The organism is Kitasatospora sp. NPDC058492 (genome assembly GCF_042720685.1).
GTDB lineage: Bacteria > Actinomycetota > Actinomycetes > Streptomycetales > Streptomycetaceae > Kitasatospora.
Map to the genome: position 1 here is coordinate 56,436 of NZ_JBHXMU010000020.1, position 56,147 is coordinate 112,582.

At 70.7% G+C, this 56,147-nt stretch carries 56 protein-coding genes and 2 pseudogenes (1 of these 58 only partly in view); 18 read left to right on the top strand and 40 right to left on the bottom strand.

Features of this window, described 5'->3' with window-relative positions:
* Window positions 1-41: 41 nt before the first annotated feature.
* The 23 genes and pseudogenes from ACFWPI_RS15760 to ACFWPI_RS15870 all read right to left on the bottom strand — a co-directional run bounded on the left by ACFWPI_RS15760 (window position 42) and on the right by ACFWPI_RS15870 (window position 22,881).
* Window positions 42-464 carry a DUF2958 domain-containing protein gene (locus ACFWPI_RS15760; protein WP_380375064.1) on the bottom strand — a complete coding sequence of 141 codons (423 nt, stop codon included), beginning with the start codon at window positions 462-464 and terminating at the stop codon, window positions 42-44.
* A 482-nt stretch (window positions 465-946) separates the two neighbouring features.
* Entirely contained in the window at window positions 947-1,858 is a 912-nt protein-coding gene (locus ACFWPI_RS15765) for a hypothetical protein (protein ID WP_380375062.1), read from the bottom strand.
* 52 nt (window positions 1,859-1,910) lie between these two features.
* Window positions 1,911-2,180 (bottom strand): hypothetical protein, encoded by a 270-nt coding sequence (locus ACFWPI_RS15770; protein WP_359904914.1) that lies wholly within the window; start codon window positions 2,178-2,180, stop codon window positions 1,911-1,913.
* Window positions 2,181-2,251: 71 nt separating this feature from the next.
* A complete protein-coding gene (locus tag ACFWPI_RS15775) occupies window positions 2,252-2,929 on the bottom strand; it encodes a hypothetical protein (RefSeq protein ID WP_380375060.1) in 678 nt (225 codons plus the stop codon).
* 63 nt (window positions 2,930-2,992) lie between these two features.
* Window positions 2,993-3,499 carry a single-stranded DNA-binding protein gene (ssb, locus tag ACFWPI_RS15780; protein ID WP_380375059.1) on the bottom strand — a complete coding sequence of 169 codons (507 nt, stop codon included), beginning with the start codon at window positions 3,497-3,499 and terminating at the stop codon, window positions 2,993-2,995.
* Window positions 3,500-3,513: 14 nt separating this feature from the next.
* On the bottom strand, window positions 3,514-3,795 hold the full coding sequence (locus tag ACFWPI_RS15785; protein WP_380375057.1) for a hypothetical protein: 282 nt from the start codon (window positions 3,793-3,795) through the stop codon (window positions 3,514-3,516).
* Between the two features lie 419 nt (window positions 3,796-4,214).
* Complete coding sequence (locus ACFWPI_RS15790; protein ID WP_380375055.1) at window positions 4,215-4,385, bottom strand: hypothetical protein; 171 nt, start codon at window positions 4,383-4,385, stop codon at window positions 4,215-4,217.
* Window positions 4,386-4,717: 332 nt separating this feature from the next.
* Window positions 4,718-5,395: a Fic/DOC family protein gene (locus tag ACFWPI_RS15795; RefSeq protein ID WP_380375054.1), complete on the bottom strand. Its 678-nt coding sequence runs from the start codon at window positions 5,393-5,395 to the stop codon at window positions 4,718-4,720.
* Between the two features lie 2 nt (window positions 5,396-5,397).
* On the bottom strand, window positions 5,398-5,604 hold the full coding sequence (locus tag ACFWPI_RS15800; RefSeq protein ID WP_359904929.1) for an antitoxin VbhA family protein: 207 nt from the start codon (window positions 5,602-5,604) through the stop codon (window positions 5,398-5,400).
* A 227-nt stretch (window positions 5,605-5,831) separates the two neighbouring features.
* Complete coding sequence (locus ACFWPI_RS15805; protein WP_380375923.1) at window positions 5,832-6,512, bottom strand: hypothetical protein; 681 nt, start codon at window positions 6,510-6,512, stop codon at window positions 5,832-5,834.
* Window positions 6,509-7,060: a hypothetical protein gene (locus tag ACFWPI_RS15810; protein WP_380375925.1), complete on the bottom strand. Its 552-nt coding sequence runs from the start codon at window positions 7,058-7,060 to the stop codon at window positions 6,509-6,511. Before ACFWPI_RS15810 ends, ACFWPI_RS15805 begins: the two co-directional genes overlap by 4 nt.
* 102 nt (window positions 7,061-7,162) lie before the next feature.
* Complete coding sequence (locus ACFWPI_RS15815) at window positions 7,163-8,968, bottom strand: ParB/RepB/Spo0J family partition protein (protein WP_380375927.1); 1,806 nt, start codon at window positions 8,966-8,968, stop codon at window positions 7,163-7,165.
* A gap of 551 nt (window positions 8,969-9,519) precedes the next feature.
* Window positions 9,520-10,776: a Helicase associated domain protein gene (locus tag ACFWPI_RS15820; protein WP_380375929.1), complete on the bottom strand. Its 1,257-nt coding sequence runs from the start codon at window positions 10,774-10,776 to the stop codon at window positions 9,520-9,522.
* Between the two features lie 335 nt (window positions 10,777-11,111).
* Window positions 11,112-11,912, bottom strand: a complete 801-nt coding sequence (locus ACFWPI_RS15825) for a hypothetical protein (protein WP_380375930.1) — start codon at window positions 11,910-11,912, stop codon at window positions 11,112-11,114.
* 50 nt (window positions 11,913-11,962) lie between these two features.
* Entirely contained in the window at window positions 11,963-13,954 is a 1,992-nt protein-coding gene (locus ACFWPI_RS15830; protein ID WP_380375998.1) for an ATP-binding cassette domain-containing protein, read from the bottom strand.
* Window positions 13,955-14,047: 93 nt separating this feature from the next.
* Window positions 14,048-15,868: pseudogene (locus ACFWPI_RS15835) on the bottom strand (glycoside hydrolase family 15 protein); the annotation flags it as partial.
* Between the two features lie 37 nt (window positions 15,869-15,905).
* Window positions 15,906-16,448, bottom strand: coding sequence for a hypothetical protein (locus tag ACFWPI_RS15840; protein WP_380375931.1), 543 nt, complete (start codon window positions 16,446-16,448; stop codon window positions 15,906-15,908).
* A gap of 71 nt (window positions 16,449-16,519) precedes the next feature.
* Entirely contained in the window at window positions 16,520-16,750 is a 231-nt protein-coding gene (locus tag ACFWPI_RS15845) for a hypothetical protein (RefSeq protein ID WP_380375933.1), read from the bottom strand.
* The gene (locus ACFWPI_RS15850; protein ID WP_380375935.1) at window positions 16,747-17,265 is read right to left on the bottom strand and encodes a hypothetical protein; all 519 of its coding nucleotides are present in this window, start codon (window positions 17,263-17,265) and stop codon (window positions 16,747-16,749) included. The genes ACFWPI_RS15845 and ACFWPI_RS15850 overlap by 4 nt, the downstream gene beginning before the upstream one ends.
* A 29-nt stretch (window positions 17,266-17,294) precedes the next feature.
* Window positions 17,295-18,836, bottom strand: coding sequence for a Mur ligase domain-containing protein (locus tag ACFWPI_RS15855; RefSeq protein WP_380375936.1), 1,542 nt, complete (start codon window positions 18,834-18,836; stop codon window positions 17,295-17,297).
* A gap of 82 nt (window positions 18,837-18,918) precedes the next feature.
* Window positions 18,919-20,280, bottom strand: a complete 1,362-nt coding sequence (locus tag ACFWPI_RS15860; protein WP_380375937.1) for a glutamine synthetase family protein — start codon at window positions 20,278-20,280, stop codon at window positions 18,919-18,921.
* A 71-nt stretch (window positions 20,281-20,351) separates the two neighbouring features.
* On the bottom strand, window positions 20,352-21,851 hold the full coding sequence (locus ACFWPI_RS15865) for an amino acid permease (protein WP_380375939.1): 1,500 nt from the start codon (window positions 21,849-21,851) through the stop codon (window positions 20,352-20,354).
* 55 nt (window positions 21,852-21,906) lie between these two features.
* Window positions 21,907-22,881: a hypothetical protein gene (locus ACFWPI_RS15870; RefSeq protein WP_380375940.1), complete on the bottom strand. Its 975-nt coding sequence runs from the start codon at window positions 22,879-22,881 to the stop codon at window positions 21,907-21,909.
* Window positions 22,882-23,388: 507 nt separating this feature from the next.
* Between ACFWPI_RS15870 and ACFWPI_RS15875 the strand changes: the two genes are divergently transcribed.
* Genes ACFWPI_RS15875 through ACFWPI_RS15885 form a run of 3 tightly spaced genes read left to right on the top strand, consistent with a single transcriptional unit; the run spans window position 23,389 to window position 26,411 of the window.
* Window positions 23,389-24,771 carry a helix-turn-helix domain-containing protein gene (locus ACFWPI_RS15875; protein ID WP_380375942.1) on the top strand — a complete coding sequence of 461 codons (1,383 nt, stop codon included), beginning with the start codon at window positions 23,389-23,391 and terminating at the stop codon, window positions 24,769-24,771.
* 2 nt (window positions 24,772-24,773) lie between these two features.
* Window positions 24,774-25,496, top strand: coding sequence for an HAD family hydrolase (locus ACFWPI_RS15880; RefSeq protein WP_380375943.1), 723 nt, complete (start codon window positions 24,774-24,776; stop codon window positions 25,494-25,496).
* A gap of 57 nt (window positions 25,497-25,553) precedes the next feature.
* Window positions 25,554-26,411: a hypothetical protein gene (locus ACFWPI_RS15885; protein ID WP_380375945.1), complete on the top strand. Its 858-nt coding sequence runs from the start codon at window positions 25,554-25,556 to the stop codon at window positions 26,409-26,411.
* Here ACFWPI_RS15885 and ACFWPI_RS15890 read toward each other — a convergent pair.
* The 3 genes from ACFWPI_RS15890 to ACFWPI_RS15900 all read right to left on the bottom strand — a co-directional run bounded on the left by ACFWPI_RS15890 (window position 26,399) and on the right by ACFWPI_RS15900 (window position 28,626).
* Window positions 26,399-27,172, bottom strand: coding sequence for an aldo/keto reductase (locus ACFWPI_RS15890; RefSeq protein ID WP_380375947.1), 774 nt, complete (start codon window positions 27,170-27,172; stop codon window positions 26,399-26,401). The genes ACFWPI_RS15885 and ACFWPI_RS15890 overlap by 13 nt on opposite strands.
* A gap of 20 nt (window positions 27,173-27,192) precedes the next feature.
* The gene (locus ACFWPI_RS15895) at window positions 27,193-28,392 is read right to left on the bottom strand and encodes a JmjC domain-containing protein (RefSeq protein WP_380375949.1); all 1,200 of its coding nucleotides are present in this window, start codon (window positions 28,390-28,392) and stop codon (window positions 27,193-27,195) included.
* Window positions 28,393-28,473: 81 nt separating this feature from the next.
* Window positions 28,474-28,626, bottom strand: a complete 153-nt coding sequence (locus ACFWPI_RS15900) for a hypothetical protein (RefSeq protein WP_359817051.1) — start codon at window positions 28,624-28,626, stop codon at window positions 28,474-28,476.
* A gap of 576 nt (window positions 28,627-29,202) precedes the next feature.
* On the opposite strand from ACFWPI_RS15900, the gene ACFWPI_RS15905 reads away from it, so the two are divergent.
* Complete coding sequence (locus ACFWPI_RS15905; RefSeq protein ID WP_380376000.1) at window positions 29,203-29,733, top strand: radical SAM protein; 531 nt, start codon at window positions 29,203-29,205, stop codon at window positions 29,731-29,733.
* A complete protein-coding gene (locus tag ACFWPI_RS15910; protein ID WP_380375951.1) occupies window positions 29,730-30,299 on the top strand; it encodes an HD domain-containing protein in 570 nt (189 codons plus the stop codon). The genes ACFWPI_RS15905 and ACFWPI_RS15910 overlap by 4 nt, the downstream gene beginning before the upstream one ends.
* On the opposite strand, the gene ACFWPI_RS15915 is transcribed toward ACFWPI_RS15910, so the two are convergent.
* Together ACFWPI_RS15915 and ACFWPI_RS15920 are read right to left on the bottom strand one after the other, a co-directional pair.
* On the bottom strand, window positions 30,287-30,760 hold the full coding sequence (locus ACFWPI_RS15915; protein WP_380375953.1) for an NUDIX hydrolase: 474 nt from the start codon (window positions 30,758-30,760) through the stop codon (window positions 30,287-30,289). The genes ACFWPI_RS15910 and ACFWPI_RS15915 overlap by 13 nt on opposite strands.
* Window positions 30,744-31,517: a helix-turn-helix domain-containing protein gene (locus ACFWPI_RS15920; RefSeq protein ID WP_380375955.1), complete on the bottom strand. Its 774-nt coding sequence runs from the start codon at window positions 31,515-31,517 to the stop codon at window positions 30,744-30,746. The genes ACFWPI_RS15915 and ACFWPI_RS15920 overlap by 17 nt, the downstream gene beginning before the upstream one ends.
* A gap of 95 nt (window positions 31,518-31,612) precedes the next feature.
* On the opposite strand from ACFWPI_RS15920, the gene ACFWPI_RS15925 reads away from it, so the two are divergent.
* Window positions 31,613-32,311 carry an HAD family hydrolase gene (locus tag ACFWPI_RS15925; protein WP_380375956.1) on the top strand — a complete coding sequence of 233 codons (699 nt, stop codon included), beginning with the start codon at window positions 31,613-31,615 and terminating at the stop codon, window positions 32,309-32,311.
* 383 nt (window positions 32,312-32,694) lie between these two features.
* Here ACFWPI_RS15925 and ACFWPI_RS15930 read toward each other — a convergent pair whose 3' ends face one another.
* Complete coding sequence (locus tag ACFWPI_RS15930) at window positions 32,695-33,408, bottom strand: SDR family NAD(P)-dependent oxidoreductase (RefSeq protein WP_380375959.1); 714 nt, start codon at window positions 33,406-33,408, stop codon at window positions 32,695-32,697.
* Window positions 33,405-34,757, bottom strand: coding sequence for a hypothetical protein (locus tag ACFWPI_RS15935; RefSeq protein ID WP_380375961.1), 1,353 nt, complete (start codon window positions 34,755-34,757; stop codon window positions 33,405-33,407). Before ACFWPI_RS15935 ends, ACFWPI_RS15930 begins: the two co-directional genes overlap by 4 nt.
* A gap of 394 nt (window positions 34,758-35,151) precedes the next feature.
* Here ACFWPI_RS15935 and ACFWPI_RS15940 point away from each other — a divergent pair, with 394 nt between their 5' ends.
* The 9 genes from ACFWPI_RS15940 to ACFWPI_RS15980 are packed head-to-tail and all read left to right on the top strand — an operon-like array spanning window position 35,152 to window position 43,790.
* Window positions 35,152-36,108, top strand: coding sequence for an NAD-dependent epimerase/dehydratase family protein (locus ACFWPI_RS15940; RefSeq protein ID WP_380375962.1), 957 nt, complete (start codon window positions 35,152-35,154; stop codon window positions 36,106-36,108).
* Entirely contained in the window at window positions 36,105-36,764 is a 660-nt protein-coding gene (locus tag ACFWPI_RS15945; RefSeq protein ID WP_380375964.1) for a phytanoyl-CoA dioxygenase family protein, read from the top strand. The genes ACFWPI_RS15940 and ACFWPI_RS15945 overlap by 4 nt, the downstream gene beginning before the upstream one ends.
* Complete coding sequence (locus tag ACFWPI_RS15950; protein WP_380424840.1) at window positions 36,761-37,873, top strand: glycosyltransferase family 2 protein; 1,113 nt, start codon at window positions 36,761-36,763, stop codon at window positions 37,871-37,873. Before ACFWPI_RS15945 ends, ACFWPI_RS15950 begins: the two co-directional genes overlap by 4 nt.
* On the top strand, window positions 37,870-38,910 hold the full coding sequence (locus ACFWPI_RS15955) for a hypothetical protein (RefSeq protein ID WP_380375967.1): 1,041 nt from the start codon (window positions 37,870-37,872) through the stop codon (window positions 38,908-38,910). The genes ACFWPI_RS15950 and ACFWPI_RS15955 overlap by 4 nt, the downstream gene beginning before the upstream one ends.
* Before the next feature lie 15 nt (window positions 38,911-38,925).
* On the top strand, window positions 38,926-40,128 hold the full coding sequence (locus ACFWPI_RS15960) for a polysaccharide pyruvyl transferase family protein (protein WP_380375969.1): 1,203 nt from the start codon (window positions 38,926-38,928) through the stop codon (window positions 40,126-40,128).
* A gap of 26 nt (window positions 40,129-40,154) precedes the next feature.
* Complete coding sequence (locus ACFWPI_RS15965; RefSeq protein WP_380375971.1) at window positions 40,155-41,177, top strand: NAD-dependent epimerase/dehydratase family protein; 1,023 nt, start codon at window positions 40,155-40,157, stop codon at window positions 41,175-41,177.
* Entirely contained in the window at window positions 41,174-41,941 is a 768-nt protein-coding gene (locus ACFWPI_RS15970) for an HAD family hydrolase (RefSeq protein ID WP_380375972.1), read from the top strand. Before ACFWPI_RS15965 ends, ACFWPI_RS15970 begins: the two co-directional genes overlap by 4 nt.
* A complete protein-coding gene (locus ACFWPI_RS15975; protein ID WP_380375974.1) occupies window positions 41,938-42,789 on the top strand; it encodes a glycosyltransferase family 2 protein in 852 nt (283 codons plus the stop codon). Before ACFWPI_RS15970 ends, ACFWPI_RS15975 begins: the two co-directional genes overlap by 4 nt.
* 8 nt (window positions 42,790-42,797) lie before the next feature.
* A complete protein-coding gene (locus ACFWPI_RS15980; protein ID WP_380375976.1) occupies window positions 42,798-43,790 on the top strand; it encodes a glycosyltransferase family 4 protein in 993 nt (330 codons plus the stop codon).
* 7 nt (window positions 43,791-43,797) lie between these two features.
* Here the strand turns inward: ACFWPI_RS15980 and ACFWPI_RS15985 are convergent, their stop codons facing one another.
* A complete protein-coding gene (locus ACFWPI_RS15985) occupies window positions 43,798-44,634 on the bottom strand; it encodes a TrmH family RNA methyltransferase (RefSeq protein WP_380375977.1) in 837 nt (278 codons plus the stop codon).
* Window positions 44,635-45,064: 430 nt separating this feature from the next.
* Here ACFWPI_RS15985 and ACFWPI_RS15990 point away from each other — a divergent pair.
* The 3 genes and pseudogenes from ACFWPI_RS15990 to ACFWPI_RS16000 form a co-directional block, all read left to right on the top strand.
* A pseudogene (locus ACFWPI_RS15990) lies at window positions 45,065-45,375 on the top strand (transposase); the annotation flags it as partial.
* Window positions 45,376-45,663: 288 nt separating this feature from the next.
* Complete coding sequence (locus ACFWPI_RS15995) at window positions 45,664-45,900, top strand: DUF397 domain-containing protein (RefSeq protein ID WP_380375978.1); 237 nt, start codon at window positions 45,664-45,666, stop codon at window positions 45,898-45,900.
* 112 nt (window positions 45,901-46,012) lie between these two features.
* Window positions 46,013-46,984, top strand: coding sequence for a Scr1 family TA system antitoxin-like transcriptional regulator (locus tag ACFWPI_RS16000; protein WP_380375980.1), 972 nt, complete (start codon window positions 46,013-46,015; stop codon window positions 46,982-46,984).
* A gap of 41 nt (window positions 46,985-47,025) precedes the next feature.
* Here the strand turns inward: ACFWPI_RS16000 and ACFWPI_RS16005 are convergent, their stop codons facing one another.
* From ACFWPI_RS16005 to ACFWPI_RS16045, 9 genes are all read right to left on the bottom strand, one after another.
* On the bottom strand, window positions 47,026-47,850 hold the full coding sequence (locus ACFWPI_RS16005) for an SAM-dependent methyltransferase (RefSeq protein WP_380375982.1): 825 nt from the start codon (window positions 47,848-47,850) through the stop codon (window positions 47,026-47,028).
* A gap of 187 nt (window positions 47,851-48,037) precedes the next feature.
* A complete protein-coding gene (locus ACFWPI_RS16010; RefSeq protein WP_380375984.1) occupies window positions 48,038-48,457 on the bottom strand; it encodes a hypothetical protein in 420 nt (139 codons plus the stop codon).
* A gap of 760 nt (window positions 48,458-49,217) precedes the next feature.
* The gene (locus ACFWPI_RS16015) at window positions 49,218-49,466 is read right to left on the bottom strand and encodes a hypothetical protein (protein WP_380375985.1); all 249 of its coding nucleotides are present in this window, start codon (window positions 49,464-49,466) and stop codon (window positions 49,218-49,220) included.
* A gap of 11 nt (window positions 49,467-49,477) precedes the next feature.
* Window positions 49,478-50,512, bottom strand: coding sequence for a DnaB-like helicase N-terminal domain-containing protein (locus ACFWPI_RS16020; protein WP_380375986.1), 1,035 nt, complete (start codon window positions 50,510-50,512; stop codon window positions 49,478-49,480).
* Window positions 50,509-51,336 carry a hypothetical protein gene (locus ACFWPI_RS16025; RefSeq protein ID WP_380375988.1) on the bottom strand — a complete coding sequence of 276 codons (828 nt, stop codon included), beginning with the start codon at window positions 51,334-51,336 and terminating at the stop codon, window positions 50,509-50,511. The genes ACFWPI_RS16020 and ACFWPI_RS16025 overlap by 4 nt, the downstream gene beginning before the upstream one ends.
* Entirely contained in the window at window positions 51,333-52,118 is a 786-nt protein-coding gene (locus ACFWPI_RS16030) for a DnaB-like helicase N-terminal domain-containing protein (RefSeq protein WP_380375989.1), read from the bottom strand. Before ACFWPI_RS16030 ends, ACFWPI_RS16025 begins: the two co-directional genes overlap by 4 nt.
* Entirely contained in the window at window positions 52,115-53,926 is a 1,812-nt protein-coding gene (locus ACFWPI_RS16035) for a type IV secretory system conjugative DNA transfer family protein (protein ID WP_380375991.1), read from the bottom strand. The genes ACFWPI_RS16030 and ACFWPI_RS16035 overlap by 4 nt, the downstream gene beginning before the upstream one ends.
* Window position 53,927: 1 nt before the next feature.
* Window positions 53,928-55,421 carry a VirB4 family type IV secretion system protein gene (locus tag ACFWPI_RS16040; protein WP_380376002.1) on the bottom strand — a complete coding sequence of 498 codons (1,494 nt, stop codon included), beginning with the start codon at window positions 55,419-55,421 and terminating at the stop codon, window positions 53,928-53,930.
* Window positions 55,421-56,147: the final stretch of an SCO6880 family protein gene (locus ACFWPI_RS16045; protein WP_380375993.1), read on the bottom strand. It continues 815 nt past the right edge of the window; the window shows 727 of its 1,542 coding nt (coding positions 816-1,542); the start codon falls outside the window, past its right edge; it ends in the stop codon at window positions 55,421-55,423. Before ACFWPI_RS16045 ends, ACFWPI_RS16040 begins: the two co-directional genes overlap by 1 nt.

Below are 56,147 nucleotides of genomic sequence, written 5' to 3' on the forward strand. Positions count from 1 at the left end.
TTCTTGCTGCGCGGCGGGGTGGGTGGGGCGGAGCGTCGGGTTCAGCAGGAAAGGGCCGGGATGTCGGCCGCGCGGGTCGGGGTGAAGTCGAGATCCCGCTCGACCATGATCGGAAGGACCAGGTGCCCCGGCTTCGCGGTCGGCGTGAGGTAGAGCTCCTCCAGCTCCACCAGGTGGATGTAACCCCATTCGCCCTCGGGGTAGTTGACCCTGGCCCAACCGAAGGCCAGGCCGCTGGCCGGGTCCACCTCGGCGATGTACCAGTCCGAGCCGCCGGTGAAGTAGTGGATGTGGAGGACCTTCTCCTCGAAGGACTGCCCGTCGGTCGCGTACAGCTCGGGGATCTTCTCCAGGTCGGCGAAGGGCGGGTAGAACTCGTGTCCTCGCGCGTGCCGGTTCTGCTCGGGCATCGCCCCCCAGGCCCAGCTCGCCGGTTCGACGCTCGCGCTGTGCAGTTCGATCATGTTCGGCCTCTCGGTTTGTGCTTCGCGGGCCGGTCTCCGGGTTGCCCTCCCGTCGACCTGATGACATCAGCTTACCTCACTGGGGGTTTCTGGTCAAGCTTGAGGGCATAGTTCAGCGCGCCGGCCGGACGGCTGACTGACCGTCAGATCAACGGCCGCACCTCCCCCGTCCCCCCGACAGCTGCCTGGGGTCCGGGGCAAAGAGGCCGCCCGGGTCAAGGGCCGGCGCAGCCGGTGGCGAAGCCACGCGAAGCGCCCTTGAGGCGGGCGGCCGGCTCCGGATACTGGGCCGCGGAGGGGGGCCGGGGGAACCACGCAGCGGGGCGCCCGGACCAAAAAGGCAGCCGCGCCGAAGGCGCGACCGAATCCCGCCACAGGCGGCCGGCGGCGACAGCCGCCCAACAACACCGCCGCGCCGAAGGCGCGACCGACCCCGGACCGAGGGCACCGCGACCGGGGCGGCCGGTGGCGGTGCCCCCGGGTCAGCGGGGCGGCTCCTCGTCTTCCCGGCGGGGGACCACCGGGGCGAGGGCGGGGTGGACTTCGGCGATGCGGCGGAGGCGGCAGCGGGCGTCGGCTCGGGCGGCCTTGCTCGGCGACTCCAGACTGGCCTCGGTGAGGACGTGGGCGAAGCTGGCGAGGGCGGCGGCGGTGCGCAGCACCACGCGGCGGGGCTGGAAAATCGCCGCGCAGTCGCCGAGTCGGCGGGCAGCGGTCCAGGAGCGGTAGACCTCGCGGTCGGCGGGGGTGAGCGGCTGGCGGCCGGCCAGTCGGGCGTCGATCCAGTCGGCCAGGTGGCCTCCGACCTCCACGGTCGTGGTGGTGCTCGCCTCGGGGTGGCGGAGTCGGGTCCATCGGTCGATTTGGGTCTCCAGCACACCGAGCCGATCGGCGGCTGGGCGGAGGTCGACAGCTTCGCGGGTGGCCCGTGCCAGCTGGCGGTCAGCCGCCGACCGGAGGTAGCGGGTGTGCTGCGCGTGCCGCTGGCGGTCCAGCCGGTACTCGCTGACGATCTTCTCTCCGACCTCCTTGGCTCGTGCGCGGGCCTTCTCGGTGGCCAGCTCGTAGGTGCTTCGGTGGAGCCGTTCCCACGGGTCGCGGTCGGCGGGAGCGCCGGGCTCGGGGAGCGTGATGCCGTCGTAGATCCATGCGTTATAGACGGCGAGTCGGTCGGTGTAGCTGCTGGGGCCCTCGTCGGGGTCGTAGCGGCCGGAGACGAACCGGAGCCGGGTGTAGGCGTCGGGGTTGTCGGCCTCCCCGGGGGCGGCCTCGGGGTGCAGTGTGATGGTGCCGATGACGTGGGGTGCGCGGACGGTGTAGTAGGTGAGGCCGGTCTCTGCGTGCTCGACCTCGTAGCGGAGCAGCAGGCGGGTGCGGGTGTAGGTGGTGATCAAGAATTCTCCGGAGGGGCCGGCCGGGCCTTCGTGGTCCGACCGGCCGGTTCGGTCAGCTTCGGGGGGCGGTACTGGGCAGGAGCGGCGGGCCGCCGTGCTGCTCGGCGGCCTGGTTGATGGCCTTGGGCAGACGGAGGACCACAACGGACTGGAGCCAGAGCAAGCCGACGACGACAGCGAGCAGGGGGTAGGTGATGAGGAGTTGGTCCCGCAGGGTGGCGACCACGGTGGCGGCGATGACGGCGAGGACGACGGCGAACATGCCGCGTTGGACGGTGTTGATGATGCGGGTCAGCTCGCTCGGGGGCGGGGCGGTGGGCATGGAGGGCCTTTCGGCAGCGGTGGTCGACGGGTGGAACGGGTGTCGGCGAAGGGGCGTTCGGTGTGGCCGGCTCACCCTCCCATGGGGACGGTGCCGTAGTAGAAGGTGGGAAGGATGGTCAGCAGCGGCATGGGGCTGTCGGGGTGGACGTCCTCGGGCCGGTAGTCGTCGCGCGGCATGGCCACGCTGATGAGGAGACAGTCCTGGCCAAGGAAGTCGTGCCCGATCCACCGCGAGGCGTAGACGGTCTGGGGTAGCCACGAATGCTCAGCGCTGCGCCGGATCGGCGCCAGCATGGCCTCCGTCAGCTCCTCGACCGTGGGCGGCAAGGCGTCCGGCTCGCGCCAGCGCCAGACCGGCGGTTCGTCGCCTGCCGCTGCCGAGGGGATCGGGCTGTTCCGCATGGCCCAGCGCACGAACGGCAGGGTGGGGCCGTGGCTGTACGCGCTCGGGCTCCGTCCGTCGGAGTAGAAGCGTTCGTAACGCGGGACCTTGCCGTTGCCGTGGTAGCGCCAGACCAGCCGGAACTCGCCGCGTCCGCGCGCGGTGTCGGCCGATGTCGTCACCACCCATCCGTCGCCGGTGTTGGTCTCGTCGGCCGGGGACCACTCTGCGTCGGCGGTCCAGCCGTGGCGGCGGGCGTAGGCGACGACGGCGGCCACGGTGGCCGGTGTCTTCGCGGGAGCCAGGCGGACTGGTGCGGCAGGGGTGCCGCTGGCGGGCCCGGCATCGGGCGTGGTGGTGCTCAAGCTGTCCCTTCGTGGGTGGGGTGGGGTGGGCCGGGCGGAGGAGTCCGCCCGGCCGCAGGGTGATCAGCTGGCCATGGCCGGAGTCGGCCAGGAGCCGACGGCGGGCGGGGCGGTCGGGACGGGCGGGGCCTGGACCGGCGGCCAGGTGGCGTCGAACGCGCCGGGTGCAGCCTGGACGGGGGCCGCTGCCTGCTGGGCGGGGCGACTTCCCGCCTTGGTGACCTCGACGGTGGCGAAGCGCATGCACGCGCCGACCTCGTCGATCTGGAGCTCGGTGTACACCTGGCGAGGTCCGTCGGCCGGCTGGTGGGTGCGCTGCTTGAGGACACCGGTCACGACGACGCGCGCACCCTTGGCCAGACTCGCCGCGATGTTCTCCGCGTACTGCCGCCAAGCGACGCACGGCATCGAGATCGAGTCGCCGTCCCGGTAGCTGCGGGTGGAGCTGTCCCACACCCGCTCGTTGGAGATGACGGTGAAGACGGCCCGCGCGGCTCCGCTGTCGCTGTACTTGAGCATCGGGTTGTCCGCGAGGTTTCCGACAATGGTGATCTTGGTTTCGCCTGCCATGGTTCCTGCTCCTCTTAGCGTTCGATACGGGCGCCGCCGCGCGGGCCCAGGGTGATCCGGAAGTCCGGACCGCCACCGAACGGCACTCCGATCCCGGCCATCTCCTCCGCCTCCGCGAGCATGTGCTCGTCGGTGATGCGGTAGAGATCGGCGAACGACTGCTCGGTGCAGCCGGTTCGGGGATCGCGGGCCCGGCTCCGCAGCTGGTCCGCCGCCTGGCGGATCGACGCGACGGGCTCGGGGTTGCCGCTGCCGGAGAACGGATTGGTGAAGTAGGCGATGTAGCGCGGGCTCATGTCCGCCCTCCGGTTGTGCCGTGGTCTCTGCCTGCTGGGCGGGGGTGCCATCCCCTCCCAACAAGAACAATATTACCGCACTAGGGGTTTCTGGTCAAGCTTGAGGGCATAGTTCAGCGCGCCGGTCGGACGGCTGACTGACCGTCAGATCAACGGCCGCACCTCCCCCGTCCCCCCGACAGCTGCCTGGGGTCCGGGGCAAAGAGGCCGCCCGGGTCAAGGGCCGGCGCAGCCGGTGGCGAAGCCACGCGAAGCGCCCTTGAGGCGGGCGGCCGGCTCCGGATACTGGGCCGCGGAGGGGGGCCGGGGGAACCACGCAGCGGGGCGCCCGGACCAAAAAGGCAGCCGCGCCGAAGGCGCGACCGAATCCCGCCACAGGCGGCCGGCGGCCACCACCACCGGGAGGTCCAGAAACGAGCTCAGTCGGTGGAGGTCGTGAACAGGTCGGCGGTGCCCAGGATGCAGGCCGAGGTGGTCACCTCGCGGCGATCCGGGCCGTGGCCGATCGCGAACTGCACGGAGGGGTGGGCGTTCGTGCACTGCGGATCGTGTCCACCGTCGTTCGGGACGGCCGGCTCGCCGGGGTCCATGACATCGGTCAGCAGATGCCACCGGCGAAGCGGCTCAGGCTCCGGGACGGCGACGCGCCTGGAGGTACGGACCACTTGATCCAGCAGGTGAGAGGAGTGCTCGGGGTCGGGTATGCGCTCGCTCCTGGTCTTGTGCCGGTTTGTCGCCTGATGATTTCAGAGGCGGGGCTGATGCGGTCAACGGATGCCTGCGGGGAGGTCGGCTGGTCTATGCTGGAGGTTCTGCACGCCCCCTCTGTGGGGTGCTGTGGTCTCTGGCCGGTGGATGCGTGCCAACGCCCTTCGGGGTACCCGTTCGCGGGTGTGTCCACCGGCCTTCCGCTTGTCTGCGGTCATGGACGGATGGTCGGCCGGTTGGGCGTCTGGACCGGCGGGGGCTGGATCAGCTGTACCGGGGTCGTGGTCCTGGTGGTCGGCGTGGTCCTGGTGGCCGGCTGCTCCACCGTGAGGTCGGCGAGCATCGCGCGGAGGGGGCCGGTGTTGCCGTTGAACGACGCGATGGACGCCAGCGTGTTGCGGTCGGGGTCGAGCCGGGTCCAGTCGATCGGGTGCCCGGCGTCGGCGGCGAGCTGGCCGAGGAAGGCCCGTTGTGCCCTCCCGTTGCCCTCACGGAACGGGTGCAGGGCGTTGACGTCGCCGTAGAGGTCGGCCAACCCGGTGAGGAAGCTGTCCCGGTCGAGGCCGCGGAGGTAGTCCTGACGGCGTGCGAGTCGGCCGAAGGTGTCGTCGGCGAAGCCCGGGATCATCCGGACGAGGCAGAACTGGGTGTTCCCCTTGGCGATCTCGATGGAGCGGACTTCCCCCGCCCACGGGTAGATGCTGCCGAAGACCTCGCGGTGGAAGCCCTGGAGGTGGGCGAGGTCGTACCGGCCGGGAACGGGCTTTTCGGCGATCCGGGTGAGGCGGGCGGCCGTGATGTCGGCTTCGGCGGCGGCGAGCTGCCCTTGGTCGGTGATGCCGAGCCGGTTGCGCAGGACTCCGCTGTCCGGATCGGCGTAGGGGTCGGCCACTGTCAGGGGGCCGTCTGCTCTGCGCCCGGCGTGCGGTGGCGGGCTTCGGCTCGCTGGACCAGCTCGTCTGCGGTGATCCGACCGGCCGCGTACTCCTCGGCGTCGGTGAGGTAGTCCGTGCTGGGGGTGAGGCCCTCGGCTCGGACCGAGCCCGTGGCGGAGGTGACCGCCCGGCGGCGGTCCTCCGGGGTGGTGACGGGGTGGTGCATCGGGGTTGGCTCCTCGGGTTCGCGCGGGGCGGGCGCGGGTTCTCTCATCAGCGTACGTGCCCTGCGGTGGTGGGCACGCTGGGGCCGGGGTGGTCGGCGGGTCGGTCGCGGCAGGCGGCTGGCTCCGGGGGCGGAGGCGGGCGCGGGGGAGGGGGCTCGATGCCCCCTCCCCCGCGGTGCCGGCCGCCCGGCCGCCCGACCCGTGTCGTCGGATCGGGCGGCCGGTCTCATGCGGCAAGCTGCTGGTGCTCGGCCAGCAGGGCGGGCAGCGGTTGGGTTCCGCGCTCCCTGCTGGCCGCTCCCTCTATCACGGCTGCCTGGACGGCTGCGTGGGTCTTCTCCCGCGTGATCTTCTCCTGGAGCGTGGCCGCTTCCTTCTCCAGCTCGCTGATGGCCCCCTGGTGGTGGCGGTACCGGGCTGGGGCGTGCTCCTCGTCGTGGGCGCGTCGTAGATCAGCTGCCCACGGGCGGGACAGCATGTGCCGGGTGATCGCGTGGACGATGGCGGCGGTCCTGCGCTGGGTGCCCTCCGGCGCGCTGGGGCTGTAGTGCCCCCCGAGCTCGCGCCGGACCACCAGCCACTGGTGATTGGTGGGGCTCATCGTCTCGGGGTGGAAGACCGCTTGGTCGGCAAGCTGGACACCGTAGACGGTCGGCGCGTCCTGGTAGTGCTTGGTGAACGGGCTTCGTTCGGGCTTGCCATAGGTGATCTGGATCGCGTTCCCGTCGCAGCACCGCGTGTAGTAGTGGCCGGACTCCCACCCCACGGTGATGGTGCCTCCCAGCTCCGGGATTCGGTAGAGGGCGGCACCGATCTCCCAGTCAAGGGTGATCGTGGCGTGAATCCGGTAGCCGCCTTCGGTAACCAGGGTGACGTACTGCGGGCCGGTCGGCCTGGTGTCGCTCATGCCGCCGCCTTGGCGAGCGCCGGAGCCGCGATGTCGTCGAAGCGGGGCAGTGCTCCGGCCGTCAGCTCCTCGACGGAGGGAAGGTTGCTCCACCGGCGCGCAGCGTGGCGGTAGGCGGTGGTCCAGAGGTTGAGCTGGCTGGTGAACGCCGCCTTGTCGGTGACCACGGTCAGCAGACCGCCGACGCTGACCCGCAGTTGCGGCGCGCGGGTCGGGCTGAGCTTCGCGGGCAGGGCCTCCACGACTGCCGGAGGGACCGGTCGGTCAAAGCGGAGATGCCCGGACACCTGTCCATCGGGCTCGGGGACCGTACCGGATTCCGCCCCGGCAAGAACTCGGGCGGCGCGGTCGGCGGCGCTGGTCCACGCCTTGTACGCCTCGTACGCGGGCTGTGGGTGGGCCAGGCGCACGCGGACGGACGGCATGGTCAGCAGGATGGTGCGAGCGATCAGCACCGCGTGGGCCTCATGGTGCCCGGCGAGATGGACAGCGAGGTCGGTTCGGACAGTGGGCGGTCGGTGGTCGGTGGTGGCGAGATGCAGGTGCACGGGTCCTCCGGCGGGTGGTGGTGTGGTCGGCAGGGCCGGGGGGTGTCCGGTGCCATCGGACACCCCCGGCTGGTTCAGGCGGGGAATCCCATCCCCTTGGTCCTAGGCGGCAATGGGCTCGTTGATCTCCGGGTAGAGCGCTTCCCAGTCCTGCTCCGAGTCGTCCGAAAGGATGCTCGCGACGACCGCCAGGTGTCGGTTCAGCTCGTCGCCGGTCTCCTGCTCGCTCTCGGTGTCCGCCTGATCCTCCTCGGCGGCCAGCTCCGGCTCGCCCACCTCCTCCTCGGCGTCCTCCTGCTCCTCCTCGGCGGCCAGCTCCGGCTCGCCCACCTCCTCCTCGGCGTCCTCCTGCTCCTCCTCGTACTCGTCGTACTCGTCGTACTCGTCCGCGTCAGCCTGTCGGGCTTCCTCCGCCGCCGCCTTCGCTGCGGCTCGCGCTTCGGCCTCGGCGAGCTTCGCCCGGAGGTCGGCCACGAACTCGATCTCAGGATCGGTCAGTTCGTAGCCGTAGGCCGCGAGGAAGTCGAACCACTCCAGCGCGGCCCACTTGTCGCCGTAGCCGGAGAGGGACTGCCGGACCGCACGCTCCGCCCGAACCGCAACGGCGGCCAACAGCACCAGCGGGAGACGCGCCTCAGCCATCCGGCGGGTGAAGCGCTCGAATCGGTCGGTCCGGTCGTCGTCACCCGGCGCGTTGAGGTAGACCAGCACCTCAGGACTGGTCTCGTCCGCCCCCAGCGTGTAGAGCAGCCGCAGAACCTTCTTGGTCATCCCCTTGGGCACCTTCTTGGAGCGGCAGAGCTCCTGGATGTACTCCGCCCGCACCTCCTGGGAGATGGCCAGGGCCTCCCGGCGCTCACGGGCTGCCTGCTCCGCTGCCGCCTTGGCGGCCGTCTCCTCGGCGCTGAGGAAGTTGTAGGAGCCGGAGACGTGGTGCCCGTACTCGTGGGGGTTTCGGCAGATGAAGGTTGCCTTGATGCCCTCGGCCTGGTGCTCGTTGAAGAACGCTGCGTGCCCGGCGCAAGCAGCGTGGGTTTCGGGCGTCAGGACCACGCCGTCAGCATCGGCGAGGCGGTTGACGTCCACCTCGCGCGACGCCTTCCAGCTGAACCCTTGCGGCTCGCCGACCATCCGGACGTTGGCCGCAGCGAGCGCCTGCGCGGTCTCCGCCCGCAGCGCGGCCCGCTCCGCCTTGCGCCGCTCATCCTTGATCGCCCAGTTCAGACCGTGCCCATTCTCGATCTTGGCGAGGAGTCGCTTGTACGCCTTCGGGTCGCCTTCGAACTCGGCCAGGGCCTCGGCATCCTCGAAGGTGAGCGCGCCCTTGTCGACAGCAGCGCGGGCCGTCTTCGGCATTCCGGCCAGTGCGATCGACGCGCGGACCTTCTTCGGATCCTGGGCGACCCGGGTGGCGATCTGATCGGCGTCGAGACCGAGCTCGATGGAGAGTTGCGCGTAGGCGTCGCCGATCTCGCTCTGCTTCATGTCCTCCCGGTGCATGTTCTCGATCAGCTGCGCGATGATGCGCGCCTCTTCGGCGGTGAGGTCGTTGCGAACGATGACGTCAACGAGCTGGCCAGCCTCGATCGCACCCTTGGCCCGGCGGTTGCCGAGGATGATCGCGATCCCGTTCTCGTGGGGGGTGGCGATGATCGGCTGATAGAGGCCGTTCTCCGCGATGGAAGCGACGAAGTCGGCGGTCAGCTCCGCCTTTCGGACGTTGCGGGTGAAGGTCAGCTCCTTCGGATCAACGTCTTCGAGAAGCACCTTCGCCGAGCCCTCGGCCTGGTCGGTGGGGCCGTCGGGGCTGTCGCTCGGCGCGGCAGCGAGAGCGTCGGTCAGCTCGTCCAGCTCCGGCGAGGCAACCTCGTCGGTCAGCAGCTCAGCGGGGGCGAATGCGGTGGTCACGAATCCTCCAACAGGTGCATGGTCTCTGTCTGCCGGTCGGGGGTGCCATCCCCTCCCAACAAGAACAATATTACCTCATTGAGGGTTTCTGGTCAAGCCTGAGGGCGCGGTTCGGCACGGCGGTCAGATGACTGACGGACCGTCAGATCAACGGGCACACCTCCCCCGTCCCCCCGACAGCTGCCTGGGGTCCGGGGCAAAGAGGCCGCCCGGGTCAAGGGCCGGCGCAGCCGGTGGCGCAGCCACGCGACCAACGGGAGCGCCCTTGAAGCGGGCGGCCGGCTCCGGATACTGGGCCGCGGAGGGGGGCCGGACCCCTGACCACTTCCTGGTGCAGTCCGGGTTTTGGACGGCTTCCCGGCAGGGCCCAGCCTATGAGAACAGGCCAGGGCTGCGCACCGTGGGATCTATGCCTCTCCCACTGTTGCGCTGATGATCGCTGATACGCCAGCCCCGCTGGTGGCGAGGCAGGTGACGGGGTGCAGGGTCGTGCAGGTGTGGCGTGCGTGTCGCACCCTGCCGAACTCGGTGTTCCGGCGTCGCCGGAACACTCAAGTCCCCCGCAGCTCAGGCTCTCCTGCCGCATCCTGTACCCGGAGGCCAGCCGCCGCCGGGGACAGGATGACGCCGCACGCGGTGAGTTCCGCGCGCTGCCAGGCGGGGAGCCCGCCGCGGCGGGCGGCCTGGCGGCAGTTCTTCAGCCAGTTTCCGAGCCGGTCGCCATCACCACCCCTGTCCGACACCGGGACACGCGCGTGGCCGGTCTCCGCCTTGAACGTCTTCAGCAACTCGATGTTCTCCATGAACCGGGACTGCGCGACGTTGGCGACGAACCCGAGCCCGGTCAGCTCGTCGCGCCGCTCAGCGCTCAGAGCGTCGAAGCGGGTGCGCTTGCCGCGGACCTGGGCGCCGAGGGGGCGTTGGCCGACGGGGGTGACGTAGGCGGTCGGGACCAGCAGGTTCCCGTGTGCGGCCTTGTAGTCGGTCAGGTCCTGGATGAGCTGGTCCCACTCGGCGTCCCGGCGGTGCCACACCACGCCCAGTTCCTCCAGCTGGTGCGCGACGGCGCGCGGCAGGGAGCCGTTGCGGTGGCGGTGTCTCGCGTTATGCAGCCACTGGCCGGTCCGCTCCCCGCTGGGGCCGACCCAGGCCCGAGCCACGCGCAGGTGGCCGTTCGCGGTGTGGAAGACCCGCAGGTCCTCCAGGTGGCGTGCCCTGCGGGAACCGGTGGAGAAGACGCTCCGAACGGTGACCGCGTCGATGAAGCCCGCCGGGATCTCGGTGCCGCTGAAAGAGATCCACTTCGGCAGTGACGGCGGCTCCGTAGGCCGGGCGCCGCGCTGCCGGGTCCGGCGCAGTCGGGTGAGGTGGCGGGCGAGCCGGTCGTCCAGGGCCGCCATGGCCTGGACGGTGGCGATGACGGTGTCGAAGCCGCTGTCCGGGTCCTGGTCCGCGTCTTCGGCGGTGGTGGCCGGCACGATGATGGCGGCCGTCTTGGGGCGGCTGCGGTCGCCGCGGCGCAGGGCCCGTCCGGCGATCTGAGTGATCCCGATTTTCGAGCGGCGCGGGTCGATGATGGCGACCGCGTCGGTCTCCGGGGCGTCGAATCCTTCGACCAGGAGCTGGGAGTTGGTGAGGACGGCCAGGCCGCCCGTGTGGGTGCGGAACCGGTCGAGAACCCGCTGTCGGACGGCGCGGTCCTGACGTCCGTTGACGTGCCCGGTCCACAGCGTGCTCGGCCGCTGCCCGGCCGGAAGGTACTGCACCGCGTAGCGCAGGACCTGGGCGAACGCGCTGGCCGCGGCCACGGTCGAGTGATAGGTGATACGGCCCTCTGCTGCTGCTGCCACAACGTCAGACCGTCGGCGCTGTGCCGGTCGGCTGTGAGGGCGGACATGGTGCTCCTGTGTACGGGGGTGCGGGTGTGAAGGGGGCAAGCAGAATGTCCGGAGGTACCGGAGGCCCCGGTGGTTGCGTGGCGGGGGTGCGCCGGGGAGCGCGGGAGGTGACCTGGGTGTTGGGGCAGCAGGGCGGGGGCCGGCGGGCGGCACGGCCGGACAGCGACGGCACGGCAGCCGCCGTCAGCCACGCGGCTGCCGGACATCGTTGGCCGCGGCCCAGCAGCCCGGCTGGCTGATGTCGGTCAGGCGCCGGCCTGGTATGCCGAGTGGGTCTCGGCGCTGCGGTCGACGGCGGCGAGGAGCCGGTGCAGGGGCTCGTCGTCGGTGGCCAGGTCGGGTGCGTGGACGGCAAGGAGGTCTTGCAGGACGTGGGCGTGGTGGCGGATCGAGGCGGTGATGGGGAGCGTACTGGTGGGAGGGGTGACCGCTGCGAGGTGTTTGAGCCAGGTGTTCCACTGGGTGCTGCCGTGGCGGTGGTGGCGGGTGCCGGTCTCCTGGTCGCGCAGGATCATGGCCGCGACGAGCAGGTGTCTGGGGAGCTGGAGCGCGAGGTGGGCGCCGATCAGCAGGTCCTGGCGGGCGGTCTTGAACGCGGCGAGGACCGCGTCGAACCGGAACTCCTCGGCGATCTGGGCCAGCCCGGAGGGACTGGATGGGGCCGCCAGGCTCTCGATGGTGGCGGTACTGCGGACCGTAAGGTCGATGCGGCGCAGGTCCACCAGGACCAGCCGCACCCCGGTCTCCCGCCCGGCCGCGGAGCGGCTGCTCGCGTACAGGGGGCCGAGAGCGGCGGTCACCGCCAGCGCGAGCCTGTCGGCGACCGGCCCCGGATCACGGTTGGTGGTCACCAGGACGTCCAGGTCGGACCAGACGTCGAGCAGCCGGCCGTCCCCGGCGGCGGACCCGGCCACCTCCAGCCCGTGCACCGCGACCTCGTCGGCCGCCAGCGAGCGCAGCACCGGCAGAATCTCGGACTGCCAGCCCGCTCGGGGCAGACCCCCGGCGTCCGGGCCGAACGGTCCGTCGCCCAGCAGCGGTTCCATCAGAGCCTCCAGTCGAAGCGGGTGTCGGCTCGGCCGACACCTGGTCGGAATCAGTGGGTGTCGGCTCCGTCCCGGCCGCGCGTCTGGCCAGGGACGGTGATGTCGTACTGCCGGGCTTGCAGCAGGTACGCCTCGCGGTAGCTCGTCGCGGGCTGGCGGGCCATGAGGTCGGCGTGCGTGCCCTCTTCGATGAGCCTGCCGTGGTCCAGGACGAAGATGTGGTCGGCCTTCGCCGTGGCGCCGAGGCGGTGGGTGATTAGTACGACAGTGACCCCGAGGTCGGTGAGCTGGCGGATCTGCTCGAACGCGGCTACTTCGGCCTGCGGGTCGAGGGCCGCGGTGGGCTCGTCGACGACGACCAGCGCCGGCAGCCGGCCGTCCCGGTCGGGGGTGGTCAGGCGCAGGCGGGTTCGGGCCAGGGCGACCAGATGCCACTGGCCGCCCGACAGCTGGACACCTCGCTCGAATCCCTTGGCCAGCAGGGTGTTCCACCCGTGGGGCAATTCGTCGAGCACCGGCTGGAGGTCGGCGTAATCGGCGGCGGCGTCCAGGTGCTCCTGGCCGAGGGGGACCTCGGGGCGCCCCAGCAGCAGGTTGGCGCGCAAGGTGAAGATCCAGCGCTGAAAGTTCTGTGCGAGCAGGGCGACGCTGCGGAACTGCTGGTGACGGTCGGCGGTGGCGGTGTCGACGCCGTCCCACAGCACCCTGCCCTGGTGGGGCTGGTAGACGCCGCACAGGACGTTGGCCAGCGTGGACTTACCCGACCCGTTGGAGCCGACCAGAGCGATGACCTTCCCCCGCGGGATGGTGAGGCTGACCTTGTCCAGCGCCGGGACCTCCCGGCCGGGGTAGCTGAATGTCACCTCCTCAACGGTGATCGTCTCCGGACGCTCCGGCAGGGGCGTCCCGCCGGTGGGGATGGCCCGGCGGTGGCCGTCGCGGCGAAGCTGGTCGAGGTCGCGGACGAACAGGCTCTCCTCATATAGGCGGTTGACCTGGGACACAAGGCCACCGATGCTCGCGGCTCCGGAGCGAATGGCCACGACGGCGGTACCGGCGGCGGCGAGCGGGATCGAGCCGTCGATCACGAGCCAGCCGAGCAGAGCGAACGCTGCGGTGGTGGCGAGGCCGGCGAGGGCGGCGGTGAGCAGGTCGGTGCGGGCGCGGGCACCGGCGAGGCGGGCCTGCTCCTGTTCGGCGGATTCGGCCATCCGCTCGTAGTGGTGAAGCAGGAACGGTCCGCTGGCGTGGACGCGCTGCTCGGCCGCCGAGTAGGGACGGATCATCATGTCCGCCAGTGCGGAGCTGGCGCGGGAGTGCTGGAGCCAGGCCCGGGTGGAGGCGTACTGGCGGCGGGCGGTGAGGACGGCTCCCCAACCGCGCGGTGCGGTGATCAGTACCAGCATCGGCAGCAGCACGGGGTGGAGGACGGACAGGACACCGGCGGCGGAAACGAGGGAGAGGCCAGCGGTTAGGACGGAGGTGGCCTGGCCGATGATGGATTGCAGGGACATCGCGCCCCAGCGAGCACTGTCGACCTCCGCAAGGAAGGCGGGGTCCTCGATGGCCTCCAGCTCGGAGCGGCTGACGATGCCGAGGAACTCCACGGTGGCCCGTCGGAAGACCGCGGGCTCCAGTCGCCCGCCCGCCCAGGCGGAGACTGCCGACAGCACGGAGGAGAGCGCGGCCAGTGCACCGACCGTGACGACCGCCGGGAGGGCTGCACGCAGTACCTGCCCCACCTCGCCGGGCGCCAGGATCGCGGACAAGGCGCGGTTGGTCGCGATCAGCGCGGCGGCCGCTGCCAGGCCCCGCAGCACCTCGGCGCCCACCAGCGCGATCAGGGCCCGGCGGTCGGCCTGCCACGCCATCCGCCCGGCCAGGCGCAGGAAGCGGGGCATCTGACGCGCCACCGCCCAGAACGTGACCTCACCGCTGGCCATCTCGTGTTTGGCCCAGCCGTAGTCATAACGCATCGAGCCGCCGAACAGCAGTTGCTCGCTGTCGGAGACCTCGTCGGCGGGCTTCGGGATACTGCTCATCAAGCTCCCTTGATCGGCATCGTGTTGAGGTTCAGCACGACTGCGGTATCGGCAGGCGCTCGGGCGCGGAAACGTCGGGTCGGTGGCGACCGGGGACAGGGTGCGGCAGGAGTCGGCGAGTGCCCACATGGAGAAGGCCTGGGGGAAGTTGCCGAGCTGGCGCCGCGCGACGGGGTCGTACTCCTCAGCGAGTAGGCCGAGGTCGTTGCGCAGGGCGAGGAGCCGGTCGAGGAGGGTGCGGGCTTCGCTGGTGCGGCCGATCGCGGTGAGGGCGTCGACGAGCCAGAACGAGCAGGCCACGAAGGCGCCTTCGTGGCCGGTGAGGCCGTCCACGTTGGCCTGGTGCCGGCTGGTCGGATAGCGGTGGACGAGCCCGTCGGAGGTTGCGAGTTCGCACTGGACGGCTTCGACCGTGCGGATGACGCGTTTGTCGTCGCCGGGCAGGAATCCCACGGCGGGGATCAGCAGCAGGGAGGCGTCGAGGTCCTGACCGCCGAAGGACTGGGTGAAACAACCGCGCACCGGGTCGAGCCCGTGGGCGCAGACGTCGGCGTGGATCTCGTCGCGTATCGTGCGCAGGCGCGCCACGGCGAGGCCGGTACCCGGGCGCCGGGCCAGGAGGGTGGCGGTGCGGTCGAAGAAGACCCAGCTCATGACCTTGGAATGAGTGAAGTGCCGGCGCGGACCGCGCACTTCCCAGATCCCCTCGTCCGGCTCGTGCCAGCGCCGCTCCAGCTCGTCGGCCATCGCGAGCAGCAGCGCGTCGGCGTCCCGGTCCGGCGGCAGGCCCGCGTCCTCGGCCAACAGGAGGGCGTCCGCCAGCTCCCCGTAGACGTCGAGTTGCAGCTGCCCGGCGGCGCCGTTGCCGACCCGCACGGGCTGGGAGTTCTCGTAGCCGGGCAGGTGGTCCAGGACCTTCTCACCCGTCTTCGTGCCGCCACTGATCTCGTAGAGCACGTGCAGGTTCGCGGGGTCCAGGGTGCCGGTGAGCCAGTCTCGCCACGCCCGGGCCTCCCGGAGGAAGCCGAGCCTGACGAGGGCGGCGACGGTGAGCGCGGAGTCGCGCAGCCAGGTGTAGCGGTAGTCCCAGTTCCGCTCGCCGCCGATCTCCTCCGGCAGCGACGTGGTGGGAGCGGCGATGATCCCGCCGTGTACGTGGCACATGGCCCTGAGCGTGATCGCGGCCCGCATCACCGCCGCCCGGTCCCTGCCCCGGTACGTGTAGTCCGAGCACCAGTCGCTCCACTCGGCGAGCGTGGCGGCGAGGACGGCGTGGGCATCGGGTGCGCGCGGAGGATCCGGCAGCCAGCGCTCCTGCCAGGTGAGCGCGAGAACGATCCTCTCGCCTGCGGCGACGGGGAAGTCGGCCCGACAGGAGGCGCCGCGGCGTCCGGGGCTGTGCGGCGGCCCGTACAACCAGTAGGCGTCGGGGTCCGGGTCCCAGCTCGCTTTCATCCAGGTCCCGGTGTGCTGCTCGGTGCGCTGGATGGTCGGGATGATCGCCCCGTAGCCGGGCCGGGGCCGGAACTCGGAGGCGACACGGACCGTACCGGACAAGCCCTCGACGATGCGGATCACGCTGGCGGTCGGATCGGGCTGCTCCGAGACGGGCATGAAGTCGGTGACCCGGATCGACCCCTGCCCGGTGTCCCATTCCTGTTCGAGGACGAGCGTCTCGCCCCGGTAGCGGCGCCGGGTGCTCGGCACAGGCGGGGCCTCGTCGTAGGAAGCGGGGGCCAGGCGCCAGAAGCCGTGCTCCTCGGTACCGAGCAGGGCGGCGAAGGCGGCCGGGGAGTCGAAGCGTGGCAGGCACAGCCAGTTGATCGACCCGTCGAGGGTGACGAGGGCGGCGCTGTGCATGTTCCCGATCAGGGCGTGGTCCTCGATCGGCGGTGTGGTTGCGGTGCGGGGCATGGCGGTCCTGAGGCAGCAGAAGGGGAGGGCGGGAAGGTCAGCACACGGGCGCGGCGGCCGGGGTGGTGAGCGCGGCGAGAGCGGCGGTGACGCTGTCGGCGAGGGTGTCCTCGACGGGCAGCCACGGCATGAGGTGGGCGAGCAGTACGCGGTTGGCCCGCTGGACGGGGTCGGCCGGGTCCGAGCCGACAACGACCCTGCCGCCGTGACAGGTGAACAGGCCGGCCTCGTAGCAGTCCTGAATCCGCACGTGGCCGATCGGGTTCCAGAACAGGACCGCGTCGGTGCGGCGAATGTTGTGGTCCTGCCAGCCGAACGGCCGCCACGCGGCGTACGGGTCAGTCGCCGGGCGCCGCGAGGGACGCGGGTTGAGCACCGTGCCGTCGAAGTCCCCCGCGGTGAGCAGGGCGACCGCTTGGCTCTGCCAGTCCGGGCAGCCGACAGTCTGCCCGGCCAGGTAGATGGACGGTCGGCCGTCCGGCTCAAAGGCGGCTGGCGCCTCGATGTACCGCAGGCTCGGACGACAGGGCAGCGAGTGGTCGCGGAAACCCGCGGCTCGACCGGGTGCTGGGGTGGTCATGCTGTGCTGTCTTTCTGGTCGACGGGGTGCGGCCCTGGCCCGAAACGGCCGCCATGGGGTGGTGCGGGTGTTCAGTCGGTCAGCTGGGTCTGGTCCTGCTGGGAGGATCCGGTCCGGCACTTCGGTGCAGAACGCGAGGTGAGCAGGCGGTCGGCGACGGCCAGGGTGCCGAAGGCGACGAGGGCGAAGACCGCCGGGTAGAGCGGCTGGGTGAGCCGCGTTCGGTGCTGGACGAGGTAGTGGGCGGCGGCTCCGACCTGGACTCCGATCGCGGCCCGATCGCCGGCGTGGCGGGTGCTCACGCGGCCTGTCCGCAGGCCGCGGCGTGATGCAGCGGCTCGGCGGGCCACGACGGGTCGACGTCCCTGAGTTGAACCAGGCCGGCCAGGACGGCGGCGATGCTCGCCTGCACCTGGGATCGCACACCCAACCAGGACCGCAGGTCCCTGCTGTAGCCGCGCATCGTCGAGGGCGTGACGTCGAAATCGGTCGCGAGCTCCGGGGAGGTGCGCCCGCCGACCCAGCCCACCAGGACACGGTGGAGACGCAGGGGGAGCCGGATCTCGGCGGCGAGCGCGGCGCAGGGCTGCGAGGTGTCGGTGATGAGGCGGTGCGCGGTGCCCCACGCGACGAGCTGGGACTCGGTGCGGGTGCCGCTGACCGCCAGCAGCTCCTTCACGGCGGCGTCGACCTCGGCGCGCGCCCACGGGAGTTCGGGGTCGGCCGCGATCGTACGGACGGTGGATTCGGCGCCGATGTGTCCGAGCAGACGGACCTGCTGCTCGGTCAGGGCATGGGCGGGAAGGGCGGTGGCCATGATGGTGTCTCCGGCGGTCGGCGGCGGGTTCACGGGCGGTCGTCGCCCAGGGCCCCAGCGGGCCTGAGGCGGTGCAGCAGGCGGCGTCCGAGCCGCTCGGTCCGGCGGCCGGTCCCGACGACCAGGACGAGGTCGCCCTCGGCCGTCATCTCGAAGACCCGCTGCTCCGGGCCGGGGTCGTTCAGACCGCAGCGGACACGGTGGACCGCACCGTCGCCGAGGGCTCGGACGGCGGCCCGCTCGACGGCGTCCAGTGGGTCGGGCTCGGGGCACTCGGCCAGCGGGGTACTGACCGGCAGGAGCAGTGCGAGATCGGCATCGCCCAGGGCGGCGCCCAGTTCGACGGCGTGGGCGCTGGTGCGGGCCATGCCGTCCGACTCCAGGACGACGACCACGTTCTCCTCGGTGAGCATCCGGGCGGCCGTGACGTCCTGACAAATCTCGCGCGGGTGCAGGGCACCCGAGGTCACCACGGTGATGCCGTACTCCGTGCCGAGCACGGCCAGCGAGCACATGGCGCCGCGGAAGGTGCCAATGCGCTCCGCCACGGCCTGCGGGTCCTCGCCGACGACGAGGGCGGTGGCGATGGCCGCGCAGACCGCCAGAGCATGGTGGCGGCCGATGACCGGGACGGTGAATTGGTGCTGCACACCCTGGTAGTGGAGCGTGAGGAGGTACTCGCTGCCGAGCCACCGGGGCGTGAGGACCCACACGTCGGCGTCTTCGGTGATGCCGACGGTCACCACGGTGGGGCCGGGCCCGCCCGTGAGCGACGGCCGGTCCGTGAGTCTCTCGTGCACGATCTTGGCGCCCTTGTCCCACAGCGGTAGCACCACCGTGCCCGACGAACGGGCGAGGCTGGTGGCGTCGTTCAGCGCCTCGATGGTGTCCTCGAAATGCGGCGCGTTCCGGGTGGCGCTGGTGATCAGCGTGACCGCTGGTTGCGGCCGCCGGTACAAGGTCGCGGTGCCGGGGCGGAAACTCCAGGACCCGAGGGGAGCGGCCTCGTGGGTGGTGGTGTCCGGGCACAGGTCCACCACCAGCCGCCGGTCGCCGCCGTGCCCCGGCGGCCCGTTGCGGGCGGGGGCGTTGAGGATCCAGCCCGTGTGGCCGTCGTCCAGCGCGACGGCGAGCACCGCCGCCGCCGTCGCGGTGCCGTGGCTGCCGCCGACGGCCACGAGCTGACCGCCGAACCCGGCGGTCACCGCGAGCGCGTGCGCGCGGGCGAGCACCGGCAGCTTCAACTCCTGAGCCCGATCGAGTTCGGGGTGCGCAGCGGCCACCACCCCCGACCACACCACACAGGTCCGGCCCGCCCGGACGTTGCACGCGTCGAAGCCGACCACCACGCCCACGCCGGCCTCGCGCAGCCGGGCGGCGGCGGCGCTGTCCTGGTCTGCGGGGCCGATGCTGCCGGTGACGTCCAGGCCGCGGTCGGCCAGCCACAACGCCAGACCCTCCATGCCGGGCGCGGTGACGTCGACCAGGTGCGCCTTGGCCAGAAGGTCGGGGGCGGGCTTCGCCCTCCCCTTCGTGCGGGGTCGGACGGAACAGGCGTCCATGCTCTCCATGGAGTCCTCCAGCAGGGTGAGGGGTGGGATGGACCGGGCCGGTCGCGGGTCCGGGGGTTTGGCGCCGCGACCGGCCCGGGGCTCATGCCTGGGTGAAACCGCGCTCCAGCTCGGCGTCGGTGACGCGGGCGGCGTGGTGATCCAGCTCCAGGTGGGCAACGCGGGCCAGGTGCGCGACGACCGACTCGCCGAGCAGCTCACCGGCCAGCTCGCTGGTCTCGAAGGCGCCGAGCGCCTCGGCCAGGGACTGCGGCACAGGCGACGCTTCACGGTTCAGGTAGGCGTCGCCGCAGGTGGTGGGCGGGGGCTTGAGTCCGGACGCGACTCCGTGCCGGACGCCGGCCAGGACGGCCGCCAACCCGAGCATCGGGTTGGCGTCCGCGCCGGGCAGGCGGACCTCCAGCCGCAGGCTGCGGCCGTGCCCGACCACCCGCACCGCGCACGAGCGGTTGTCCCGGCCCCAGGTGAAGCGGGCCGGAGCGAAGGAGTGGTCGGCGACGCGCTTGTAGCTGTTCACGTACGGCGCCCACAGCGGGCCGGTCTGCGGCAGCACCTCCAGCAGCCCGGCCACTGCCTGCTCGCCCAGCTCCGACAGTTCGGTCCCGTCCTCGGGGTCGGCGGCCAGGACCGGTCGGCCGTCGACATCGTGCAGCGAGACGTGCAGGTGCAGGCCGCTGCCGACCCCGGTGGCTGGGGACGCCATGAACGACGCAGTCAGGTCCTGCTCGTCCGCGACCGTCTTGGCGGCGTGCTTGAAGAGCACGTGCTGCTCGCACGCCTCGCGGACCGGGCCGTACGGGAAGGTCACCTCGATCTGGCCGGCACCGCCCTCGCCCTTGACCGCCTCGACCGGCAGACCGGCGGCGGCCAGGACCTGTCGGAGTCTGCGGCTGAACTCCCGCACCGCCGACGGCTGGTCGAGGGCATAGTCGCGGTTGTCCCAGGTGGCCGGGCGAAGCCCACGCCAGCCGGCCGCCGCCGCATCCCGGGCGGTGCCCGAGTAGAGCAGGAACTCCGTCTCGACCCCCACCATCGCTGTCAGGCCGACACCGGCGAGCTGCTCCTGCTGCTCGGCCAGCACGGTGGCCGGGGCGAGCGGGTGCGGCCACCCCTTGCTGACCGGATCGGCGAGCACCACCGCGGTGGACGGCAGCCACGGCAGGATGCGGGCGTGCTGGGTGTCGGGCAGCAGCCCGATGTCGCCGAAGCCGCTCGCCCACGAGAACGGCCCGGTCGCCGGGGCGGTCATCCCGAGGTCGGTGGCAATCACGTACCCGCACATTTCCGGGGCCAGCCGGCCCGACCGCAGCCGGTCCACCAGCCAGGCCGCGTCGTACTCCTTGCCCTTGAGCCGGCCCTGCACGTCGACGGCCGCCAGCAGCACCGTGTCGATCCCGAAGTCGGCCACCAGCCGGTGCAGCAGTCCGGTGGGCGAAGCTGCCATCGGCGAGCTGCCGGCCCCGCGGTACCGGGCTGCCCGCATCGTTGCCGTACGACCTGCGCGGCGGCGGCCCGTCACACGACCTCCTCGGTCAGCTCCGTCAGCTCGGCCGACTGCTGGACCGGCGGCGCGTACGAGCGCCCCGCCTTGAGCCACCACGCCCACGCCAGCACCATCACCGCCAGGAGTGCTACGGGAGCGTAGTTGAACGTATCCACCGTCACCGGGAAGGACTGCGGCAGGCACACCAGCACGCTCACCACGGCCACCCAGACCACCGCGATCCACCCGATCAGCGGGCCCCTGCGGCCCAGGTTCCACGGCCCGGGCCTGAACTGGCGCCCCCGGCGAAGCCGCAGGTAGATCGGCACCGCGTACGCCGGCGTCATCCCCACGACGTTCACGGCGGTCACCGCCCCGTATGCCGTGGCCGACCACAGCGACGGCAGCGCGAGCACCAGCGCCGCCCCCACCGACAACCACACCCCCGCCACCGGCGACCCGGTACGCTCCGACACCCGGCTCCACAACCCCGAGGCGGGCAGCGCGCCGTCCCGGGAGAACGCGAACACCATCCGCGCCGACGCGGCCGTCTCCGCGTTGCCGCAGAACAACTGCGCCACGATCACCACGACGAGAAGCGTCTTTGCCCCGGTCGTCCCGAGCGCGTCGATGAAGATCTGAGCCGGGGGCACGCCGGTGGGCGAGTTGAGGACGGCGTCGTAGTCCTGGATGGCGAACAGCATGCCGGCCAGCAGCACGGCACCGGCGATCCAGCTCACCCAGATCGAACGGACGATCCCGCGAGGCGCCGACACCGACGCCTTGGTGGTCTCCTCGGCCATGTGCGCGCTCGCGTCGTAGCCGGAGAAGGTGTATTGGGCCAGCAGCAGGCCGATGCAGGAGACGTAGAGCGGGTTGCTCCAGCCGGTGTTGTTGACGAAGTGCCCGACGACCCAGCTGACGTCCTGGTGCTGGGTGGGCACGATCGCGAGCGCTCCGACGATCAGCACGACGCCGCCGATGTGCCACCACACCGAGACGCTGTTGAGGACGGCGACCCGCCGCACGTTCGGCAGGTTCAGCAGCGCGTGGAGCAGCAGGACGGCCGCGAAGATCCCGAACAGACCGAGGGGGGTGGGCTCGTAGCCGAACTGGAGGTTGAGGAAGGCCCCGATGAAGCTGGCCGCGCCGTAGTCGATGCCGCAGATGCCGCCGATCAGCCCGAGCAGGTTGAGCCAGCCGACCAGCCAGCCCCACCGCGGGCCGCCGAGCTGGTGCGCCATGAAGTACAGGCCGCCGCTCGTCGGGTAGGCCGAGGTCACCTCGGCCAGGGCCAGGCCGACGAACATGACCAGACCGCCGACGATGATCCAGCCCCAGAACATCACCGCCGGCCCGCCGGTGTTCAGACCGAATGCGAACATCGTCATGCAGCCGCTGAGAATCGAGATCACGGAGAAGGCGCTGGCGAAGTTGCCGAACTCGCCCATTCTCCTGCTCAGTTTGGGTTCGTAGCCGAGTTGGCGCAGCCGTTCCTCGTCGGACGGCGGAGCGGTGTGAGTGGGGGACATCGAGGTCGACCTCCGTACAAAAGTAAACGTGGGCGGTGGGCAGGCAGGGGGCGGTTCAGGCCAGGGCGGTCGCCCGGCCGGCGAGGGCCTGCTGGCGCGCGGTCAGCAGCAGGTCCTCCGCCCGGTCCGGCGACTCGGCGACCAGGCTCCACGGGGCTCTGGAAGCGAACTGGCCGAGCGCGGTGAAGACCTCAACGGCGGCATCCATCTGGGCCGACGCCCACAGGGCGTGGGCGAGGTAGTTGAGATCGGAGACAGGCCACGACCCGGGAGCCGCTGCGGACCAGCTCTCGTATGCGCGCTGGGCACGGGAGAAGTGGGGTTCCCGCAGCCACTGCCGAAGCACCACTGCGTTCCGCCGCGGCTCGTTGCGGTACTGGTCGACCGACAGGTAGAGCGGCAGGGCAACCAGTGGCGATCCGGCTGGCACCCTCGGCATGACGACGTTCACGAAGTCCGCCGCTGCCGGCCGGTAGACCTGGTGCCAGTAGCGGAGCATGCGGTGGTGGGCCTCGCGGCTGCCCGGATCACGCCTTTGCGCTTCGTCGAGCAGCCCCCACGGGCCGGGCGGCAGCATCGGGTCCGACGAACGCTGCTGGTGCTCGGGCCGATGCCTGGCACGGTCCAACACGGCCAGAGCGAGCAAGCACACCCACGGCACAGGGTCCGAGCACACCGCCTCGGCGGAGGCCCGGCAGGACTCGCGGGCCTGCTGCTCCAGGGGCCCGGCCTGAGGAGAGCCGGCCTCGGCCGCGGCCAGGGCGTGCTCGACCATCACCCGGGTCCGCAGGATGGAAAGACCCAGGTCGTCAGGCTCCTCGCGCTCCCAATCGCTAAGCACCGTGGACCGGGCCGCGACCAACGCCAGAACCTGCGTCCGAGACGTCCGCAGCCCCGCATTCGCCGTCGCGGCCAGTAGCCGCTGCGTCGACAGCCAGCGTCCGGCCCGCAGATCGTCCACTGCGGTCCGCAGCGCATCGTCGAACCCGGCGGGGTGGTACACCGGCCGAGCGGGCGACACGGCGTTCATGGGAGCGTCCTTCCAGACATGTCGTGAGCGTGGACGTGGCCACCGTGGGCACCAGCCCCGGGCCGCGGGCAGAGCGCGGCCAGCCCGGCGAGCTTCAGCCGTAGAACCCCGCTGGTGAGCTGCGTCTTCTGATTCCCCTGCGTCAGATGGTGGCGGCGGTTCGCCGGACGACGCGACCCCACCGGGGGACGCGTGCGGGACGTCCTGGGACGCGGAGTGATCGAATTCCGCCATGGTCAACTGCTCGCCGCAGTAAGGTGCCTGAGAGTGTTCGGCGGCGACCATTCGCGTAGTCATATTCGCGCTGAAATATGATCACGGGGCCGCCTGTGGGAGGCCAAGGCTCCCGCGGACGGGAGGGGCGGTATGGGGGTGCGGCGATGCGAGCGTTGTGGATGCGCGCTCAGCCGGTACAACGACAGCGCCAGTGCGTGTGGCCCGTGCGCGCGGACGGTCGCCGAGACACCGTCCGAGCCCGTTCCCGCGTGGGTGTGGCGAGACGCCCTGGTGCGCGACAGCCTTGCCGAACTGGACTTCGGCAGGCTGAGCAAGCGCATTCGGAAGATCGTTCCGCTTCGCCAGGACGATCTGGCTGGGATCACCGGGCTGACCCAGGGCTACCTGTCGAGGCTGGAGGCCAGCCGGGTGCAGTTGACCCACATCGACCGGATCATCGAGTTCCTCGACGCAGTTGGCGCCCCGGCCGATCTGGTGAGGCTCCCGCTGCGCACGGCCGCGGACCCGCCTACCCCAGGACGGAGCGTCAGTTCACTCCCTGCTCATGACGACACCGCCGGGCCGTGGACGGCCCGCCGTATGGTGGCGGCACTGCACGACGCGATGCGAGGGGAGCCTGCCGCCATGCCCATGCGTCCGAATCGCCGCCACTTCCTGCTCCTGGCCGGAACCGCCCTTTCCGCCTACATCCACCAGTGGGGAATCGCCGACGCCGAGCCCCTCGAACGCGCACTCGGCGGCGCTCAGGTGACCCCCGCGCTCGTCGGTAGCCTCCAGGGGACGATCGACAGCCTGCGCACCATGGACGCCAGCTCCGGCAGCGGCCTGGTCGCTGGCCTCGCCCGTGCCCATCTCAGCGTCCTGCACGAGACGTTGAAGTCAGCCAGCTACACCGAGGAGATCGGACGACGCCTGGCCGGCATCGCCGCCGACACTGCAACCCAGCTCGGCTGGTTCCACTTCGACGCCGGCCACCACAAACCGGCCCAACGCGCTCTCCTGTCGGCACTTCGGGCCGCCCATGCCTCCGGCGACCCCCGATACGGCGCCGGTGCTCTGTCCTACCTCGCCATCCAGAGCTACTCGATCGGCGACCCCCGCGACGCCGTGACCGCGATGCAGGCTGCCAGGGAAAAGGTCCACACCCTCGATGCCTCGCACCTGGAGGCCATGCTCCTGACCCGTCAGGCGCGCGGGCACGCCAAGCTCGGGGAACGCCAGGCATGCCAGCGCGCGCTCGGGCGAGCCGCAGAACTGGCCCAGCTCGGCCCGGCCGAAAACGACCCTGGATGGCTCTACTGGATGAACCGTGGGGAGATCCTCGGCCAGACCGCGAGCTGTCACCTCCAACTCGGCGACCACAAGACCGCCGCAGACCACTTCGAGCAGGCTGCCTCCACCCTGAATCCCGCCGACCTCCGGACACGGGCGCTCTTCGCATCGAGGGCCGCTTCCGCGCACCTTCTCGCCGGCGACCAGGATGGGGGCTTCATGGCCGCCGATGCCGCTTTCACCCTCGCGTCGAAGGTCCGGTCGGCCAGGCTGACCGAGCACCTGGAGCAGACCGTGGAGCACCTCCAGGCCATCCCCGGCCCGCGGTCGAACGAGCTGATAGAACGATCACAACAAATGATGGCGGCCAAGGAGTCGTGACCGTGACCAGCACCGTGCTCGTTCTGTGGGACATCGACCGCACCCTGGTGTACGTCGGCGAGACCGACCGTGCCGTCTACCGCGAGGCGTTCCGCCAGGTCGTCGGACGCGACGCGGTGAAGCTTCCCGAACGCGGCACCGGCCGCACGATGCCGCTGGCGGTATGGGAACTGCTCACGGCCAACGATGTCGACCACCGGGACTTGGAGGTGTTCGCAGAGCAGATCGTCGAACTCCTGCCCAGGCTCCTCGCCGCGAAAGCCGAGCAGCTGCGCGCAGGAGGCCAGCTCATGCCTGGTGCCACCGCCGCACTCGCAGCAGTCGACGCCCACCCGGGCCTCGTGCCCACCGTGGTCACCGGCAACTTGCAGCAGAACGCGGAGATCAAACTCCGCGCCTTCGGCCTCGATCAGTACGTCGACCTCACCGTTGGCGGCTTCGCCTCCGACGACTCCCACCGGCCGGCCTTGGTCGGCGTCGCCCAGCGCCGAGCCGCCGCCCGCCATGGGAAGACCTTCGGCCGATCGAACACGGTCATCATCGGGGACTCGCTCGAAGACGTGCGGACCGGAGCGGAAGGCGGAGCAGGCGTGATCGCTGTCGCCTCCGGCACAACCACGGCCGACCAGCTCGCCGACGCCGGGGCGGACCGTGTCCTCGACAGCCTGCGCGACCCACAGGCGGTACTCCGCGCCATTGCAGAACTCACGGCCCGCCGTCGGTAGTTCGGCAGCGACGCCACCCGCACGGCCGCCCCTCGGCGGCCTGCTACCGTCACCGCCATGACGCTCTCCGTAGCAGGTGGCCGCGCGCTGGACCTCCGGAAGGAACCGGTCGACTGCATCCTCGAACTGGTCGAGCAACGCCTCGGCACAGCACTCGACCGGACCAGCGTCGTCAGGAAGCGCCGGTCGGTCGGAGCGGGAACCGATCGGGACACCTGGGTCCGCATCGAGCGCCGTCCGTGGGCGAGGGCCCGCGAGCAGGGCTGGGCCGGCACGGAAACCGCTGCCGTGCTGACCGGTGTGGCGATGCCCCGCTGGGTGAGTTCAGTGGCGTGGCGCGACGCAGGTGACGGGGCGATCTGGCGAGCGGACGAGACGTCGCGCATTCCGGGCAGTCCGGTCGGCACAGCCGTCCTGGCCACCGCTCCCGAGATTTCGGACGGCTGGTGGAAGGCCCTGAACGCCTCCCTGGACGCGCTCGCCGCCCAGCCCACGCCCAGGGTGGCGACGCCGGACACCGAGCCGATCACCCAGCAGCTGGTCGATCAGGTGATCCGCACCGCCTTCCCCCTGGCGGTGAACACCCAGGTGCTCTCGTGGTCCGCGGCGCACGCCGACCTGAACTGGGCGAACGTCACCGGTCCCGAGTTCTGCCTGTTCGACTGGGAGGACTGGGGGATGGCGCCGCACGGCCTGGACTCCGCGTCGCTGCTGGCCGCTTCCCTCGCCGTCCCGGCGCTCGCGGACCGCGTACGCCGCGAGCGCCGGGCGGACCTTGAGAGTCGCGACGGCATGGTGATGCGCCTCTTCGTACTGGCGAAGATCGCCGGCCCGCACGCCCACCCGGACGACCCTCGGGTAGCCCCGGCCCGATTGGAGGCCGAGCAGCTGATCCGCGCGCTTCAACCGCTCTGACGAGCGGCCCGCTCAGCCAGCAGACGCCGGTACCCGTCGATGAGTTCGGCGTTGACCGCCAGCCTGGCGGCATCGACCAGTTCGCGCAGATGATCCGGCCTGTCGGTGCCGACCGCGACCGCGCCCACCAGCGGCAGCTCGAAGGCAACCCGGAAGGCAGCCTGCACCGGAGTCGACTCACCCGCGGGACCGGCCAGGAAGAGACGCGGGTCGCTCCGACGCCAGGGCGGGCTGGCAGGGTTCCCGCCGAACGGGCTCATGCCCCATCGGCGTTCGGTCGGAATACCCCATCCCCGGGCGAGGACTTCACCAGTGGCCAGGACCTCGTGGCCGACGAGCAGTCCGGATCGGACCATCAGGACGTCCGGCGCGACCGGAAGCGGGGCATCGAGCGTGGCGACGGCGCGCGGATTCCACGTCGCGATCCCCCATGCCCCACAAGACCCGGCCTTTACCGCTTCGGCCAGGACAGCGCAGGCGGCGGCCAACTGCTCCTCGCCTCGTTCACCGGCCGTGAGCGAGGCTTCCGGGTTGTGCAGGAGCACCACGTCCGGTGCACGTCCCAGGTCCCGAATGGTCTGCTCCAGCGCGGCCCGGAGCTCCACCGGATCGAGGCTGTGACGTGTCCGGCCGCCGGCGGCCGGGAAGTAGCCGACCTTGGTGGAGACCGTGAAGCCGGACAGCAGGTCCCCGCCCACGTTGGCGAGCGTGGCGTGCGAGGTGAAGCCCAGGTAGTTGAACGCGGTGTCGATCGCGGTCACACCATGATCCAGCGCCGCCGTCAGGAGGTGGCGTTCGTGACGAGACCGGTGTAGCCCGAGAACAACTCGTCGGTCAGCGGCGCGCACAACCCCTCCTTCGCCAGCAGGCCGGCCACCGCATGTACCTCGGTGCCAACAGCGGCCTCGGCTTCCGCCAGGACCACGGGGTGTCCGCTGAGCAGCAGTCGCAGCGCGGGCTCCGCCTTCGTGGCAAAGCTGAGACGTCGACCAGCCGCGGTCACCTCCACCACGCTGTCGCCCAGGCGGATTTCCGGGCGGAAGTTCGTGGTGCAGACCGCCGCGGTGAGTGGGCCGAGTACGTCCAGGTGCGGCACCTGCCGAGCCGGCGCGGCGGTCCGCTGGTAGTCGCTGAGGAACGCGGCCGGAGGCCGCGAGTCCACCAGCTCCTGCGCGGCGGCGATCAGCTGGCTGGCGTCGACACCCGGAGCGCGGTCGAGATCGTGCCGGAAGACCTCCTGTTCGCGGCACCAGTCGCCGAGCCAGGCCATCCAACTGGCCCCGGTCCGCTTGGTGATGCCGAAGGTGACGTGCAGCGAGTGACCGGCGTCCCCGTGGCCGACACGAGTGGCCCGGTGCCAGTGGCCCCGCGGGATATGCATCACCTCGCCGGCGCGAAGCAGTCCCGACCAGATCACCTCCTCGCTCGGCGTGGAGTTCGGGTCGGCGTCCCGGTACATCGGCGCGGTTCGCGAAGTGCCACGGACCTCCCAGCCCTTCTCGCCCGCCAGTTGGACGACGATCACGTCGTGGTCATCCCAGTGCAGCGGGAACCCCTCCGCCTCGCCGGTAGTCCAGTAAACATTCACCTGGACCCGCTCCTGGCTCCACCACTGCAAGGCGCGGCACGCTACCTCCAGCGTCGGATCGGCGACGTTCGCCTGGTCGAGGATCAGCGTCGCGCCCTCGCTGAGCAGCCGCCCCAGGGCGTTCATGTTGACCAAGGAGATGCTCTGGCCCCTGGGGCTCACGCTGTCCGTGAAGTAGACCGCCGGATGAACCTCCACACCCTCCTGGAACAGCCGGAACTGCGGGCGGGCGAGACTGCGCCGCATCACCAGGTCGAGCAACCGTTCCGGGGTGAGCAACCGCCTCGACAGGTCCTCGACCCCCGTGTGTCCCCTCGCGAACCGATCACCGATCCGTTCCGGTCCCGCCCAGCCCAGAGCCGACTCCACGGCCCTGATCAACTTGTGTTCCACGCGAACCTCCCCTGAACTCGATCACCAGGCCATACCGGCTGGTGGGCGTCCGGATACCGGTACGCCCACCAGCCGGCTCACTCACTCGCTGTCGTGCAGATTGCCGTCGCCTCCGGGCCACGGGTCGTCGCCGCCGGAGCCGGCGTTGTCCGAGCGGAGACTGTCGTATCGGTCGTGCACCGCCCCCAGCTCATCGACCGCGAGCAACAGTTCCTCATCCGGTTGACCTGCCATTTTTTCGCTCCTCTCGTGCCCCCGGGCTAGCGAGGGCGGACGGCGTACAAGGCACCGCCTATAGGCGGCCTCGCGCTGGTTGCTCATCATCAAGCGGCCGTTACCTGGGGTCATATTTCCCTGTGAATGCGGAACTTCGACCTCCAGGCTTAGCGTCATCGAGCCCTGATGACGCAAACCACTGGTCAGGCTGGGCAGCACGCATCCCCGTGCCAGGGTCCTTGATCCAGCCCCCCGCTGCTCGCAGCAGTCGGGCACGGGCCTGTGCTGCCACCCCCGAAGGATAGGGCGGGTGGGTACGCCAGGGGCGGCCCCCGGTGGATACGTCTCGGGACGTCCCTGGAACGTCCCGGAACGTGGTTGGAAGGCACTCATTAGGCCCGCCAGAATCGGTGGGATTCTCGGCTTTGACGGCGCGAGGAAATCGAAACCTGAGATTCGGCGCCCACTTCTGGAACTGATTCAATCTGCGCAGCGCTCCTCCTAGACTTCACTTCCTTTGAAAGGCAGGTGCCCGTAGAAAACAAGATCAGGCAGACTTCCCTGAAGGTTATGGGAAGCCGGTACTCGCCCGGTATGCGCAAATGGAACCTCCGCTTCGGCATTACGTCCCGCCGCAACATCCGCTGCCAGTACTGCCTGCCGGAGGGGAAGCAAGGGGTCATCGTCCAGCCGTCGTTGGAAGAGGCGATCGAGGTCCTCCAGGCCGGTTACGACACCGGTTTCCGGCGGGTCCACTACACCGGCGGGGAGCCGACGGTACGCAGGGACTCCGCGGACCTGCTGCGCGCCGACAGGCGCCGGCAAGGCGATCGGCTACGAGCAGCAAGCAAGGCCGCCTACGTACACACCCTCAACGACTCCGGGCTGGCCACCCGGCCGCCTGGTCCCGGCCCTGCTGAACCAGCACCAGCAGGCGGACGGCACCGTCACGGTACCGGCGGTGCTGCGGCGGTGGCGCGGCCGCGAGTCCTTGGCCCCGGCAACAGCCGGATAGCCGAACCGGGCGCCAGCGCGCCACGTCCTGTCCGAGCCACGGCCGTGGCCCGGACAGCCCTTGCACACAGCGTATGGAGCGCCCGCCGGGCGGGAAGGCCGACAGCATGACGGAGACTTTGCCCCAGTGGGCGTGGCGGATCGCCAAGGAAGAGCTGTCGGCCACCCTGCCGAGGCGGTGGGCGCACTCCCAGGGGGTGGCACGCCAGGCCGCGCAACTGGCCTCGGTCGCCGGGCCGGACGGCGGCCTGCTGGTAGCCGCCGCCGTGCTCCATGACGTCGGCTACGCACCTCGGCTGGCCACGACCGGCTTCCACCCCCTGGACGGTGCGCGGTTCCTGCGGGATCGGCACGGTGCGGATACGCGGCTCGTGCGGCTGGTGGCCAACCACTCGCTCGCCCTGCTGGAGGCTGAGGAACGCGGGCTGCGCGAGACCCTGGAACGGGAGTTCCCGCTGCTCGACGACCAGGTGCTGGTGGACGCCCTGATCTTCTGCGACATGACCACCACTCCCGACGGCATGCCCACCAGCGCTGGCGAGCGGGTCGCGGAGATCCTCGCCCGCTACGGAGCCGACACGCTGGTGGGACGGTTCATCCACCGCGCGCAGCCGGAGATCGAGGCAGCGGTGGCCCGCACCGAACACCGCGTCGCCTCCGCGGCTCAGCCGAGGTAGGGGTACTTGCCGCTGAGGTAGTGGCCGATCTGCTGGCGCATGCTCGGGTGGATGTCGTACTCGTCCAGGTCGCCCGGCCTCACCCAGCGCACGCCATCGGCCTCGTCGTTGACCGTCGGGATACCGCCGATCGGGCGGCCGATGTACGCCACCTCGAACTGCTGGCGGGCTTCGCCGTTGCTGCTGTACACGACGATGTGCCCCGGGTTGGAGTAGACGCCGAGGAGCCCGGTGATCTCCGCCTTGATCCCGGTCTCCTCCTCGCACTCGCGCACCGCGCAGTCGGCCGCGGACTCGCCGATGTCCTGCTTCCCGCCGGGCAGCGCCCACTGCCCGGTGTCGCGCCGGCGCTGCAACAGGATCTCGCCGGCCTCGTTCTGCACGAGCAGGTTGCTCGCGGGCACCAGCGAGTTCGCGGCCGGTGCGTCCGGATCGCCGTAGTACTCAGTCCTGCCGGCCACGAGGCTGGCCTCCCTGCGCGTCGTCGGTCCACGGCCGGGCCATGGCCCAGACCGCGTCGAAGCTCGAAGCGTAGCCGCCGAACCAACCGAGGTCGCCACCCTTCTGGAGGTGCAACAGCGGGTTGGCGGACGCCGGCTGGCCCCACACGTGCGGGTTGACCAGCAGGTCGTCGTCGTAACGGAACACCGAGTTGTAGAGGGTGGTGTCGTGCAGACGGATCTCGCATCCGGGCGTGCCCAGCAGCGGCCGGTAGTAAGTCAGCGAGGCGCCGATCTTCGCTGCGAGCGCGTCGCCGATGCCCTCCTCGCGTCCGCGGATTGCCACCGCGCGGCCCTGCGGGTCGCCGAAGCACAGCCGGACCTTCACCCCGGCCGCCGCGCGCTGCGCCAGCATGGCGGCAATGCGCGGGTTCGACTGGGCGAAGAACGTCCCCGAGAACACCAGCACGTCGATGCCCTGCTCTGCTTCCAGTAGGAGGGAGAGCCACATCTCCCGCGGGACGCTGGCACGGTCGGGGTAGGTAGCCACGAGGCCGGTGCCGGGACCGGACGCCTGTCCGCTCTGGGGCCGGGCCTGGGGCCAGAGGAAGTCCTCGTCCACCTTCAGGTGGCGTGCAACATTCCACCGGTGGCGTGCATGCGGCAGGCGACCGCCTAGCCAGCGGGTCACCGTTTTGGGGTCCACCTCGCAGGCCGCCGCGAGTTCCACAGGGGAGACACCGCGCTGGGCGAGTGCGGAGCGCAATCGCTCGTTCACAGCGGATATCCAACCGGACGACGGTAGGACTCGCAAGGACGTCCTAGGACGCGTAGCAGCCGACGCGCACCAGACGGGTTGCCTACGCTGGCCCGATGGCGCTCATCGTCTTGTGGGACATCGACCACACGCTCATCGACAACGCGGGAGTGAGCAAGGAGATCTATGCGGCGGCTTTCGAGGCTGTGGCGCAGCGTCGGCCGTCTGGCCCTGCGGTGACAGAAGGGCGTACCGATCGACTGATCATGCAAGAGATGTTCGACCGTGACGGTCTGGCCCAGCCGGGGTGGAACGTCGTCCAGGCCGCTCTCGAAGCGGCCGGTCGGGCACGGTCCGAGGTGCTGCGGCTGCGCGGCTGCGCGCTGCCCGGCGTCCGGCAGGCCCTTACCGCTGTCGCGCAGGAGCCCGGGGTCGTCTCGTCGGTGCTGACCGGGAACATCGCGGCGAACGCCCGGGTGAAGCTGGCAGCCTTCGGGCTCGACGGCCTGGTGGACCTGGAGGTCGGTGCCTATGGTGCCGACCACCGGGATCGGGCGGCACTCGTTGCGGTGGCCCGAGACCGCGTCCACAATGCCCGTGCTGTCCCGGCGGGTGCACCTGTGGTGCTGGTCGGTGACACTCCTCGGGACGTCGAGGCCGCGCTGACCAGCGGGGCTCATATCGTGGCCGTGGCCACAGGGGTCCATTCCGCCTCTGACCTTCGCATGGCCGGCGCCGAAGTGGTGTTGCCGGACCTGACCGACACGGCCGCCCTGCTGACGCACCTTACGCGAGTTGCCGCCGAACGGGACTGAACTGGGGGGTTGGCCGTACCCGCGTGGGTCACCCACGGCCCGGTCCCCGAGCTTGTGCCGCACGGGTTGCTCGCCCTGGCCGGTCGGCCGGGGCGCCCGGTGGCGGCTGCTTCTGGAGACGCGGAGCCAGGTGTTCTCGGCCCGGCGGCCGATGGCGAGGCGCGGATGCACCACGGCGTCCTTCTGAACGACCTGGGTGTGGAGAAGCTGGAGGAGTGGAGCAACGACGGCCTGAACGGATTCGGAGCGGAGACGGTTGCGCAGCACCTTCTCCTGGCTGTCTACCGGGCTGATCTGCTCGGGTACACCCCGGACGCCCTCGTGCGGTTCATCCGAGCCGTGACGGATGGACCGCACCCCTCGGACTCCCAGGACGCCGAAGGTCACCAGCCCAAGGGCTCGCGTTCGTAGAAGAGCCCGCCGGTGGGGCCGTCGTCGGGCAGGGTGGCGAGCCACACCGGAGTGTCGGCGGCCTCGTCCGGGGTGCGGTCGGTCTCGCCGTAGGCCATGCGGGTGTTCGTTCGGCCGGGGGAGGCGGCGTTGACGAGGATGCCGGTGCCGGTGAGCTCGGCGGCGAGAATCTGGGTGAGTGCGTTGAGGCCAGCCTTGGAAACGCGGTAGGAGACGTTGCCGGTGCCCATGTTGCTCTGGGAGCCTAGGTGGCTGGTGATGTTGACGATCCGCCCGTAGCCGTTCTTGCGCATCTCCGGCACGGCGGCTGCGGCGAGGCGCCAGGCGCCGAGCAGGTTGGTGTCGAGGGTCGCACGGACGCGCTCGAAGTCGGGCGCGGCAGCGGCCTGGCGGCGGTCGACGGCGACTGCGGCGTTGTTGATCAGCACATCGAGGCGCCCGAGCTCAGCGCCTACGTCGGCGACGGCGCGGGCGACGCTCGCCGGGTCGGTCACGTTCAGTTCGTGGGAGTGGACCGCCAGGCCTTTGTTGGAGAGGGCCCTCTCGGCCTCTTGGCCGGCGAGCCGGTCGCGTACTCCGAGGACGACGTGCATTCCCTGTTCGGCGAGTCGGGTGGCGACGGCGAGGCCAAGGCCACGGTTGCCGCCGGAGACGAGGGCGACGCGCTGGGCGGGGTTTGTGGTCATATGGACAGTGTGGCGAGCAGCTGGTCGAGGCGTTGGACTTTCGGGTCCTTCTTGGCCATCGGGAGTTCGGCTCGGGCAGCGAGTGCCCGGGCCGTGTTGCGGTGTGACGGTGCACTGGCGGCCAACTGGACAGCCGTCTCCAGGAGGTGGACGGCGTGGTCGGCCCCTCCGAGTGCGATGTGGGTGCGGGCGCTCTGGATGGTGTAGGTGGCCAGGTCGCGCCCCTTGGCCGGGGGCATGAGATCCAGCGCGGTGGTGAAGTGGGTCTCGGCCAGCCTTGGGCGGCGCAGGTCCGCGTAGCAGGTGGCGCTCTGGGCGTGGAACTCTGCGGCGTCGAAGTAGCCAGTCCAGGCCGGGTCGTCGTCGGTGACCGAGGAGCGGGCCATCTGCGTCTCGGCTTCGGATAGCAGGTGTTCGCAGGCGGCCCGGTTGCCGCAGGCGGCTTCGGCACGGGCTTGCCGCAGCAGCAGCATGGCCCGCGTTCTGGGGGTGACGTCACCCGCGCCCTCGACGGCAGCGGTGGCGAGGGCGAGTGCGGCGGCGACGAGACCATGGTCGTAGCACTGGAGACTGAGCGACTTGAGGATGTTGGCACCCAGGGCGCGGTCATCGGCGGAGTGGGCGACACGCAGGCCAGTCGTCCAGTACCGCTGGGCGGCGGCATGGAGTCCTGCGTCGAAGCTGGCGAAGCCGGCGAGGCGGGCGAGTTCGGCGTTGAGACGCAGCAGACGTCGGCCGACCTTCTCGCTGTAGGACGCCTTCTTGAGCAGGTCGGTGACGGTGGCCAGCTCGGTGTCGAGGAGTTGGCGGGCGCGGGGGCCACCGAGCGCGGCCTCCAACCGACGCAGCCGCGGCAACCCGCCTTCCAGGTCTTCCACCAGCTGCTCGTCGACCGGACCTCCGGCGACTGCGTCAGCCAGGGCATGGGGCGTCTGCGAGAGCCACTCGCCGGCGAGCAGGGTCAGGGCCTGCCCGCCGAGCTTCATGAATCCGCGCCGGTCGGGCATCGCATGCTCCAGGGTGTCGTCCAGTGCATCCAGCGTCCCCGCCATGGTCCAGGGGAAACCGGTGCGGACCGGCCCGCCGTCCGGTAGCCACCCCGGCCAGCCGCGCCGGTGCACCTCCTCCAGGCGCACGCCGAGCGCCATGGCGAGCGCTGCCTGGCTCTCGGCGTCCGGTTCGACTCCCCAGTTCTCCCACTTCCACGCCTTGCGCCGGTCGGCGGACCGCTTGGTGGCGTCGGCGACGATGTCGACGACGTCTTGGTACGTCCAGTCCTGCTCGTCCCGGACGACGCTGAGCGGGTGGACGAGTCGCGCTCCTGCGCGCGACCCGCTTGATCGGCTCATCACCAACCCCCGATATGTTCACCGGATTGTAGCCCTTTCGCCACTGTGTGCTGATGCTACATCTGTGGTCGCTGGAGCCGGAATACGACACGGATACGACAAAACCGCTCTTCACAAAGGGAGTTGAGCGACGGTTAGCTAGTGCTCCCCCGAAGGGTGTCCGGCCGCTGGTGTGCGGTGGGGCGCCGGGGAACGCGACCAGGGACCACTTCAGCCGTTCCCGTCGATGACCTGGCCGCGCAGCGAGATGACGTCACCGAAGACGGACCACTCGCATCGATCGCCGAAGCACGGCACGCCAGCCGTGCTCGCGTCTGCTCACCTGCACACCGATCCGCCAGCGACGCTGTCGCGCCGCCGGACGGGTTCGGCATGCCTATCCCTGAGGAGCCTCATGTCACGAAGGACCGCCGTCGTGACCGGTGGAGCCGGATTCATCGGCTCCCATCTGTGCGACGCGCTGCACCGCAGCGGCTTCGCCGTCGTCTGCGTGGACAACTTCCTGACCGGAAGCCGCGCCAACATCGAGCACCTGCTCGGCGCCGAGCACTTCGAGCTGATCGAGCAGGACGTCAACGACAAGCTCGCCGTCGACCGCGAGGTGGACCTGGTGTTCCACCTCGCCTCGCCGGCCTCCCCGGCCGACTACCTGCGCCACCCGATCCCGACACTGACGGTCGGCTCCATCGGCACGCTCAGCGCGCTGGAGCTGGCCAAGGACCACGGTGCCCGGTTCGTCCTCGCCTCCACCTCCGAGGTCTACGGCGACCCGCACCAGCACCCCCAGACCGAGGCCTACTGGGGCAACGTCAACCCCGTCGGCCCGCGCAGCGTCTACGACGAGGCCAAGCGCTTCTCCGAGGCTGCCACCGCCGCGTACCGCCGCGAATACGGCACCGACACCGCGATCGTGCGGATCTTCAACACCTTCGGTCCCCGGATGCGCACCGACGACGGCCGGGCCGTGCCGGCCTTCATCACCCGGGCGCTGGCCGGGAAGCCGCTCCAGGTCGCCGGGGACGGCCACCAGAGCCGCTCGCTGTGCTACGTCGACGACACCGTGGCCGGGCTGCTGGCAGTTGCCGCGAGCAGCCACCCGGGCCCGGTCAACCTGGGCACCCAGGACGAGCGCACCGTGCTGGACATCGCCCACAGCATCCTCAGCCTCACGGGCTCCGCCGCGGGCATCGAGTTCGTCGCCCTGCCGGAGGACGACCCCGTGCGCCGCCGACCCGACACCACCCTGGCCCGACAGGCCTTCGGATGGGAACCGCAGACGGCGGTCGAGGACGGCCTGGCCGCCACCGTGACCTGGTTCGCCCGGCAGCTCGCGGCCGGGGCCGCGCGGTGAGCGCCCCGGCCGCCGACGCCGCCGGCCGACTACGGGCAGACGGGTACACGGTCGTCCCCACAGTGGTCACCGACCCGCTGCTGGCGCGGCTGCGCTCCGAAGCCGACGCCCTGGTGGCCGTCTTCGAAGACGGCCACCGCAGCGACGACTTCTGGCACTTCACCCGCGACGGAGAGAGCACCCCGGTGCTCTACCGCGTCCACAACCTCCAGCAGCAGCCGGGCGCCCCGCTCGCCGCCGGGCTGTTCGCCGCCGGCCCGCTGCACCACCTCGCCGAGACCCTCCTCGGCCGCCCGGCGCGGGCCCGGGTCATCGCGATGATCGTCAAGATGCCGCACGTGGCCGCCGCCGTTCCCTGGCACCGCGACCGCACCGACACCCGTCCGGGCACCGCGGTCAACCTGAGCCTGTTCCTCGACGACTCCGACACCGGCAACGGCTGCCAGGAGTTCGTCCCCAGCAGCCATCTGCTGGCCGACGACGCCGACGTGGACCAAGTCAGCACCACCGGGCCGGTCCTGCCGGTCGGCGCGCGAGCCGGCGACGTGGCCGTGCACGACGTGCGGACCGTCCACGCCTCCCGCCCCAACGCCTCCGCGCGGCCCCGCCGCAGCCTCGTCATCGAATTCGTCCCCGCCGACACGGAGTCGCCGTGACCAGCCCCGCCCCCGCCCGCCGCCCGAAGGTCGCCACCATCACGGTCGGCACCAACGAGTCCCGCTGGCTGCCCGCCTGCCTGTCCACCCTGCTCGCCGGCAACACCCCCGACCTCGACCTCACCGTCTGGTACGTCGACAACGCCTCCACCGACGGCAGCACCACCCTGGTCCGCGACACCTTCCCCGCGGTTCGGATCATCCAGAACGACAGCAACCTCGGCTTCGCGAGGGCCAACAACGTCGGGATGCGCGCCGCCCTGGCCGACGGCGTCGACTACGTCTTCCTCGTCAACCCCGACACCCGCACGCCGAACGACCTGATCCACCAGCTGACCGCCTTCATGGAGAACTGGCCCGAGTACGGCGTCTGCGGCCCCATGCAGTACACCTACACCTACACCGCCGACGTCGACGGCGGGCCGGTCGCCCTCGACGAGCACAACGAGTGGTCCCGCACCGCGCTGCGCCTGGGCGAGGCCGACGGCTTCGTGGGAGACCGCCCCAACCGGCCCTCGCCCGCCAGCCCCACCGCCGGCCGCGCCCCCGAGACCCTGGAGCACGCCTACGTCCAGGGCGCCGCGCTCTTCGTCCGCGCCGAAGTCCTGCGCTCCCTCGGGCTGTTTGACCGGGTCTTCCACACCTACTACGAGGAGACCGACCTGTGCCGCCGGACCCGATGGGCCGGCTGGCGGGTCGCCCTCAACCTCGACCTCGGCATCCAGCACTTCGGCGGCGGCGGGACCGGCGCGAGCACCTACCGGCGGGTACAGATGCGCCGCAACCGCTACTACTTCCTCCTCACCGACATCACCTGGACCTGGCCCGACATCATCAGCCTGACCGGACGGTGGCTGCGCGAGGACCTCCTCGGCCGCTCCGTGGGCGGCAACACCACCCCGGCCCGCGGCTGGGCCGAGACGGCCGCCGCCTCCTGGTGGCTGCTGCGGCTCACCCCCACCATCGCCCGCCGCCGCCGCGCCCACCGCCGCCTGCGCACCGCCAGCACCGCCAGCACCGCCAGCACCGCCAGCACCGCCAGCACCGCCAGCACCGCCAGCACCGCCAGCACCGCCAGCACCGCCAGCACCGCCAGGAGCATGCCATGACCAGACTCCTGTTCGCCGGGGACTTCCACTGGCAGGCCGGCTCCGCCCACATGATCGCCGAGTACGTGCGCGCCGCGCCCGCACTCGCCTGCGAAGTGGCCCTCGCCGGGCCGCTGTGCCGGATGGACGACCAAGTCCCCGACCTGCTGCCAATCGTCAACGACCTCACCTGGGGCACCCACCTCGTCCTGGTCTTCGAGGGCCGCCAGTTCCTCGACGAGAAGCGACTGGAGCTGTGCGAGCGCTTCCCCCGCGAGCGCCGGATCGTCCTCGACCCGGACGCCCACTGGGGCAAGCACACCGTCCTCGGCCCGGACGACTCTGCCGGAGCCTACGGCCACGAGCAGTGGCAACGGCTGTACCGGCAGCTCAGCGACCTCATCCTCCAGCCGCGCCTCGGCCGCCTGCCGGACGGCGCCCGGTTCTTCCCCTACTTCGCGATGCCCAAGCCGGTACGACGCCCCGAACACGCCCCTGAGCAGCTGCCGTACGAGCTGCAGTACGTCGGCGCGAACTGGTGGCGCTGGGACGCCCTTGCCCACCTGGTCGAAGCCGCCCGATCGGCCCGGCCGCCGCTGGCCCACCTTCGGGTGGCCGGCCGCTGGTGGAGCGGCGACCCCCACCCCGACCACCTCACCGCCACCGCCAACCGGCCGGGCTGGCTGGCCGAACGCGGAGTGAAGGTCACCGGCCCCGTCCCCTTCGGCCAGGTCCTCACCCAGATGGCCAAAGCCGAAATCACCCCGATCCTGGCCCGCCCCCTGCTCGCCCACCAGCGCCTGCTCACCCCCCGCATGTTCGAGACCATCGCGGCCGGCACCATGCCCGCCTTGCCGCCCGAACTCGCCTACACCGCCAACTTCTACGGCGAAGAGATCACCCCGTTCCTCCTCGGCGACCACCCCGCCGAGGACCTCGCAAGGCTGCTGCGCGACGCCACCGCGAACCGCCCACGCCTGGGCCGCCTCCAAGACGACCTGCGCCGCCGCTTCAACTACCGGCGCGTCCTGGGCCAGCTCCTCGCCTTCACCGACTAGTCCGGGAGGACTACCATGCCCACCGTCCTGATCACCGGGATCACCAGCTGCGAGAGCCGCGGCGTCGAAGCCCTCGCCCGATCCCTCGCCACCGCGCTGACCACCGCACCGGACACCTCGGTCACCGTGCTCACCCAGACCCCCGACCTTGATGCCGAGTCCCTGGCCGGCACCGGCGCCGACTGCACCGCAGATCCGTTCGTCGTCTCCCGCTCCTGGGTCACGATGCGGCCGGTCGAAACCGAACCGCACCGCCGCGCCCGCGCCGAACGCCTGCTCCAGCACGCGGACCTGGTCCTCGCCACCGGCGGCGACCTGCACACCTCCGGCTACGGCGTCTCCACCCCATACCTCGCGGTGCTCGACCGCGCCCAGCAACTCGGCATCCCCACCGCGATGATCGGCCAGTCCGTCGGCCCCTTCACCGACCCCACCGAACGGGCCGCGTTCACCGCCACCGCCAACAGGCTCGACCTGCTGACCGCCCGCGAGACCACCACCCTGGCCTACCTCATCGGGCAACTCGCCCTGCCCGCCGAGAAGGTGCTGCTGAGCGCCGACCCCGCCTTCCTCCTCCAGCCCTCGCCCCCGGAACGCGCGAAGCAGCTGCTCGGCGACGCCGGCCTCGACACCGGGCAGCGGTACGTGTGCCTGGCACCGAGCAAGGGCGTCACCCGCTACAGCACCATCACCGACGCCGAGCACCTCGACGCGCTGACCCGCCTCGCCGAAACCCTGTGGCGGGTGCGCCACCGCCCGCTGGTCCTCGTCCCACACTGCCACGACTCCCGCCAGCACAACGACGACCGCATCCTGGCCCGGCAGATTGCCGCCCGCCTGCCCGACGTGCCCGTCCACATCCTGGACGCCGACGGCACCGGGGCCGGCGACTACAAGACCGTGCTCGGCGCCGCCGACCTCGTCGTCTCCGAACGCCTGCACGCCTCTCTCGGAGCCCTGTCCAACGGCACCCCCGCCGTCGCCATCGGCCACTCCCCGAAGTTCGGCGGCGTCCTCGCCGACACCTACGGCCCCGGCATCCCGGCCGCCGACGTGCACCACGACGTCGCCGCCTTCACCGCGGACCCGACAGCCGCAGAGCACCTCGCCCACCTGGACACCGACAAGCTGCGCGAGCACCTCGCCACCCGGCTCCCGACCCTCACCGCGCTCGCCGCCGCCGACATCACCCGCGTGCGCACCCTCCTCAACTCCTAAGACCGTCAACCCGATCGGAGCACAGCATGACCCTGCACCTGGTGACCGGCGGCGCCGGATTCATCGGCTCCCACCTCGCCGACCGCCTCCTGGCCGCCGGACACGACGTCGTCGTCCTCGACAACCTCGACGGCGGCAAACGCGAGAACGTCCCCGACGACGCCACCCTGGTCGTCGGATCCATCGCCGACAGGAAGACCGTGGACGAGCTGTTCACCAACCACTCCTTCGACAGCGTCTTCCACCTGGCCGCGTTCGCCGCCGAGGGCATCAGCCACGCCGTCAAGGCCCACAACTACGAGGTCAACGTCCTCGGCAGCACCCACCTGATCAACGCCGCCCTGCGCACCAAGGTCCGGTACTTCTCCTACGCCTCCTCCGTCGCCGTCTACGGCACCGGCCGCGTCCCCATGTGCGAGGACGACCACCCGCAGCCCGCCGACAGCTACGGCAACGCCAAGCTCACCATCGAACGCGAACTCGCCATCACCGCGCACCTCCAGGGCCTGCCCTTCACCGCACTGCGGATGCACAACGTCTACGGCGCGCGGCAGAACATGGCCGACCCCCTGCGCAACGCCGTGGCGATCTTCCTCAACCAGATCATGCGCGGCGAGCCGATCACCGTGTACGGCGACGGCAGCCAGCTCCGCTCCTTCACCTACGTCAACGACATCGTCGGCTGCTTCCTCGACGCCGCCGAGAACCCGCGCCACTGGAACCGGGTGATCAACGTCGGCAGCCAAAAGCCCTGCACCGTGCTGGAGATGGCCCACGCCGTACGCGAGGCGATGGGCGTCCCCGACCACCCGATCCGCCACCTGACCGCCCGCGAGGAAGTCCACGCCGCCTACACCAGCAGCGAACTCGCCCGCATGCTGCTCGGCGACTGGAAGGACACCCCGCTGGCCGAGGGCCTCGCCACCGCCGCCGCCTGGGCCAAGGCCCACGGCCCGGTCCAGCCCCGCAGCACCCTCGCCCTCGAAGTCGACTCCGACACCCAGCCCGAGTGGTACACCACTGCCACCTCCAGGACAGAGAAGCCGTGACCAGGACCATCGCCCTCCCCCCGGCCCAGACCATCGCCACGGACGTCGGCGGCGTCCTCTACTACGACGAGCCCTTCGAACTCGCCTGGCTGCAAGGCGTCCTGGAACGCGCCGGCGAAGCGGACCCGACGCTCACCATCGACCAGTTCACCGCCGAGATGCGCCGCTTCTACCTCCAGCGGGCCCGCGCCACCGCCAGCCCCGGCCTCTACAGCCCGGCCGGCACCCACAGCTGGAACCACCTCCGCCGCACCTGGGACGACCACGTCCAGCTGATCCCCGGCGCCTTCGACGCCCTCGACGCCCTCGCCGCCGACCGCCCGGTGTGCGTCGTGGCCAACCAGCCGCCCGAGTGCGAGACCGTCCTGCGCGACACCGGGGCCGCCAACAACCTGGCGCTGATCGCCCTCGACACCACGGTTGGCATCGCCAAACCCGACCCCGGTCTACTGGCCTGGGCCATCGCGAAGCTCGGCTGGAGCCCGGCGACCACCCTGATGGTCGGCGACCGCCCCGACCACGACGCCGCCCCCGCCCAGCGCCTCGGAGCCCACGCCGCCCTCGTCGAACCCCCGATCGGCTGGACCGTCCCGCCTGGCACCGACCCGGCCCTCGTCTCCGCCTACCGCAAGGTGCGGGCCGAACGCCTGGAGATCCGGCGACACCCCGCCGTCGACCACAGCCTCCACCTGCTCAACCTCGCAGACCTGGCCGAACACCTCGTCGGCCGTCGTCGACCCACCCCGAAGGGGTCCGACAGGTGAGCGTTCCCCTGACCCTGGCCATGTGCAGCAACCGGCCCGATCTGCTCCTGACCGCCCTCGACCGGCTCCACGGCATCCTTGGCCCGAACGACCACCTCCTGGTCGTCGTGGACACCGCCGCGGACGCCGCCACCCGGCGACGCCTCACCCAGCCCCCCGACCGGCGCACGGTGCACTTCAACGGCGCCACCATCGGCCTGTCCCACAGCCGCAACCTCGCGCTGAAAGAGGCCCCCACCCGGTACGTCGTCTTCGTGGACGACGACATCGCCCCCACTGCCACCGCGGTTGATAACCTACGCACCGCGCTGACCGGCGGAGCACACGTAGCCGGCACCCGGATCACCGCCGACCTCCAAGGCCACCGAACGCCCCGGTGGCTGACCGCGGGGCAACTCCACTACCTCGGCTCCCACCACCCCGATCTGCCCGCCAGCATCTGGGGAGGCTGCTTCGCCCTCGACCGCGACCACCTCCGCCTGCTCGGCATCGACTTCGACAGCCGCCTCGGCCGTGTCGGAACCAACCTCGCCTCCGCCGAGGACACCACACTGGTACGCCAGCTCGCCGCCCTCGGCGCCACCACCGCAGTCCTGCACACCACACAGGTCCACCACCTGATCCCCGCCCACCGGCTCAGACCCAGCTACCTCCTGCGCCGGGCCTACTGGCAGGGCCGCAGCGAAGTCCGCCGGGGTACCACAACCAGCGGCCTGCACAAGGAGTGGACACGCAACCGATCCGGCGGTCGGGGCGCGCGACCCGCAACCCTCGCCCTCCTCTACACCGCAGCGGTGCTGACCGGCATAGGCCACGAACTCCTCGACCAAACCCGGAGGCGCACGTGAGGATCGCCATGCTCAACCCGCCTCACAGGTATGGGCAGGACACCACCCAGTGGATCACCGTCCCGCCGCAGGGCTACGGCGGCATCCAGTGGGTGGCCGCCACTCTCATCGACGGACTGCTCGACGCCGGGTGCGAGATCCTCCTCGTCGGCGCACCCGGCAGCACCCCCCGGCCGGGCCTGACCGTCTCCGGCGCCACCACCTTCGACGCCACCCGGGTCGCGCTCCGCGAGTTCGGCCCGGACGTGGTGCACGACCACACCAACGGCCAGATACTGCCCGCCGAACCGGACTGGCCGACCGTCCGCACCCACCACCTCAACGGCGCGCCCGAGCACCGGGCAAACGTCGTTTACCTCTCCCGCGCCCAGCGCCAGGCCGCCGGGTCCACCGGCGCGCCGATCATTCGGCTGCCGGTCAATCCCGATCGTTACACCTACCGCGAGACGAAGGCCGACTTCCTGCTGTTCCTCGGCCGAGTCTCCGCCCACAAGGGGGCCCGCCAGGCCGCTGCCTTCGCCCAGGCCGCCGGCCTGCCGCTGAGACTCGCCGGCCCAGCCTGGGAGCCGAACTACCTGCACGGCATCCTCACCGACTACCCCGGCACCGCCGAGTACATCGGAGAAGTCGGAGGCCCCTGCCGCACCAGCCTGCTCGCCGACGCACAGGCCCTGCTCGTTCTCTCCCAGCCCTTCGGAGGCGGCCCCTTAGGCGGCGAGTGGATCGAACCCGGCGCCACCGTCGTCGCCGAGGCCGCCGTCAGCGGCACCCCCGTCATCGCCACCGACAACGGGTGCCTCGCCGAGATCGCCCCGCAAGTCGGTGCCGCCCTGCCCTCCCAGCTGACGCCCACCCCGGAGCAGGCCGCCAAGGTCCTAGCCGGCCTCCCGGCCCCGAAGCACCTCCGGGCCACCGCCGTCGAGCGGTGGGGCCACCATGTGATCACCGCGAAGTACCTGGAGGTCTACCGCCGTGCCGCATCGGGCGGCACGTGGGTCTGACCCGCGATCAGCGAGGACGCTTCCCGGCGGCGATCCGCTGCCGGGAAGCCTCATACAGGACCGCAGTCGTGGCGTTCGCCGCGTTCAGTGAACTGGCCGCCCCCGTCATCGGGATGCTCACCGTGAAGTCACACAGCTCCCGCCACGTGCTGGACAGCCCGGTCGTCTCGTTCCCCACAAGCAGCAGCACCGGCTGGGTGAGGTCGAAGTCGTAGACGTCCGCGTCACCCTTCTCGTCCGTGCCCACCAGGACCAGCGGCTGACCCGCGGAACGCTGCTGTTCCACCCAGGCCATCACCTCGGTCGGCCCCGGCACCCGGACCGACGGCAGCGAGAACAGGCTGCCCGTGGTCGCCCGCACGGCCTTCGGATCATAGACATCGGCCGCGTGACCCGAGACGATCATCCCGTGCGCACCGAAGGCATCGGCCGATCGGATGATGCTGCCGATGTTGCCGGGGGTGGTCGGCCTGTCGAACAGGACACCCAAGAAGTCCGGCCCGCCCTCGATCCGGTTCAGGTCGTCCGCCGGCATGCCGACCACCGCGATCACCTCGGGCGCACCCTCGGCCTTCTCCCCGAGTTCTGCCAACAGCTCCGGCGCCATCGCGATCCGCTCAGCCCGTGTTGTCCGCAGCAGCTCCTGCGCCCAGTCCGACAGCTTCCGCCTGTCGTCGTAGAGCAGGGCATTGATCGGCCAGCCGTACTCGACAGCGAGCGAGATCGGCCGTACCCCTTGAACCAGGAACTCGCCGAGCTGATTCCGCTTCTTCCTGTTGCTGAGCAGCGCCTCCCATTGCTGGAACCGCGCGTTGCGAGACGTGATCCGCTGAACCGCTGGCACCTGTCCTCCAAGGTGAGCCGACAACGATGCGTTCCGACTTCGGCGGAGTCCGCACCAGCGCAGCAATGACCTTACACCCGGCACCAACATCTGTGTTGAACAGGACTCTTGACCATACCTCAGGTATTTGCGCACGCACCGTGGCCGCCCCACGGCCTCGGGACACCTGGCACCGGCAGAGCGCTGGCGCCGGAGGGGAAGGCCCGCGCTACTACAACTGTGCATGGGTGCAGGCCGGAGCCGGCAAGAACCGGTGCCTGCTGATCGATCGCCCAGCCTCACCCGGATGTCCGGATGTGCTGCGACGTTCTCGCAGCCAGCGCGGCGCCACCCTTCCGACCCCCTCCCATGGCTGCCGAGATCGGCTGCCTGGTCGCAGCCGAGCAGGCGGCCGCCGACATGCGACGGGACGGTCGAGAGTTGACGGCCGATCGGACGACCTCGGACTCGGCCCGTCGTGGTGCTGGCGGACCGGTCCTACTCGTCGAGAGCCCTCCACAAGCACCGGCGCAGGCGCGGCATCCGGGCGGTGATCCCGCAGCCCGCCGACCAGATCGCCAACCGCAGACACAAGGGCCGAACCAGTGGCCGCCAGCTCTCGACCTCGAACCCTACAAGCAGCGCAACACTGTCGAACGGCGCATCAACCGCCTGAAGAATTGGCGAGGTCTGGCCAGCCGCTACGAGAAGACCGCCACCGCTGTCCGGACCGGACTCCACATCGTCGGCATCTTCGCCTGATTCGCCCGCTGAGCCAAAAGAAGCGACCCAGGAGTAGCGATTCGCTGCCTTCATGAGGGTTCCACAAGGAAGGGCCGATGGGTGCGATCATAGTTCCGTCATAGATGTGCAAACTTCGCAGGCATTCACTCGATCGTGTAGTGGTGTTTTCCGCCAGCAAGGGTGAATGATTCTTCTCACTCGGCCTGCGAAATCCCGTGCAGGATTTCGCAGGCCTCCCGGCAGGGGCTTCCCATTAATACGACCAATGGGAGTGGGGTGTCGTTCGATCATGAAAGAGGGATCGCAATGGAGATCTTCAACGGCATGGCGGCGGACACCATCAAGGCCAAGGGCCCGTGGCAGAAGGCCAGGCGCAGCGTGGGCTCCGGGTCCTGTGTGGAGTTTCGCGCGCTGGACAACGGTGCGGTGGCGGTCCGCAACAGTCGGTATCCGGGGGGCCCGGCCCTGGTGTTCACCCGTACCGAGATCCACGCCCTGTTGGACGGTGCCCGTAACGGGGAATTCGATCATCTGGCGGTTTGATCTTCAGCTGGCGGATGATTCCCGTCTTAGCTGATTGGTGTGACGGCCGGGCTCCCTTGTGCGAAACTCATCCGGATAGCTCAATGGTTGGGATAAAGCACTGGGGGGCCTGATGGCCGTCGACACATTCATTTCTGGACGCGGGGGCGGTACGGACCGGCCGTGGGCCGAGGCAGCGCTGCTCCTGGGCGCCCACCTGGAGGTCGCGCGCGGGCGCCGCAAGCAGAGCGAGGTGGTGGAGGCGACCAACAAGCGGGTCAGCACGTCGCACTACAGCCGTCTCGAACGCGGCGAGGTGCGGATCGACAAGCCGCACATCGTGTCCATCATCCTGGACGCCCTGGACATCGCGCCGGGCACCCACCGCGACCACCTGACTGCCCTCGCGTTCGCCGCGTCGAAGGAGGGCTGGGCGTCGAGGTTCCGCAGCGGGCACCGCGAGGTGGTGCCCGACTCGATGCTCCGACTGACCTCATTGGAGGAGTCGGCGACCGAATTCTTCGTGGTGGACCGCAATGCGATCCCCGGCCAGCTCCAGACCGAGGCGTACTCCAGGCTCGTCACCCGCTACACCCTGCCGGCCAGCCTGAGGGACGCCGGTCTGCAGGAAGTGGTCGTCGGGCTGCGGGCCGAGCGCCGCACCCGGTTCGCGGGGCGGCTGATCACGGACCAGCCCAAGGGCCGGTTCTTCGTCGAGGAGGCTTTGCTCTACGCAGACTTCGGCCACCCGGAGGTGCTGATCGACCAGCTGCAGGAGCTGCTCGGCCTCGTGGAGAACCGGGCCCTGCCGGTCGGCATCCGGGTGATGACCGCGCGGGCTCCCCTGGCCGTCCCGGTGAGCACCCTGACCCGTCTCGGATTCCGCAAGGCGCTCGCGGACGCGGTCCCCGACGTCATCTACAACGAGACGGGCCGCACAGCGTCCTTCCACCGCGGCTCGCTCCCCGGGATCAACGAGGTGACCGACCCCGACTACGTGGACCTCGACGATCTCATCGACAACGTGCTCATGAGGGCCCCCGGTTACCGGGACAGCCGCCGACTCATCGAGAACGCCCTGATGGAGGCCCAGCTCCGCCTGTAGTGGCAGAGCTGGGCCGGGCGAAACTGGCGGGCGCGTTCGGGTCAGACGACCCGGGCGAGCCCGCCAAACTCGATCCACTCCGAGGTCGCCTGCCGGGCGGGGGCATGAACGTCGGGGTGCCAGTCGGTGACGTCCACCAGGCCGGGGGGCTCGACGACGAGCCTGTCGACATCGAAGAAGCCGCGAACGTCGGCCTCAGTTCGCACGCACCCCCACTTGCCGCCGGTCTGCTGCTGCATCAGCTCGGTCACCGTGTTGCGGATGGCGGCGTCGTCGCTGACCAGCTGACAGATCACCACGACGCTGCCCGGGGCGAGCAGGCTCACCGTGCGCTCGATGATCGCCTTCGGGTCGCCGTTGTCCCGGTCGGGGACGCAGTGGAGCACGGAGACGAAGAGTGCCGCGACCGGCTCGGCCAGGTCGATCCGATCCTTGAGGCCGGCCACTATCGCGGGCGTGTCCGCCATGTCGGCGTTGAGGATCACCGCGTTCGGGCTCTCATCCAGCACGGCTCTGCCGTAGCCGAGGACCATCGGATCGTTGTCGACGTACACCACGCGCGCGTCCGGATGGACGGCTTCGGCGACCTCGTGGACGTTGCTCTGGGTGGGTAAGCCCGAGCCGTGATCGATGAACTGCTTGATCCCGTAAGTTTCGGCGATGTGCCTGACCACACGGATCAGGAAGCTGCGGTTGTTGAGCGCCAGTTCGCGGCTGCTCGGCACCGTCTTCAGTAACTCCTCGACCGCCCTGCGGTCGGACGGGTAGTTGCGGTTCCCCCCGAGCAGGAAGTCGTACATGCGAGCCGCACTTGGCCTGCCCCTGTCAATAGGCTCTTGCCAGTCGTCGGCTTCGTTCCGGTTCACCCGCTACCCCCTGCGTGATGCGAACTTCAGTGCCAACGAGCAAGTATGACGCTGCATCATAATATGCCGTGATCCGAAGTGCTGAAACCACACGTGCGGGTGAAGGTGGTTAAGACATGACCAAAAGCCTGGCCAACCGGAGCATTCATGGTCGGTTCGCCAGGCTGTCGGGTCGGTCGACGGAGTGTCAGGCACCCCCGGTGGAATCGCGGTCGGTCCGCCAGCGACGGGCGGCCCTCAGCTGGACGTGGACGGCGGGTTCATCCAGCCCCATCAGCGCGGCCGCAGCGTCCGGTTCCAGGCCGAGGAGCTCGTGCAGCAGCGCAGCATCGGCGACCCGGTCGGGCATGACGCGATGGAGGGCATCCAAGGGGGAGGCCGACGCGTCCTTGCGGGCCAGGGTGACGGCCTCGCACAAGGCCCGCCAGGTGAAGGCTGCAGGATCGTCGCGCAGCGCCCACGCCCAGTCCGCCTCCGTCCTGCGCAGAACGAGCGCAACGACCTGCTTGGCGAGGCCGGCGTCGCCCAGGCGTGCCCACGCGTACATCTCGTAGTGACCGTAGTGCAGTTCGACGAAAGCGGCGTAGCCGACAGGGGCTAGCGACACGAGGGCTCCGTTCGGCGTCGATGTCGGGAGGAACATGCCCGGCCGCAGCCACGGGGGCGCGAAGGCGCGCACGGGGGCGCAAAAAAGGGTGAGCGCGGCGGCCGGTCCGGGTGCCCGCAGGCACCCGGACCGGCCTGCGGGGGCAGGCTCAGAAACCGCGGACCCAGATCCACTCAAAGCCGGTACTGCGGCACATCCTCAGTACACCGAGGATCAACGCCGTGCGCGCCCACTCCGCCTCAACGGGCGACAGAACCGCCCACGTGAGCACCAACGGGGCGAGGGCTGCGTGCAGTTGTACCGCACCGCGGATAGCGCGCACCCCGCGCAATCCCGCGAAGGGGCCGCCGCCCCTGATAGCGTGGGCGAACACCTCGGGCAGAGCCCGTCCAGGAGCAGGTCGGTCATACATAGGTAGGCGTACCTCCATGGCTGGCCTGACAGCCTCGTCCGGTGGTGATGACACCGGGCGGGGCAACCCCCGTGCGGGGTAGGGCCGTTGCGAAGAACGGTAGCGCGCCGACCGGTAGCCGGTCGCCCTGGAAGGCCCCACGCAATCCTCCCCGTTTCGCCGGACACACTGACGCCGAACAGGGAGCCGGTTCCACATCAAACTGATCAAAAACGGTCACAGGAGGATTCCGCCCCGAAGCCCCAGCTCTTCTCCGAGAATCCGACCACCATCGCTGGCCCGACGGTGATCTCCGAACACTCGGGGCCTGCCAGTAACGCACACCTGGCAAGATCCGAAAGAGGGGCCCTAGCGCACGCTGCGTCGCACTGCCTGATCAGCGCGGCGCATGTTCTGTTCCATCAGGTCCAGTCCGGCGGCAACGTCTGCTCTGGTGACCTGCCACCAGCCGGCCCGGTCGTAGATCCACCAGGATTCCCGGTACCGGGCGAAGTCGCGGATCGTCTCGCTGAGGTGCCGGGCCGTACCGTCTGCGAGGGCAGCGTCCATGGCGGCGTGGCTGAGGTCGGCCAGCAGGCCCGCGTCGGTGTTGGTCATCGCGATCCCCCTCACGGCCGGATGTTCGGCTGGATGGTGGGGGTCTGCTGTACCGGCGGCGGTTGCAGGAGTGGCGCCGGCTCGACGCGAGCGGTCGGCGTGGTCGCCCTGACGTCCAGACTCGTCTTGGGCTCCGCGGCAGGGGTGCGGGTGGCGATCCCGATGTCGGAGAAGTCGGTGGCGAGCTTCGTTCGGATGTCCTCGGCCAGGATCTCTCCGGAGAGTTCGACGGCGGCTCCGACGACGACGGCTGTGGTAGCCAGCCGGGTGAGGTAGTCGGGGCGTTCCTCGACGCTCACCTCCACCGTCACCTCGTACGCCTGGGGGGCCTGCTGGTAGACCTCCCACTCGACGGTCAGCTGGTCGACCGGGTCGTCCCGCTCAGCGACGACCACGATGGCCTCGTAGACCTCTCGGCGCGGGCCTTCTTCGAACACCTCGGGGTACAACCAGCTGCTGACCTCCCTGACCTGCTCCGGGTGTTGGAGAAGCTCTGCGAGCACGGCGTCCTGGCGCTCAAGACGGACGTCGACCCGGACTTCTTGCTCTCCGGATGTCCTCGCCCGGGGCTCGTACGGTGCGGGGGCCGGCTCGTTGATCCTGGCCACCGGAACCGCTTGCTCGGTACTCCGCATCGCCTGGGCGAGGCGGTCGAGCACCGGGTCCGGCCCGCGCAGGCCCGGGGCGGTCGTCCGGAGCCGGTCGACGTGAAGGGCGAGGTCTCGACGGACGGCGGCCTCTTGGACCATGCGGGCGTAGCTGGCGATGTTGCGGGGCTGCGGTGCGGCGTCGGCGAGGCGGCGCAGGTAGTCGGCGTTGACTCCGCTGATGGCCGTGCGCTGAGCGATCAGCTCCGGAAGCTGGGCGGCCGACGCCGTCGGGGCGCTGGTGCGCGACTCGATCAGCGCGGCCATCAGGGCGCGGTGGGTGGGGTGGGCCATGCGGTCGGGGGTGAGGTAGGCGATGTCGTCCAGGCGCTGGCGGTCGCGTAGTGCGGCACCGATGACGGCCTGCTCGGCGCGGAGCGCGAGTTCGGGGTGGGTCATCGGTTCGTCCTCGTTCCGGTGGTGGCTTCGCGGTAGCGGCGTGCAGCGTCATCGGCGGCGGCCATCCGGGCGGCGGCGTCGTCGAGCCGTTCCAGCAGTTCCTCGTTGACGACGCGCAGCCAGGCCCCGTCGATGTCGACGGCCCACCAGGCGTCGGCGAATCGCACGTACTCGGGGATGCCGGGGCTGATCGGCGTGGCAAGGCCGCGGGACCGGGCATCGTCCATCTGGGCCGCGGTGAGCCGGTCCGGACTGCCGGCTTCGGCGGTGTCCGTGTGGGCGGCGAGCAGCTGGCTGGGGATGCCGGCCCAGGCGTCGGCGCCAGCCCAGCGTTCTTGGAGGTCTGGGGAGTCGGCGGCCCGGAAGTCGGGGGTGCGGTGCCCGGTTCGGCAGGCGGTGGCGTAGACGGCGGTCGCGTTGGCCACCACGGTGCGCAGCTCGGTGTGCCAGTAGCGGGCTGCCTGGCCCACCTGCTGTTCCGGGGCGGCGCCGTAGATCTCTTCCCGCCAGACCTTGAGCGCCCACAACTCTTCGATCAGTCCGGGGTGTTCCGCCCAGCACTGCGGCAGCCTCGATTCCACGGCCAGTTCGTAGCGGTCGTGGAGCCAGGTCACCCAGTCGCAGAGGCCGCCCCAGGCCGCGATGCGTTCGGGGCCGGTCATGGTGTGCCACTCGACCAGCCGGGTGCGGGGGTTCGCCTCGGTAGCGGCCGGCTGGGTGCCGGTGGTCGGCCCGGGGGTGGCGTGGCGCCCACGGGAGCGTCGGATGTGGGTGCGCGGGCGGTGCTTGACCCTGCCGATCGGCGTGATCGTGGGCTCGGTCATGGCTGGTCCTGGAGCTGGGCTGGCGGGTGCGGGCTGGCCTCGGCGGGATTGTCCGGGTGCCCGGTGTGCTGGTGCCTCGTGTCCGTACGGCGGGCGGCCGATGCGGCGTTCCAGTCGGCCATCACGAGGTGCACGGCGGCGTCGAGTGCTTCGATCGACGTGCTCGGGGTGAGCATGAGCCGCCGAAGGTAGGCGGGGGTGTCCATGGTGTCGACGACCAGTTGCGCAAGGCGGGGCGACAGCTCTTCGGTGTTCTGGCGCACACGCTCCTCGACTGCGGCGGGGGTGACCGGTTCCGCGGCGGCGTGCAACGCAAGCATCGCCTCGTAGATGCCGTAGCGGACGTGGGTGGTGAAGGTGTCCACCGGCACCCACCTGCCGAAGTCGTTCAGCTCACGCGGGCGCTGGGTGAGGTAGGCGAGCACCAGGTCCTCGTGGTCCGCGCGCGCCGGGCGCCAGTCGCTGAGGGCCACGAACGGGCCGTCGGTGAGCGCGCGGTGCTCGGCCCAGTCGTCCGTGGCCCACGAAACGGGGACGATCTCCTGGTAGCCGGGGCTGAACACGGAGATCACCGGAGCTCCGGTGTGGTCCTCTCCGGCGTGGTAGAGCGCGCCGTCGATTCCGCGCACCGGCCCGCTCCATCGCAGGGTGTAGTCGGTCGGGGGCTCGGGGCGGCGGAGCAGGCCCTGGTGGTGCCGCTGGTCGAACCGGGACTCCCAGCGCCGGTCGGCGTCGGTGCGCGCCTCGACGTGGTGCCCGCTCCATGCGGGTCGGGGGGTCACGCGGCGGCCTCGATGGGGTCGAGTTCGCCCGCGCGGTACCGCTTCGACCACTCGTTGCTCTCCTCGTAGAGCTTGCGGTCGGGGCTCTCGTAGTGGCGCTGCATGCGGACCTTGGTGATGGGGGTGGTGGCGTGGATGACCAGGGCCTCGCGCTTCTCCTCGTCGAGGGTGCGGATCTCGTCGGGGGTGACGGTCTTGCGGTCCTGGAGGGTGGTCTGCATCGTGGTGCCCTGAGCGCCGCTCTGGTAGGTCGTCAGGGACTCGCGGTAGATGCCGGCTAGCTTGGAGAACTCTTCGAGTTCGTCGCCGCCGAGGCCGCCGAGGGCGATCTTGACGGTGGAACTGCCCCAGAGCATCTCCGCCCCCTCGCGCCCCCACGTCTTCCTGGCCTGGGCCATGTTCTGGAGTACGGCGACGGTGAAGATGCCCGAGCCGCCAGCGAAGGACATCAGGTCGGGGAGGTTGGGCAGCGGGGTGACGTTGGCAACCTCGTCCAGCAGTGCTCCCAGCGGCGGATCGAGTCGGCCCCCGGGCGACCGGTCGGCGAGGCGCTTGGCGGTGCCGAAGACCTCGGAAACGAAGGCGGAGATCAGGGGGGCGAGCGCGGTGGCCTCTTCCTTGTCCACCAGCAGGTAGATGGTGCCGTTGCTCCGCAGCCAGTCCTCGATGTTGATGCCGTTTCCGGCCCTGGGGACGAAGGTGGCGCGGGCCAGCGGCGAGAACAGGGGTGTCAGCGCGGTCTGCACGGTGGCGAAGAGGTTCGCCCTGGTGTCGCCCGGGTTGCGGTAGAGGCCGTCGAGCATTTCGGCGACGCCGGGCTCGGCGCGGCGGGACTCGGCGAGCAGCTTGATCGGTTCCTCGATGTGGGCGTTGAAGCCCCAGCGCAGGACGTCCTCCATGCTGCGGCCGGTGATCGCCGCGGCGTGCAGCCAGCCGGCCAGCAGGCTTGTCGCGGTGGCGCCGAAGAAGCCGGCGCCGGAGGAGTCGGTGGTCTCGCTCTTGCCGATCTTGACCATGAGGTCGGCCCGCTGCATCGCCTTGCCGAAGTCCTCGCAGCCGCTGGTGGGTGACCACTGCACCTGGTCCGGCCAGTCGACCATGCCGGTCGGCACCATCGCCAGGGCGGGACCCCGGCGGCGCCGGATCAGCGCGGTCGCATCCAGCACGTCACCGCGGACGCTGGTAATCAGCATCGGGCCGTGCCACGCCTTGATCCACGGGATGATCACCTGGCTCGTCTTGCCCTGGCGCGGGGCGGCCAGCATCAACACCGAGTTCTCGACGGCCACCCACAGCAGCATCCCCGCCAGGGTGCGACCGAGCGTCACCGCGACGTCGGCGGCGGCGATCCGACTGCCCTTGAGGGAGGGGCGAACGATGGGCCCGCGCTTCTCGACCGCCTTGGCGGACAGGGTCTTCGACAACTGCGAGGCGGAGGCGAAGCCGCGCACCGAGCGGGTGCGGCGCAGGCGGCGCACGGCGAAGGCGCCTGCGGTGAGCATCCCGCTGGCGACGATCGCGGCGGCGACGGCGAAGCCTGCCGGCCCGGGCAGGTCGGAGCGGACCGGCTCGGGCCAGGCTGCTCTCGGGTCGTCCAGGTGGTGGGGGATCTGTTTGGCGACGGCGAAGGCGTCGCCGAACGGGACGGCCGGCCAGGCGGCGTGGGTGATCAGTCCGGCGACCTGGCCGGTTGCCCAGGTTCCCACGGTGACCGTGACCACGACGATGATCAGCAGGACGATCAGGTAGTCCGCGGGGCCGTCCAGCACCGGCCGCCGCGCGACCGTGGCGTTCGAGGCGGAGGCCATCTCACACAGCCATCCGCTCGTTGGTGTAGTACAACTGCCTCTCGACCGGACTCAGAATGGTCTGGACCACATGGCTGGAGTTCCGGCCGATCTTCCAGATCGCGCGGCCGATCTGCTCACCCGACCAGCTGGCGATGTGCGCGCACTCGGTGTCGGTCAAGCCGATCACGTCGCGCGTCATGGCCAAGGGCGCGGTGTCCTGGCGCAGGCAGATCCGCACGTCGCAGCTGGAGATCAGGTTGCGGGCGATGCTGACCTCTTCGCTGCCCTGGGCGCCGACCGCCTCGAAGTCGGACAGCCGGTGCGTGCTCAAGACCTGGATGGTGCCCTGGGCTCGCGAGAGCCGGAGGTCCGAATCGAGCTTGCGAATCATGGCCGGCACGCGCATCGCGCGCCACAGCTCGTCGCGTACGACCAGGCGTACGGGCCCGCCCGGCTCGTCGATTGCGGCCTGGCCCCAACTCGACACACAGGCGAGAGTCATGGCCACGGTCTCGTCGCCGCGGCCGTCGATCCGGGACAGGTCGACGGTCTGGATCGGCGCGCCGAAGTCGGGTCGAACGGTGGTGGGTCCGTCGAACAGGCCGCTGAGGGAACCTCGGACCATGTTGCCGAGGGCGTCGGCGGCCGGGCGGATCATCTCCCGCAGTTCGGTCACGTCGGTACCGCGGACGCGCAAGTCCTGGGCCATCTCGGGCAGCGGGTCGCGCAGCAGGGCCCAGACCTGCGGGATCGTCGGGTCGGCGAGGTGGCTGGCGCCGGTGGCCTGGCCGGAGGCGTGCTGGATGGCGAGGGAGAGGGCGGCTTCCTCGGTGGGTGTGAGGTTGCGGCCGAGCCGCATGACCAGCAGGGAGGAGAGCAGGGTGATCCGGCGGCGGTGGACTTCGTCCAGGCGCTCGCGCAGTTCCTCCGGGTCGGTGGGCAGGTTGCTGCCGAGCGGGCCGGCGTCCAGCGGGTTGAGCCTGTTCCGCAGCCCCGGGCCGAGTTCGACCGGCTCGACGCCGAACGCCCTGGCGAGCCCGGCGTACTCGTTCTTGATGTCGCCCAAGATGAACGATCGGACGCCGTAGGCGGCCAGGCGGGTCACCAGGGCCTTGATCGTCGCGCTCTTGCCGGTGCCGGGGACGCCGGTGATCAGCAGGTTGGGGTTGGTGATCAGCCCGCGGTGGAGCCACTCGATCGGGTGGCAGGCGAAGGCGCCGCCGGACAGGCAGTCGACGCCGATGTAGGCGCCGGCTGCGGGCATGGAGGCGCCGTAGAGCCAGGGGTACAGCCCCTGGACCTGGCCGGTGCCGCCTCGGAAAACCGGGACCTGGGGCATCCTCGGTGCGCGCCCGGCGAACGGGCGGGCGTAGCCGCGACGGGGCGCGACGGGTTCCCGGCGCTGCTTCGGCGCCTTCCGCGCCGCAGGCTTCGGCGCCACCGGGGCCGGGCGGCCGAGCACGTCGGTGAGGTCGAGGACGGGGAGTTCAGTGGCGGGTCGGCGACGGAACATCACGCGGCCCGCTTCTTGGGCAGGCCCATGCCGACCGGCAGCGCGCCGACGGCGAACCCGATGTCCTGGGTGAGCCACATCCGCTGGAGCTCGATGCTGCCGCTGTTGGCGTCGGCCAGGATCTCACTGCACGCGTCTTCGAGGTCTGCGGGGTCCGTGACGGTGACGGTGCAGTACGCGGTGTAGCGGACGGTGCCGTGGCCGGCGGCGCGCTCCTGGTCCTGGGCCTCGGCGCGGCGCAGTGCCTGCTTCTCGTGCTCCGGGATGATCTGGCCGGTCTTGTGCCGCATGCTGACGGCGACTTCGCGGGCGGTGCGCTCCTGCATGATCTCGCGCTCGGCGGCGCGCGGGCTGCGGGGCTCGATGTGCATGTTCAGCGTCCGGCGGTACTTGCCTTCGCCCAGCAGAGGAGCAAGGGCGGTCGAGAACACCTTGTTCTTCGGCCAGCTGTTGACGGAGAAGGTCACCGACACCGCTCCGTCGTGCTCGTACCGGCCGCGCCAGCTGTGGGCGGCGGACGGACCGGCCGCTGCCGGGTCCACTCCTGCCTCGAAGGGGACCTCGTCACCTCGGAGCACGGCGGCGGTGGCCGCTGCCCGTCGCTCTGCGAGCATCCGGCTGGAGTCCGGGTCGAACGCGGTCCTCATGACCTCGGCCAGTTCGCGGGGGTTGAGCCAGCTCTCGACCTGGAGGTCCGCGGAAGCGATCGAGGATGTCATGGCGCGA

Coding starts and splice junctions, on each gene's coding strand:
- ACFWPI_RS15840 (WP_380375931.1), bottom strand. CDS start 16,448: ATGACCACCCCAGCACCCGGTCGAGCCGCGGGTTTCCGCGACCACTCG.
- ACFWPI_RS15960 (WP_380375969.1), top strand. CDS start 38,926: ATGCCCACCGTCCTGATCACCGGGATCACCAGCTGCGAGAGCCGCGGC.
- ACFWPI_RS16015 (WP_380375985.1), bottom strand. CDS start 49,466: ATGACCAACACCGACGCGGGCCTGCTGGCCGACCTCAGCCACGCCGCC.
- ACFWPI_RS16035 (WP_380375991.1), bottom strand. CDS start 53,926: ATGGCCTCCGCCTCGAACGCCACGGTCGCGCGGCGGCCGGTGCTGGAC.
- ACFWPI_RS15910 (WP_380375951.1), top strand. CDS start 29,730: ATGACGGAGACTTTGCCCCAGTGGGCGTGGCGGATCGCCAAGGAAGAG.
- ACFWPI_RS15760 (WP_380375064.1), bottom strand. CDS start 464: ATGATCGAACTGCACAGCGCGAGCGTCGAACCGGCGAGCTGGGCCTGG.
- ACFWPI_RS15935 (WP_380375961.1), bottom strand. CDS start 34,757: ATGAGCCGATCAAGCGGGTCGCGCGCAGGAGCGCGACTCGTCCACCCG.
- ssb (WP_380375059.1), bottom strand. CDS start 3,499: ATGGCAGGCGAAACCAAGATCACCATTGTCGGAAACCTCGCGGACAAC.
- ACFWPI_RS16025 (WP_380375988.1), bottom strand. CDS start 51,336: ATGACCGAGCCCACGATCACGCCGATCGGCAGGGTCAAGCACCGCCCG.
- ACFWPI_RS15830 (WP_380375998.1), bottom strand. CDS start 13,954: ATGAGCAGTATCCCGAAGCCCGCCGACGAGGTCTCCGACAGCGAGCAA.
- ACFWPI_RS15995 (WP_380375978.1), top strand. CDS start 45,664: ATGGAGATCTTCAACGGCATGGCGGCGGACACCATCAAGGCCAAGGGC.
- ACFWPI_RS15825 (WP_380375930.1), bottom strand. CDS start 11,912: ATGGAACCGCTGCTGGGCGACGGACCGTTCGGCCCGGACGCCGGGGGT.
- ACFWPI_RS16020 (WP_380375986.1), bottom strand. CDS start 50,512: ATGACCCACCCCGAACTCGCGCTCCGCGCCGAGCAGGCCGTCATCGGT.
- ACFWPI_RS15955 (WP_380375967.1), top strand. CDS start 37,870: ATGACCAGACTCCTGTTCGCCGGGGACTTCCACTGGCAGGCCGGCTCC.
- ACFWPI_RS15790 (WP_380375055.1), bottom strand. CDS start 4,385: ATGGACCCCGGCGAGCCGGCCGTCCCGAACGACGGTGGACACGATCCG.
- ACFWPI_RS15900 (WP_359817051.1), bottom strand. CDS start 28,626: ATGGCAGGTCAACCGGATGAGGAACTGTTGCTCGCGGTCGATGAGCTG.
- ACFWPI_RS15855 (WP_380375936.1), bottom strand. CDS start 18,836: ATGGAGAGCATGGACGCCTGTTCCGTCCGACCCCGCACGAAGGGGAGG.
- ACFWPI_RS15905 (WP_380376000.1), top strand. CDS start 29,203: ATGCGCAAATGGAACCTCCGCTTCGGCATTACGTCCCGCCGCAACATC.
- ACFWPI_RS16040 (WP_380376002.1), bottom strand. CDS start 55,421: ATGTTCCGTCGCCGACCCGCCACTGAACTCCCCGTCCTCGACCTCACC.
- ACFWPI_RS15885 (WP_380375945.1), top strand. CDS start 25,554: ATGACGCTCTCCGTAGCAGGTGGCCGCGCGCTGGACCTCCGGAAGGAA.
- ACFWPI_RS15940 (WP_380375962.1), top strand. CDS start 35,152: ATGTCACGAAGGACCGCCGTCGTGACCGGTGGAGCCGGATTCATCGGC.
- ACFWPI_RS15850 (WP_380375935.1), bottom strand. CDS start 17,265: ATGGCCACCGCCCTTCCCGCCCATGCCCTGACCGAGCAGCAGGTCCGT.
- ACFWPI_RS15930 (WP_380375959.1), bottom strand. CDS start 33,408: ATGACCACAAACCCCGCCCAGCGCGTCGCCCTCGTCTCCGGCGGCAAC.
- ACFWPI_RS15860 (WP_380375937.1), bottom strand. CDS start 20,280: ATGGCAGCTTCGCCCACCGGACTGCTGCACCGGCTGGTGGCCGACTTC.
- ACFWPI_RS15800 (WP_359904929.1), bottom strand. CDS start 5,604: ATGCACCACCCCGTCACCACCCCGGAGGACCGCCGCCGGGCGGTCACC.
- ACFWPI_RS15870 (WP_380375940.1), bottom strand. CDS start 22,881: ATGAACGCCGTGTCGCCCGCTCGGCCGGTGTACCACCCCGCCGGGTTC.
- ACFWPI_RS15965 (WP_380375971.1), top strand. CDS start 40,155: ATGACCCTGCACCTGGTGACCGGCGGCGCCGGATTCATCGGCTCCCAC.
- ACFWPI_RS15865 (WP_380375939.1), bottom strand. CDS start 21,851: ATGTCCCCCACTCACACCGCTCCGCCGTCCGACGAGGAACGGCTGCGC.
- ACFWPI_RS15925 (WP_380375956.1), top strand. CDS start 31,613: ATGGCGCTCATCGTCTTGTGGGACATCGACCACACGCTCATCGACAAC.
- ACFWPI_RS16000 (WP_380375980.1), top strand. CDS start 46,013: ATGGCCGTCGACACATTCATTTCTGGACGCGGGGGCGGTACGGACCGG.
- ACFWPI_RS15980 (WP_380375976.1), top strand. CDS start 42,798: ATGCTCAACCCGCCTCACAGGTATGGGCAGGACACCACCCAGTGGATC.
- ACFWPI_RS15785 (WP_380375057.1), bottom strand. CDS start 3,795: ATGAGCCCGCGCTACATCGCCTACTTCACCAATCCGTTCTCCGGCAGC.
- ACFWPI_RS15805 (WP_380375923.1), bottom strand. CDS start 6,512: ATGAGCGACACCAGGCCGACCGGCCCGCAGTACGTCACCCTGGTTACC.
- ACFWPI_RS15770 (WP_359904914.1), bottom strand. CDS start 2,180: ATGCCCACCGCCCCGCCCCCGAGCGAGCTGACCCGCATCATCAACACC.